Origin of the sequence: Streptomyces sp. NBC_00663 (assembly GCF_036226885.1) — a bacterium.
Taxonomy (GTDB): domain Bacteria; phylum Actinomycetota; class Actinomycetes; order Streptomycetales; family Streptomycetaceae; genus Streptomyces.
Genome location: NZ_CP109027.1, coordinates 6,843,450 through 6,901,120 on the forward strand (window position 1 = coordinate 6,843,450; position 57,671 = coordinate 6,901,120).

Here is a 57,671-nt window from a genome sequence, read left to right on the forward strand (position 1 = left end):
CTGGGCGCCACCCAGAGCGAGCTGGAGTGGGCGATCAACGCCTACACCCTCGTCTTCGCGGGCCTTCTGTTCAGCGCCGGGCTCCTCGGTGACCGGCTCGGCCGCAAGCGGGTCCTGCTCGGCGGGCTCGCCGTGTTCGGCATCGGCTCCGCGCTCGCCGCGACCGCCGGGTCGCCGACCGAGCTGATCACGTTCCGCGCCGTCATGGGTCTCGGCGCCGCGTTCGTGATGCCGGCCACGCTCGCCGTCCTCATGAACGTCTTCGAGCGCGAGGAGCAGCCCAAGGCCATCGGCATCTGGGCCGGCGGCGTCGGCCTCGCCATCGCCATAGGGCCGATCACCGGCGGAGTGCTCCTCGACCACTTCTGGTGGGGCTCGGTCTTCCTCATCAACGTGCCGATCGTGCTGCTCGCGCTGGCGCTGATGCTGTGGCTGGTGCCGGATTCCCGTGACCCCAACCCGGGCCGCATCGACCCGATCGGCGTCGTCCTGTCCGTCGTCGGACTGGTCCTCCTCGTCTACGGCATCATCAAGGGCGGCCAGCTCGCCGACTTCACGGACCCGGCGGTGCTGTCGACCATCGGCGCGGGTCTCGCCGTACTCGTCGCGTTCGTGGTGTTCGAGAAGCGCAGCGACCATCCGTCCATCGACGTCACCTACTTCAAGAACAAGGTGTTCTCGGCCGCGATCGCCGCCATCGCGCTGGTCTTCTTCGCGCTGATGGGCGTGACGTTCTTCTCCGTCTTCTACACCCAGAGCGTGCGCGGCTACTCGCCCCTTCAGACCGGTCTGCTGATGCTGCCGCTGGCCGCCGCGCAGATGATCTTCGCGCCGAGGGCCAGGCTGCTGGTCGACCGGTTCGGCAACAAGGCCACCACCACGACCGGCCTGCTGGTCATCGCCGCGATGCTGGCCGCGTTCGCCGGGTTCGAGGCGGACACGCCGATCTGGATCCTCGAGGTCGTCTTCTTCCTCATGGGCGCCGGCATGGCGCACATCATGACCCCGGTCAGTGTCGTCATCATGCAGGCCCTGCCGCGCGAGAAGGCCGGCTCCGCCTCCGCCCTCAGCAACACCTTCCGCCAGGTCGGCGGCGCGCTGGGCATCGCGGTCCTCGGCTCGGTCCTCTCCACCGCGTACCGCAACGGCATCGAGGACAAGCTCGGCCTGCTCCCGGCCGGCGCCCGGCACACCGCGGGCGAGTCCATCGAGGCCACGCTCGGCGTCGCCGAGAAGCTCGGCCCCAAGGGCAGCGCCCTGGTGGGCCCCGCCCACGACGCCTTCCTCCACGCCATGCACATCACCGCCCTGTGGGGTGCGGGCGTCGCCCTGATCGGCGCGGTCGTGGTCGCCGTCTTCCTGCCGGGCAGGCCGCCGGCCGACGACAAGGACGCGCAGGGGCGGGAGTTGGTCACCGCGGCGGAGTAGCCGAGGCACGCGCGCGTGCGTACGGGGAAAATCACCCCACACCACAGAAGGGACCCACCGACGTGACCACCCCCGCCGAAGCGGAAGGCACCGCGGACCGGACGGGACCCCCCCGACGGCCGGCACCACCGTCGGCCCCCTCCCACCACCAGCGCGCCCTGGCGGAGCCCCGTCGACTGTCGGACGACCTGGCGGATCCTCCTCGGCTGTCGGACGACCTGGGGACGACCTCTCGGCAGTCGGGTGACCTGGAGGCGACCTCCTCTCGGTTGCAGGGCGACCGGGCGGAGGCCTTCCGGCAGTCGGGCGACCTGAAGGCGGCCTCTCGGCGGTCGGGCAACCCGGAGGCGGCCTCCCGCCCGACGGGCGAGCCGAACGACGCCTTCGGTCAGGCGGGCGGTTCGGTCGATGCCCTGAGCCAGGCGGGCGAGCCGAACGACGCCCTCCGGGAGCCCGGGAAGTCGTCGGAAGCTCTCCGCGAGGCGGGCGGGTCGACCGCTGTTCCCCAGGGCGTCGCTGAGCCCACCGGCACCTCCGGGTCCTCCGGGTCCTCCGGGTCCTCCGGGTCCTCCGGGTCCTCCGGGTCCTCCGGGTCCTCCGGGTCCTCCGGGTCCTCCGGGTCCTCCGGGTCCTCCGGGTCCTCCGGGTCCTCCGGGTCCTCCGGGTCCTCCGGGTCCTCCGGGTCCTCCGGGTCCACCGGCACCTCCGGGTCCACCGGCACCTCCGGCTCCACCGGCACTTCTGGGCCTACCGGTACCTCCCGGCCCGTCGGCACTCCCCGGGCCGCCAGTGCCTCCCGGCCCGCCAGCACCCCCCGGCCCACCGGTGCAGCGGCCGGTGCGTCTGGCTCGGCCGGTGCCTCCGGGCTCACCGGTACGCCGGCCAGTGCCTCCGCCCCCGCCCGTACGCCGACCGGTACCCCCGGCCCCACCGGCGACCCCCGTCGGCCCGCGCCCGCCCCCACCCGTGGTAGGCCGCGCAGTGAAGCCGTGGAGCGGGCCATTGTCGAGGGGGTGATGAAGTTGCTGGACGACGGGGTGCCGCTTGCCGAGTTGTCCATCGAGCGGATCGCGCGTACCGCCGGTGTCGGCAAGGCCGCGATCTATCGGCGTTGGAGCGGCAAGGAGGAGCTCTTCGTCGATGTCGTACGGACGGCCGAACCGCCGGACCCGGTGCTGCCCGGCACCTCCATGCGTGACGACCTCGTCGTGCTGCTGGAGTCGTTGCGGCAGCGCGGACTGGTCCGCCGGACCTCGGCGATCCTGCACAACGTCCACGCCCAGATGAAGAGCAGCCCGAAGATCTGGTGCGCCTACCACGACGCCGCCATCGCCCCCCGGCGCCGCGTCGGCATCGACGTCCTGCGCCGCGGCCGGGACAACGGCGAACTCCGCGCCGACGTCGACCTGGAACTCGTCAACGACATGCTCGTCGGCCCCATGCTGGTCCGCACCTTCATGCGCCCTGACGCCGACCTCCCCGAGGGGCTGTCCGAGCAGATCGTCGACACGATCCTCGAGGGCCTACGTCCCGTCAGCTCACCGCCCGTCAGTTCGCCGACCCCGTAACCCTCGTGTGCGCGTTTCGTCACAGACCGCGCTTTCCCCGGCCGTGTTCGGAACTCCGGACGGCGACTTGTACGTCCTCGTGCGGGTACGGCCGTCATGAGACGGCGGGATCGGACCGGATCATCCCCTAGGGTCGTGAGACACAGGGGGACGGACGGATGCACGGCAGGCAGTGAGGCGACGCGGTATGGCGCAGCAGGCGTACATGGAGGAGACGGACAACGGCGGCTCGGGGCCCGAGCGCCGGGGATCCAGGCTCCGACGCCTGCGGGACGCGCTGCTCGGCGGCTGGCGGGGCGACCCGCGGATCTGGCGGCGCGGACTGGTCCTCGCCGCGCTGGCACTGCTCCTCGCCCTGGTCATGCTGATGCACTCGCGCATCCCCAACCGCATCGGCAACCTCGGCAGCCTCACCGAGACCTTCCTGCCCTGGCTGGGCCTCGCCGTCCCCGTCCTGCTGGTCCTCGCCGTCGTACGCAAGTCGGCGACCGCCCTGATCGCGATCCTGCTCCCGGCGGTGGTGTGGCTGAACCTCTTCGGCGGGCTGCTCACCGACAAGGCCGGCTCCGGCGGCGACCTCACGGTGGCCACCCACAACGTCAACGCCGACAACCCCGACCCGGCCGGCACCGCTCGCGACGTCGCCGCGTCCGGCGCGGACGTCCTCGCCCTGGAGGAACTGACCTCCGCTGCGGTCCCGACGTACGAGAAGGCGCTGGCGGGGACGTACAAGTACCACTCGGTGCAGGGCACCGTCGGGCTGTGGAGCAAGTATCCGCTGACCGGGGTGAAGCCCGTCGACATCAAGCTGGGCTGGACCCGGGCCATGCGGGCCACGGTGACCACGCCCGAGGGGCAGGTCGCCGTCTACGTCGCCCATCTGCCCTCGGTGCGGGTGAAGATGGAGGCCGGGTTCACGGCCAGGCAGCGCGACAAGAGCGCCGACGCGCTGGGCGAGGCCATCGCCGACGAGCCGCTGGAGCGGATCGTGCTGCTGGGCGACCTCAACGGCACGATGAACGACCGCGCCCTCAACGCCGTCACCTCCCAGCTGCGCTCCACGCAGGGCGCGGCGGGCAGCGGGTTCGGGTTCAGCTGGCCGGCCTCGTTCCCGATGGCGCGGATCGACCAGATCCTGGTCAAGGGTGTCGAGCCGCAGACCTCGTGGACCCTGCCGGAGACGGGCAGCGACCACCTCCCGGTGGCGGCCCGTGTGACGGTCGACACGTCGTCCTGACCGTATGGAATACTGGGCCCGAAAGGCTTTGTTCCGTAGCTGAACATAAGCGCCGCGGAACTTGACCTTGAAAGGCACAGGCACCTCCATGCCCCTCGCCCTGCTCGCCCTCGCCGTGGGCGCCTTCGGGATCGGCACCACCGAGTTCGTCATGATGGGCCTGCTGCCCGAGGTCGCGGACGACCTGCACATCTCCCTCCCCACCGCCGGCCACCTGGTCTCGGCGTACGCGCTCGGCGTCGTCATCGGCGCCCCGCTGCTCGCCGCGGTCACCGCGCGCATGTCCCGCCGTACGGTCCTCGTCGCGCTGATGGCCCTGTTCGTCATCGGCAACGCGGCCTCCGCCTTCGCGCCCGACCATGACTGGCTGCTGGTCGCCCGCTTCGCCAGCGGCCTGCCGCACGGCGCCTTCTTCGGTGTCGGGGCCGTCGTCGCCACGAACATGGTCGCGCCGGAGCGCAGGGCCCGGTCGGTGTCGCTGATGTTCCTCGGGCTGACCGTCGCCAACGTCGCGGGCGTGCCGGTCGCCACGCTCATGGGCCAGCACCTGGGCTGGCGGGCCACCTTCCTCGGCGTGAGCGCCATAGGCCTCGCCGCCATCGCGGCCCTGGCGGCGCTGATCCCGCACGACCGGGTGGCGCCGACGCACGGCGGACTGCGCGGCGAGCTCGCGGCCCTGAAGTCCCTCCCCGTCTGGCTGGCCCTCGGTACGACCGTCGCGGGCTTCGGCGCGCTCTTCGCCGCGTACAGCTACATCACGCCGATGCTGACCGACTCCGCCGGGTACGCCGACACCAGCGTCACGCTGCTGCTCGCGCTGTTCGGCGTGGGCGCCACGGCCGGCAACCTGGTGGGCGGACGGCTGGCCGACCACGCCATGCGGGCCACCCTGTTCGGCGGCCTGGTCTCGCTGGTCGTCGTCCTCGGCGCCTTCCCGCTGCTGATGAGCACGCCGGTGAGCGCCGCCGTGGGCGTCGTCCTGCTCGGCGTGGCCGCGTTCGTCACCGGCTCGCCGCTCCAGCTCATGGTCATGGAGAAGGCCTCGTCGGCCCCCTCGCTGGCCTCCTCCGCCAACCAGGCCGCCTTCAACCTGGCGAACGCCGGGGGAGCGTGGATCGGCGGCCTCGCGCTGGCCGCGGGGTTCGGGGTGACCTCCCCGGCCCTGGCGGGCGCGGCGCTCGCCGTGCTGGGCCTCGGCGTGGCGGGCACGGCGGCCGCGGTGGACCGACGCCGGGCAACGGCCCCGACGACCGTCCGGGAACGCGTCATCGCCTCCCACCTGCCCGACCCACTGGACGCGACCCTCACCCACTGAGCACCGAGCCCTACGGCGTGGTCGTCGCCCCGTCGCCCGTCCTCAGCTCCTCGAACCGCTCCAGGTCCCGCAGCCACGTCCGTGCCGAACTGTCCGACGGTGCACGCCAGTCGCCGCGGGGAGACAGGGAGCCGCCTGCCGAGACCTTCGGGCCGTTCGGCATGGCCGAGCGCTTGAACTGGGCGAAGCCGAAGTAGCGGCGGCAGAAGACCTCCAGCCACTTGGCGATCTCGGGCAGGTCGTAGGCGACCCGCTTGGCCTCGGGGAAACCGGGCGGCCACGCGCCGGCCTCCGCGTCCCGCCAGGCGTGCCAGGCGAGGAAGGCGATCTTCGACGGGCGGAAGCCGTAGCGCAGGACGTGGAAGAGCGTGAAGTCGTGCAGCGCGTACGGGCCGATCTTCGACTCCGTCGACTGCATCTCCTCACCCGGCACCAGCTCCGGGCTGATCTCCGTGTCGAGGATCGCGGCGAGGGTCCTGCCGGTCTCGTCGCCGAACTGGCCGCTGCTGATGACCCACCGGATGAGGTGCTGGATCAGCGTCTTCGGGACGCCGCCGTTGACGTTGTAGTGGCTCATCTGGTCGCCCACGCCGTACGTCGACCAGCCGAGCGCCAGCTCGGAGAGGTCACCGGTGCCGAGCACGATGCCGCCGCGCTGGTTGGCCAGCCGGAAGAGGTAGTCGGTGCGCAGGCCCGCCTGGACGTTCTCGAAGGTGACGTCGTACACCGGCTCGCCGGACGCGAACGGGTGCCCCATCTCCGCCAGCATCAGCCGCGCGGTCGGTGTGATGTCCAGCTCGGCCGCGGTGACGCCGAGGGAGTTCATCAGCTTGTGCGCGTTGTCCTTCGTGTGGTCGCTGGTGGCGAAGCCGGGCAGCGTCCAGGCCAGGATGTCGCTGCGCGGGCGCCCGGCGCGGTCCATCGCGCGGGCGGCGACGATCAGCGCGTGGGTGGAGTCCAGACCGCCGGAGACACCGATGACGACCTTCGAGCCGCCGATCGAGGCGAGCCGCTGCTGGAGGCCCTGGACCTGGATGTTGTACGCCTCGAAGCAGTCCTGGGCGAGCCGGGCGGCGTCGGCCGGCACGAACGGGAAGCGCTCCAGACGCCGCCGCAGCCCCAGGTCCGTCAGCGGCGGGTCCAGCTCGAAGCCGACCGTGCGGAAGTCGCCCGTCCGTGCCCGGTGCGTACGGCGGTTGTCGTCGAACGTGCCCATCCGCAGCCGCTCCTGCCGCAGCAGGTCGAGGTCGACGTCGGCGACGGCGTACTCGTCCGCGAGAGGGAACCGCTCAGTCTCGGCGAGCAGTACGCCGTTCTCGTAGACCATCGTCTGGCCGTCCCAGGACAGGTCGGTGGTCGACTCGCCCAGCCCGGCCGCCGCGTAGACGTACGCGGCGAGACAGCGCGACGACGCCGAGCGGCACAGCAGCTTGCGGTCCTCGGCCCGCCCGACCGTGATCGGGCTGCCGGACAGGTTGGCCAGCACGGTCGCCCCGGCGAGGGCCGCCTCCGCGCTCGGCGGCACCGGCACCCACATGTCCTCGCAGATCTCGGCGTGGAGGACGAGACCGGGCACGTCGGACGCCTCGAAGAGGAGATCCACGCCGAACGGGACCTCGGAACCGCCGACCCGGATCGAGCCGCCGCGTTCGTCCGCGCCGTCGCCGATCTGCCGGCGCTCGTAGAACTCGCGGTAGTTCGGCGGGTACGACTTCGGTACGACGCCGAGGACCCGGCCGCGGTGCACGATCACCGCGCAGTTGTAGACCCGGTTGCGATGCCGCAGCGGCGCGCCCACGACCAGCACCGGCAGCAGGCCCGCGGACCCGGCCACCACGGTCGCGAGCGCCGCCTCGACCTCGTCGAGCAGCGCGTCCTGGAGCAGCAGGTCCTCGATGGAGTACCCGCACAGCACCATCTCGGGGAAGACCGCGACCGCGACCCCCTCGTCCGAGCACCGGCGCGCGTGACGCAGGACCGCTTCGGCGTTTGCGGGCGGATCGGCGATGACGGTGTGGCCCGTGCAGGCGGCCACCCGCGCGAAGCCGTGCTGATAGATCGACCGGAAGTTCAACGGAGTCGGAGGCACGGCGCCCAGTGTAATCCGTGTAATCGTCAGAGCGACGCGATGGGGAGCGGGACGTGATCGTCCCGCTCCCCATCGGCTGCCCCGCGGTCGCCGCTAGCGGCGCTTGTACGACTCCACGTAGCCGTTCGTGGGCGTGCCCACGCCGGTGACAGGGTCGTACCCCTTCACCGCGACCAGCGAGCTGTCCTTGCCCAGCGACCGCACCGACGTCGCCAGACCGTCCGTCGCGTCGTACCCGTTCACGAAGTCGACGCGGGCCACCGCGAGCCCCGACTTCGTCGGGTTGTCGGTGACGTCGTGGTAGACCTTCGACCCGTACTTGGCGTAGATCGACGGGTTGGCGAAGCCGATCGCCTTGCCGCCGCGGGCCTCCTGCGCGAGCGCCTGCACGGCCGCGATGACCGGGGAGGCCAGCGACGTGCCGCCGATGCGGTACTCGCTGTACTTCTCCGAGCCGTCCGGGAAGGTCTGCGTCTGCCCGACCTTGAAACCGGTGTTGGGGTCGGCGATCGCGGAGATGTCCGGGACCACCCGGTTACCGGCCGCGTTGTTGGCCTTCGCCAGCGCGTCCGGGACGACACCCTTCTGGTAGAAGGGCTCGGCGACCGTCTTGCTGGTGCCGCCGCCCGCACCGGAGGTGAACGCGCCGGGGAAGTTCGTCCAGCTCTTGCCGTCCGTGGACAGCGTGGCCTTCTCGGTGCCCCAGCCGGTCTCCCACAGGTACTTGTCGCCCTTGCCGACGGCCAGCGAGGTACCGCCGACCGCCGTCACCCACGCCGAGTTGGCCGGGGTGTCGACCTGCTTCGTACCGGTGTTGGCGACCTCGTCGCCGTTGTCGCCGGAGGAGAAGTAGAAGCCGATGCCCTCGACCGCGCCGAACTGGAAGACCTGGTCGTAGGCGGCCGCGAGATCCGGCGTCTGGTTGGCCTCGATGTCGCCCCAGGAGTTGGAGACGATGTCGGCGAGGTGGTTGTCGACGATCTTGCTGAGCGAGTCCAGCAGATCGTCGTCGTAGCAGGACGCGGCACCCACGTACGTGATCTGCGCGTCCGGCGCGACCGCGTGCACGGCCTCGACGTCGAGGGTCTCCTCGCCGTACCAGCCGGAGGCGTCGCACTCGTCGGCGCCGGTGTGGGTGTAGTTCTTGGGCAGGACCTGCTTCAACTGGCCCGTGGTGTAGGCCGCGTCGCCGTGCTTCTTCGCGTAGGTGGCCGCGTCGTAGGCGATGGTCGGGGAGGCGAACGCGTCCGTGATGGCGACGCGCACCCCCTTGCCTGTGTACTTGCCCGCCCCGTAGGCGGCACGCAGCTGCTTGCCGGTGTACCCCTGCACGGCGTACGGGATCTTCGTGCCGTACGCGTCGGGCAGCGTGCTCGCGATGTTGGAGCCGTAGTACGACGAGAACGGGCCGGAGTTCTTGAACACGGCTCCGGGGCCCGGCAGTTGCTCGTCGTGGTCCGCCTTGTGCGGGGCGTTGTCCAGGCCGGTGACGGTCAGGACGGCACCGTTCAGGCTCTCCGGCGCGGACGCGGTCTTCGACGGCGCGCGGTAAGTCTTCGAGCCCTTGGCGTAGTTGTGCAGCTGGGTGCCGAACGCCTTCTCGGCGGCGGCCACGTCACCGGTGACGGAGACGTAGTGCTGCGAAACCCCGGTGACCTTCAGGCCGGCCGAGGTCAGCCAGGACCTCACGGCGGCGACCTGAGCCTTCGTCGCGCCGAAGCGGGACTGCGCCTGGCCGGCGCTCAGGTACTTGCCGTACGACGCCGAGGACGGGTCGGACACGGACTTCGCGTACGCGGCGAGGCCGGCCGCGTCCCGGCCCGCCAGATAGACCCGGGCCGAGACCCGCGAACTGTCGGCGGTGGCACCCTTGTCGGCCTTGGTCGTGGCCCACGCGGGCTTGGTTCCGGTCAGCGTGTCACGGGCCGGGGAGTCCGAGGCGTGCGCCGCGGGTATACCGAGCGCGAGCGCGCCGGCGATCATGGGCAGTGTCGCTGCCATGCTCACTCCGGCGCGCGTTCTGGCGCGATTGGATCTCATGGAACCCCCTGTATGCGGTTCGTCGCGAGTGGATCACTCGCCGGGGGCCACTCTTTCGACGAACCGTTCATGCCAGGGGAATACGAATCCCAAGAAGAGCCCAATTAACCTAATGACAAGGCCATTTGAGGGTTAACGCGCTATGAGGACCGAGGGGAAACCCTCTATGGACGGCCGCGGATCCCTAGGAACGCGGTTTCGCGCCACGCTCCTTGAGCATGTCCGTCATCAGATCGATCTCGGACTCCTGCGCGTTGACCATGCCCTGCGCGATGTCCTTCTCCACCTTCACCGTGCAGCGCGCGACACAGCCCTCGGCCATGTGGATGCCGCCCTTGTGGTGCTCGGTCATCAGCTGGAGATAGAGGATCTCGGCCTGCTTGCCGCTGAGCTTCCCCAGTTCTTTCAGCTCGGTGTTGGTCGCCATGCCCGGCATCAGCGCGCCGTCCTTGCCGTCGGCCATGCCGCCCATGTCCATCCAGGTCATCGGCGGGTCGGAGGACACCTTCGGCAGCTCCCACAGATCCAGCCAGCCCAGCAGCATGCCGCGCTGGTTGGCCTGGGTCTGCGCGATGTCGAACGCGAGCCGGCGCACGTCCTCGTTCTTGGTGCGGTCGCGCACGATGAACGACATCTCCACCGCCTGCTGGTGGTGCACCGCCATGTCCCGCGCGAAGCCCGCGTCCGCGGAGTCGGCGGTGGGCGTGGCCGTGGAGTCGTCGCCGTCGGCGACCGCGTAGGTGACCGCGCCGGCCGCGACGAGCACCGCCGCCGCGGTCCCCGCGATCCAGCCGACCTGCCTCACTGCGCCTTACCGCCCGTGCACACCGCGCCCTTCTCGGGCGTCTGCTCGCCCTGGACGTACTTCTCGAAGAACTTCGCGACGTTCGGGTCGCTCGCGCTCGTCACCGTGCGCTGGTGGCCCCACGCCGTCAGCATGATCGGGTCCGCCTGGTCCTCGTACGGGCTCATCAGCGTGTACGGCGTCGCCTTCACCTTCGCCGCGAGCGCCTCCACGTCGGCCTTCTTGGCCTTGCTGGTGTACGTCACCCAGACCGCGCCGTGCTCCAGCGAGTGCACGGCGTTCATGTTGTCGAGCGCCTTGGTGTATACATCGCCGTTGCAGTTCTGCCAGACCGCGTTGTGGTCACCGCCGGCCGGGGGCGTCATCGGGTACTTCACCGTCTTGGTGACATGGGTCTGGCTCAGCTTCGCCGACCACGTCTTCACGCCGTCCTTGCCCATGGTCCAGTGCCCCGGGGTCTTCGAGTCGGACGCGGTGCTGTCGTCGTCCTGCGACTGCACGAGCACGACGGCGCCGACGACGAGAGCGGCCACGACCGCCACGCTCGCCCCGATCGTGAGCAGCCGGTTGCGGCGCTCGCGAGCCTGCTCGGCCCGCCGCATCTCGGCTATGCGCGCCTGCCGTGCGGCGGATTCCTTCTTCTTGGCGGAGCCCATGGGGTTGTGTCCTTCTGGGGAAAGGGGGCCGATCGGGTCCGCTGATCGTAATAGGGAGGACCGGGTCTCTCGTAGGGCGGGCACAGGAATGGCCGAAGATCGGGTTCCGCTCGCGCCCCGGGCCCCACAGGTTGCGGCACGCCCGGCATTACTTCCGCGCGTCCGAGCAGGCAAGATGGGCGCAGAACAGTACACCTGTCGGACGTGAGGCGTTCAACCGGGCGTCGGCCTGCCGATCATGGTCCGCAACACGGATGAAATGGTGTTGTGGTGGGATGCTCAGGTGCCCGACCGTCTCTCGCGGGACCGAGGCAGGCGGCCTGACCAGCAAGGATGGGGAAGCGGAAGATGGACAAGCAGCAGGAGTTCGTGCTCCGGACGTTGGAGGAGCGCGACATCCGGTTCGTACGCCTGTGGTTCACGGACGTGCTGGGCTTCCTCAAGTCCGTCGCCGTGGCCCCGGCCGAACTGGAACAGGCCTTCGACGAGGGCATCGGCTTCGACGGCTCGGCGATCGAGGGCTTCGCCCGGGTCTACGAGTCCGACATGATCGCCAAGCCGGACCCCTCGACGTTCCAGATCCTCCCCTGGCGCGCGGAGGCCCCCGGTACGGCCCGGATGTTCTGCGACATCCTGATGCCGGACGGCTCCCCGTCCTTCGCGGACCCGCGCTATGTGCTCAAGCGCGCCCTGGCCCGCACCTCCGACCTGGGTTTCACCTTCTACACCCACCCGGAGATCGAGTTCTTCCTCCTGAAGGACAAGCCGCTGGACGGCACGCGCCCGACCCCGGCCGACAACTCCGGCTACTTCGACCACACCCCGCAGAACATCGGCATGGACTTCCGCCGCCAGGCGATCACCATGCTGGAGTCGATGGGCATCTCGGTCGAGTTCTCCCACCACGAGGGCGCCCCCGGCCAGCAGGAGATCGACCTCCGCTATGCCGACGCGCTCTCCACGGCGGACAACATCATGACGTTCCGCCTGGTCATGAAGCAGGTGGCGCTGGAGCAGGGCGTCCAGGCGACGTTCATGCCGAAGCCGTTCTCGGAGCACCCGGGCTCGGGCATGCACACCCACCTCTCCCTCTTCGAGGGCGACCGGAACGCGTTCTACGAGTCGGGCTCGGAGTACCAGCTCTCCAAGGTCGGCCGCTCCTTCATCGCGGGCCTGCTCAAGCACTCCGCGGAGATCTCGGCGGTCACCAACCAGTGGGTCAACTCCTACAAGCGCATCTGGGGCGGCTCGGAGCGCACGGCGGGCGCCGGCGGCGAGGCCCCCTCGTACATCTGCTGGGGCCACAACAACCGCAGCGCCCTGGTCCGCGTCCCGATGTACAAGCCCGGCAAGACCGGCTCCGCCCGTATCGAGGTCCGCTCGATCGACTCCGGCGCCAACCCCTACCTGGCCTACGCCGTCCTCCTGGCGGCCGGCCTCAAGGGCATCGAGGAGGGCTACGAGCTCCCGCCCGGCGCCGAGGACGACGTCTGGGCCCTCTCCGACGCCGAGCGCCGCGCGATGGGCATCGAACCCCTCCCGCAGAACCTCGGCGAGGCCCTGACCCTGATGGAACGCAGCGACCTGGTCGCCGAGACCCTGGGCGAGCACGTCTTCGACTTCTTCCTGCGCAACAAGCGCCAGGAGTGGGAGGAGTACCGCTCCGAGGTCACCGCCTTCGAGCTGCGGAAGAACCTGCCGGTGCTGTAGCAAGCGGACGCCGAACAGGGGCCGGTGGCCGTGTGCCACCGGCCCCTCGGCGTTCTCACGTCACTGGCCCCGCTGCCCGGCGAGGTCGGCCAGCACCTTGTGCAGGGGCTCGGCCTCCCGGCGCCGGTACTCCTGGATGGCCCAGCCGTTGCCGTCCGGGTCCTTGAAGTACATGAACGTGGCGCCGTCCTGGGGGCCGAAGGACTGCGGCTCGGTGACGTCCAGGCCGCGGGCGGTCAGCTCCTCGTACGCCGCCTTCGCGTCCGTCACACACAGCTGCATGCCGTGGTACGTGCCCGGCTGCGGGGTGCCCGTGGGGATCTGGAGGCCGTCGACGAGCGCGATCGAACAGCCCGAGCCCGGCGGGGTCAGCTGGACGATCCGGACGCCCGGCATCACCTCGCCGTCGAGATCCACGTGGAAACCGACCTTGTCCCGGTAGAACTCCTTGGCCCGGTCCACGTCGGAGACCGGCATCAGGATCACCTCGAGGCTCATGTCCATGGCGTGACTCCCTTGTCTACGTCATCAGAACCGCCACCGCGTCTGGCTGAACGGCTCCCCCTTACCGAAGCCGAAAACCGTGCGCGGCGCTACTGAGAAGACCAGAGCGCTTCCCCCGCCGTGGTGGAAACACCCCTCCCGGACCTCGAAGTGCCAGAACTCGCCGTACTTCGCCTCCCACCCGGCCGCCAGCGCACGCAGCCGGCCGTCGTCGGTGACCCGTACCGCCTCGCCCTCCACGACCAGGTCGTACCCCTTGTTCCAGGTGTTCGTCCCGGTCGTCAGCACGACCTGCGGGTTCGCCGCGAGGTTCAGGGCCTTGCGCTCCTCGGGACCCGTGCAGAAATGCAGGGCGTCCCGCGACCAGACCGCCGGCAGCGGGGTCACATGCGGGCGCCCGTCCGGCCGTACCGTCGAGATCCAGAACAGTTCGGCCGACTCCAGCAGCGCGGAGGCCTGTGACCAGGGGGTCGCCGTGGCGGTCGGCTCGCTGTAGCGCTCGTCCAGCCGGGTCTGTGGTTCGTCGTGAGTCATACAGGGCAGACCCCGTCCCGGCCGGGAACTCATCGGCGCTTCCCGCAGGCTCTGCGGTTAGGCTCGATCGCGGTAGATCAGATATCCGACGGGAGGGCCGGGGATGACGGCGCCGGGGCGCAGGAGCAGTACCTTTTCGCGGCTGCTGCGGCACGGGTTCACCGATCCCTCCGCCGCCGAGCGGCTCCTCGACGGGCCGGAGCTGAGCGGCGTACGCAATGACCCGGTGCTCCTGGAGGCCCTCGGGGCCACCGCCGATCCCGATCTCGCGCTGCACGGTCTGGTCCGGCTCCTGGAGGCGCAGACGGACCGGGAACTGCTCGACACGGTCATAGCCGCCAAGCCGCTGCGCGACCGGCTGCTGGGGGTGCTCGGCGCCTCCGCCGCGCTCGGTGAGCACCTCGCCCGGCACGCCGGCGACTGGCGCGCGCTCGCCATGTACGAGCCGCGCGACCTGCACCCCGGCGTCGAGGAGTTCGAACGCGGGCTCGCCGAGGCCACCGACCCCGTCTCCCTGCGCGTCGCCTACCGCCGCTGCCTGCTCTCCATCGCCGCCCGTGACGTGTGCGGCACCACCGACGTCGCCGAGACCGCCGCCGAGCTCGCCGACCTCGCCACCGCGACCCTGCGCGCCGCCCTCGCCATCGCCCGCGCCGCCGCCCCGGAGGACGCCGCGCTGTGCCGGCTCGCGGTCGTCGCGATGGGCAAGTGCGGTGGCCACGAACTCAATTACGTCTCCGACGTGGATGTGATCTTCGTGGGGGAGGCGGTCGACGGGGCCGACGAGGCCAAGGCCCTGCGCGCCGCCACCCAGCTCGCCTCGCACCTGATGCGGGTCTGCTCCGAGACCACCGTCGAGGGCTCCATCTGGCCCGTCGACGCCAACCTGCGGCCCGAGGGCCGCAACGGCCCGCTCGTGCGAACGCTCGCCTCCCACCTCGCCTACTACCAACGCTGGGCCAAGACCTGGGAGTTCCAGGCGCTACTGAAAGCCCGGCCGGTCGCGGGGGACATCGAGCTGGGCGAGGAGTACATCGCCGCCCTCGAACCCCTCGTCTGGAAGGCCGCCGAGCGCGAGAACTTCGTCGCCGACGTGCAGAAGATGCGCCGCCGGGTCGTCGAGAACATCCCCGTCGCCGAGGTCGAGCGGGAGCTGAAGCTCGGGCCCGGCGGGCTCCGCGACGTCGAATTCGCCGTGCAGCTGCTCCAGTTGGTGCACGGCCGCGCCGACGCCTCGCTGCGCAGCGGCACCACCCTCGACGCCCTCCAGGCCCTCGCCGCCGGCGGCTACGTCGGCCGCGACGACACCGTCCAGCTCGACGACGCCTACCGCTTCCTGCGCTCCATGGAGCACCGCATCCAGCTGTTCCGGCTGCGCCGCACCCATCTCGTCCCCGAGGACGAGGCCGACCTGCGCCGCATCGGCCGCTCCCTCGGCCTGCGCACCGACCCGGTCGCCGAGCTCAACCGCGAATGGAAGCGGCACACCAGCGTCGTACGGCGCCTGCACGAGAAGCTCTTCTACCGGCCACTGCTGGACGCGGTGGCCCAACTCGCCCCCGGCGAGGCGCGGTTGAGCCCCGAAGCCGCCCGCGAGCGGCTCGTCGCCCTCGGCTACGCCGACCCGGCGTCCGCCCTGCGTCACCTGGAGGCCCTCGCCTCCGGCGTCACCCGCAAGGCCGCGATCCAGCGAACTCTCCTGCCCGTCCTGCTGGGTTGGTTCGCCGACTCCGCCGACCCGGACGCCGGTCTGCTCAACTTCCGCAAGGTCTCGGACGCGTTGGGCAAGACCCCCTGGTATCTGCGGCTGCTCCGCGACGAGGGCGCCGCCGCCGAGAACCTCGCCCGGGTCCTGTCCGCCGGCCGCCTCGCCCCCGACCTGCTCATGCGTGCCCCCGAGGCGGTCGCGCTCCTCGGCGACGAGGAAGGGCTCGCGCCCCGCGACCGGGCCTCCCTGGAACCGGAGGTCCTCGCCGCGGTCAGCCGCGCGGACACCGCCGAGAAGGCGGTCACCGCGGCCCGTGGCGTGCGCCGCCGCGAGCTGTTCCGCACGGCCGCCGCCGACATCATCGGCTCCTACGGCACCGAGACCCAGCCCGTCGAGGCCGACCAGGGCGCCCTCGTCGACCGGGTCGGCGGCGCCGTCTCCGACCTCAACGCGGCCACCCTCGCGGGCACGCTGCGCGCGGTCGTCCGCGACACCTGGGGCGACACCCTGCCGACCCGGTTCGCCGTCATCGGCATGGGCCGCTTCGGCGGCCACGAACTGGGCTACGGCTCCGACGCCGACGTCCTGTTCGTCCACGAGCCGCGTAACGGTGTCCCCGAGCAGTCCGCCTCCGAGGCCGCCAACAAGGTCGTCTCCGAGATGCGCCGGCTCCTCCAGATCCCGAGTGCCGACCCGCCGCTGCTCATCGACGCGGACCTGCGCCCGGAGGGCAAGTCCGGGCCGCTGGTACGGACGTTGAAGTCGTACGAGGCGTATTACCGCCGCTGGTCCCTGGTCTGGGAGTCGCAGGCGCTGCTGCGGGCCGAAGTCGTCGCCGGTGACGAGGATCTGGGGCAGCGCTTCATCGAGCTGATCGATCCGCTGCGGTACCCGGCGGAGGGGCTCGGGGAGGACGCCGTACGGGAGATCCGGCGGCTGAAGGCGCGGATGGAGTCGGAGCGGATGCCTCGCGGCGCGGACCCGAAGCTGCACACGAAGCTCGGGCCGGGGGGTCTGTCCGACGTCGAGTGGACTGTGCAGTTGCTTCAGTTGCAGCATGGGTGGGCTGAACCGGGGTTGCGTACTACGCGGACGCGGGAGGCTCTTGCGGCGGCTTGCTCTGCCGGGCTCATCTCGGGTGAGGATGCCGAGATCCTGGATGAGGCTTGGGTGTTGGCCACTCGGGTGCGTAACGCCGTGATGCTGGTGCGGGGGCGGGCGGGGGACACGTTCCCGACCGAGGCGCGTGAACTGGCTGCCGTGGGGCGGTATTTGGGGTACGGGCCCGGGCATGCGGGCGACATGCTGGATGCGTATCGGCGTACGGCGCGGCGGGCGCGGAGTGTGGTGGAGACGTTGTTCTACGGGGCTTAGACCTTCGCCGGCTGCGGCTCCGTCGTGGTTGCTCGCGCAGTTCCCCGCGCCCCTTTGGGGCGCGTCATGGCGACGCCGACCAAAACCACTGCCATGCCTGTCAGCACCCTCAGCCCTACCTGCTCATCGAGCAGCAGTGCGCCCAGCGCGACCGACACCACCGGCAGCAAATAGCCCACCGTCGCCGCTGTCGTCGGGCCCTCGTCCGCTATCAGGCGGTAGTTGAGGTAGAACGTGACCCCCGTGCCCAGGACGCCCAGTGCCGTGACCGCGCCCAGCCCCACCAGGTCCGTGTCCACCGGACCCGCCAGCGGGACCGACAGCGTCGTCCACCCCGTCGCCATCAGCAGCTGTGCCGCCGACATCGCCATCGGCGCCCGCTTGTCGGTCAGCTTGCGGGCCATGTACGCGAACGCCACCGCGTAGCTCGCCGCCGCCCCCAGCAGGGCCAGGGCGCTCCAGCTCAGCAGGCCCGAGTGGTGCCAGGGCGCGAAGATCAGGACCGTACCGGCGAAGCCGAGGAGCAGGCCGGTCAGGCGTAGGGGGTGCAGGGCGCGGTCGGTGCCGAGGAGGACGCCGATCAGCAGGGACCACAGGGGGGTCGTGGCGTTCAGGACTCCCGCGACGCCCGAGTCCAGGCTCTGCTCACCCACCGCGAACAGCGCGAACGGGATCGCGTTGCAGAACAGCGCGGCCACCGTCAGATGGCCCCAGGTGGCACGGGAGCGGGGCAGGCGCTGGCCTGCCGTACGGGCCAGCGCGAACAGTACGGCCGTGCCGAGGGCGCAGCGGGTGATGGTGATCTGCGCGGGGGAGAGGCCGTGGTTGAGGGCGAGCTTGATCCAGAGGAACCCCGAGCCCCACAGGAGGGCGAGGGCGGCCATGCGGAGCGTGGAGGCGGGAGACATGCCTCTACGGTCGGGGAGACGACGCGTGAGGACAAGTGAAGAGTTCTTGATGTGTTGTTAAGCTGTGCTACATGCTGGATGTGCGTCGGATGCAGGTGCTGCGGGCCGTGGTGAGCAGCGGGTCGGTGACGGGGGCGGCGGCGGCCCTCGGGTACACGCCGTCCGCAGTGAGCCAGCAGATCGCCGCGCTGGAGAAGGAGGCGCGGACCGAGCTGCTGGAGCGGGTCGGGCGGGGGGTGCGGCCGACGGCCGCCGGGCTGCTGCTGACCGGATACGCGGACACCATCAGCCGTCAGGTCGCCGAGGCGGAGACGGCCCTGGCGGATCTGCTCGCGGGGCGCACGGGCCGGCTGGCGGTGCGGTACTTCGCGACGGCGGGGGCGTCACTCGTGGCCCCCGCGGTGGCACGGCTGCGCACGGAACACCCCGGCGTGCAGATCGACCTCAAACTCATCGACCCCGAGGACCCGCTGCCGGAGGTGCGGGAGGGGCGGGCGGATCTGGCGCTCGTCGTGGGGCCCACGGGGCACGAAGGGGTGCGGCTCCTGCATCTCCTCGACGACCCGTATCTGGCGGTGCTGCCGGAGGGACACCGGCTGGCGGACGCCCCCGAGCCGACGCTGTCCGACCTCGCGGAGGAACCCTGGGTCGGCAGTGAGTGGCCCGGCCCCTGCCTCGACGCCCAGCTCGCCGCCTGCGCGGCGGCCGGGTTCCGGCCGCGGTTCGTCGTCGAGAGCGAGGACTACGTCACCGCGCAGGGATTCGTCGCGGCGGGCCTGGGGGTGAGCCTGATCCCGAGGCTGGGCCTGGGGGTCGGGGTCCGGCCGGGAGTGGTCGTACGAGAGCTGCGCGGCCCGGAGCCCTCGCGCACGATCTACGCGGCCGTACGCGAGACGGCCCCGCCGCAGCCCGCGCTGCGGGCGTTCATCGCGGCGATGCGGTCCGCGGCCGGGGTCGGCTGACCGGCGGGACCAGCTGGGGGAGGCGGTGCGGCAGGGCCCCGTACCAGAGCCGCGCCACCGTGAAGCCGAAGGCCAGGCACAGGATGCCGCCCACCGCGTCCAGCCAGAAGTGGTTGGCCGTCGCGACGATGACGACCAGGGTGGCCACCGGGTAGAGGAGGCCGAGGACCCGCACCCATGGCACCGACGCCAGCGCGAAGATCGTCAGGCCGCACCACAGGGACCAGCCGATGTGCATGGACGGCATCGCGGCGTACTGGTTCGACATGTTCTTCAGGTCGCCCGAGGCCATCGAACCCCAGGTCTGGTGGACCATGACGGTGTCGACGAAGTCGCCGCCGTTCATCAGCCGGGGCGGGGCCAGCGGATACAGGTAGTAACCGACGAGGGCCACGCCCGTCGTGGCGAAGAGGACCATGCGCGTCGCCGCGTAGCGGCCGGGGTGACAGCGGAAGAGCCACACCAGGACACCCAGCGTCACCACGAAGTGCAGCGTCGCGTAGTAGTAGTTCATGCCCACGATCAGCCAAGTCACCGAGTTCACGGTGTGGTTGACCGACTCCTCGACCGCGATCCCCAGGTCGTGCTCGACCCGCCAGATCCAGTCGGCGTTGCGCAGCGCCTCGGCTCGCTGTTCCGGGACCGCGTTGCGGATCAGTGAGTAGGTCCAGTAACTCACCGCGATCAGCAGGATCTCGAACCACAGCCGGGGGCGGCGCGGGGTGCGCAGGCGGCGAAGGAAGCCTCTGTCCGAACCGTCCGCGACGGGCTGCGGAACGGCCTCTTCGCGGCCTTCCAGTGTCGTCACGGTCGAATCACCCATGGACACAGAGTCTGCCAGAAAAGCCCTTGCCCCCAGATCATCCCCCGGTCGGGTTCAGGACGCATGTTCTACGGCGGGACGAGGCCCTCGTCTCCTCCCCGCGCAGGTCCCGAAAGCCCGGTTTCTCCGCCTCAGGAACGAGCCCGCTCCGTACGGGACGCAACAGGCGCCGAAGCCGTCGAACCACGCACCACCAGCTCCGGCATGAACACGAACTCACTGTGCGGAGCGGGCGTCCCGCCGATCTCCTCCAGCAACGTCCGCACCGCGGCCTGGCCCATCGCCGGAACCGGCTTGCGGACCGTCGTCAGCGGCGGGTCGGTGAACGCGATCAGCGGGGAGTCGTCGAAGCCCACCACCGAGATGTCCCGCGGCACTTCGAGGCCGAGCTGCCGGGCGGCGCGTATCGCACCCAGCGCCATCATGTCGCTCGCGCACACGACCGCCGTACAGCCACGGCCGATCAACGCGGCGGCGGCGGCCTGACCGCCCTCCAGGGTGTACAGCGAGTGCTGGACCATGTCCGACTCCACGGACTCCGCGGACAGACCCAGCTGGTCCTGCATCGCCCGCACAAAGCCCTCGATCTTGCGCTGCACCGGCACGAACCGCTTCGGGCCGACCGCCAGACCGATCCGCGCGTGACCGAGCGAGGCGAGATGCGTGACCGCCAGCGTCATCGCCGCACGGTCGTCGGGGGAGATGAACGGCGCCTGCACCTTCGGCGAGAAACCGTCCACGAGCACGAACGGCACGCCCTGGCCGCGCAGCTGCTCGTAGCGCTGCATGTCGGCGGAGGTGTCCGCGTGCAGTCCGGAGACGAAGATGATGCCGGCCACGCCCCGGTCGACGAGCATCTCCGTGAGCTCGTCCTCGGTGGAGCCGCCGGGGGTCTGGGTGGCGAGGACCGGGGTGTAGCCCTGCCGGGTCAGCGCCTGGCCGATCACCTGGGCCAGCGCCGGGAATATCGGGTTCTCCAGCTCCGGCGTTATCAGGCCCACCAGGCCCTCACTACGCTGGCGCAGCCGCACCGGACGCTCGTACCCGAGCACGTCCAGGGCGGCCAGCACGGTCTGGCGAGTGGTCGCGGCGACGCCCGGCTTCCCGTTGAGGACGCGGCTGACGGTCGCTTCGCTGACCCCCGCTTGAGCAGCGATGTCGGCAAGCCGTGTGGTCACAGGATTGGACTGTACCGGCCGTCCCTCCCCTTGCACACCAATCGGACGCCGCGGGCGACCTGTTGACCGTCCCGGTCCGAGCTGCTGGGTCATCGCGCTCCCTCGTGAATGTGATGGCAAGAGCTTGCAGAGTCTTGCACAGCGCGCTCTCCGCCGCTCCACCCCTGGAAACAAGCGTCTCACGGCGGTAGCCGAGAGGTCACGCCCGGATAACTTACGAGACGTCTTGCACTTTTTTGCTGCAAGGTCTTTCGCAACGCTTACACGGCTGTTACGTTCACGTCGCCCGGCCGCCGCAACGGCGCAGTCGGCACCACAGCAGGGACGGCAGACGGGGCCGACCCTGCATCACGCAGGGAAGCGGGCGGGACCGCGACCCTGCACCACACGGGCTTTCACCCTCAAGGAGAACTCATGCGGCGTGGCATAGCGGCCACCGCGCTGGTGGCGTCCCTCGCCCTCGCGGCGACGGCCTGCGGCGGAGACGACGGCGACAGCGAATCCAGCGGTCCGGTCACCATCACCTGGTGGGACACCTCCAACGCCACCAATGAGGCGCCGACCTACAAGGCTCTGATCAAGGAGTTCGAGGCGTCCAACAAGGACGTCAAGGTCAAGTACGTCAACGTCCCCTTCGACCAGGCGCAGAACAAGTTCGACACCGCCGCCGGCTCCAAGGGCGCCCCGGACGTGCTCCGCGCCGAAGTCGGCTGGACCCCCGCCTTCGCCAAGAAGAGCTACCTCCTGCCCCTCGACGGCACCGAGGCCCTCGCGGACCAGAGCAAGTTCAAGTCCAACCTCCTGGAGCAGGCCAAGTACGAGGGCAAGACCTACGGCGTGCCGCTGGTCACCGACACCCTCGCCCTGGTCTACAACAAGGAGCTCTTCGACAAGGCCGGCGTCGCGGCCCCCAAGACCTGGGACGACCTGAAGGCCGCCGCCGCCACCATCAAGAGCAAGACCGGCGTCGACGGCTACTGGGGCTCCACCCAGGCCTACTACGCCCAGTCCTTCCTCTACGGCGAGGGCACCGACACCGTCGACGCCGACGCCAAGAAGATCACGGTGAACTCCGCCGCCGCGCAGAAGGCGTACGGCACCTGGCAGAGCCTCTTCTCCGGCAAGGGCCTGCACAAGGCCGACACCACCGCCGACGCCTACGCCCACATCCAGGACGCGTTCGTCAACGGCAAGGTCGCCGCGATCATCCAGGGCCCGTGGGAGATCACCAACTTCTACAAGGGCGCCGCGTTCAAGGACAAGAACAACCTCGGCATCGCCACCGTCCCGGCCGGCTCCACCGGCAAGGCGGGCGCCCCGACCGGCGGCCACAACCTCTCGGTCTACGCCGGCTCCGACGCCGCGCACCAGAAGGCGGCCCTGAAGTTCGTGAACTTCATGACCTCCGCGAAGTCACAGGCGACCATCGCGCTGAAGAACTCCACGCTGCCGACCCGCGACGACGCCTACACCACCGAGGTCAAGGCCGACCCGGGCATCGCCGGCTACCAGACGGTCCTCGCCGCCGCCCAGCCGCGCCCGGCCCTGCCCGAGTACAGCTCCCTGTGGGGTCCGCTGGACACCGAGCTGCCGAAGATCGCCGGTGGCAAGGAATCCCTCGACAAGGGCCTGAGCAACGCCGAGACCGCCATCGCCAAGCTGGTGCCGGACTTCAGCAAGTAAGCCCCGACAGGCCGCCGGATCTCCCGATCACGGGGGGAGGGATCCGGCGGCCATCGGCCTGAGAGCCGTACCCCTTTTGGAACCACAGGACTTCACGAAGGTCGTCGAACCATGACAGTCGCCATCGACCGCGCGACCGGCAAGCGCCGCGGTGACCGCGCGCCCCGGCCCGGCCTGGGACAGCGCCTCAAGCACAGCTACCAGAAGCACTGGTACGCCTACGCCATGATCGCCCCCGTGGTCGTCGTGCTCGGCGTCCTCGTGCTGTACCCCCTGGTGTACGGCCTCTATCTCACCCTCACCGACGCCAACAGCCTCAACACGGCCCGCACCATCGGCGTCAACCACATCGACGCCACCTACCAGTTCATCGGCCTGGACAACTACGCCGACATCCTGTGGGGCCCGACGGCGTACGACCGCTTCTGGTCGCACTTCATCTGGACCGTCGTGTGGACCGGGCTCTGCGTCACCCTGCACTACTGCCTCGGCCTCGGTCTCGCGCTGCTGCTCAACCAGAAACTGCGCGGCCGGACGCTGTACCGCATGATCCTGATCCTGCCCTGGGCCGTGCCGACCTTCGTCACCGTCTTCGGCTGGCGGTTCATGCTCGCCGACGGCGGGATCATCAACTCCTTCCTGGACTTCCTCCATCTGCCCGCCCCGCTGTGGCTGGAGGACACCTTCTGGCAGCGGTTCGCCGCGATCATGGTCAACACCTGGTGCGGTGTCCCCTTCATGATGCTGTCGCTCCTCGGCGGCTTGCAGTCCATCGACAGCTCCCTCTACGAGGCCGCCGAGATGGACGGCGCCACCGCCTGGCAGAAGTTCCGGTACGTCACCCTGCCGGGCCTGAGGTCCGTCAGCTCCACCGTCGTACTCCTCGGCGTCATCTGGACCTTCAACCAGTTCGCCATCATCTTCCTGCTGTTCGGCGACACCGCGCCCGACGCCCAGATCCTCGTGACCTGGGCCTACTACCTCGGCTTCGGACAACAGCCGCGTGACTTCGCCCAGTCGGCCGCCTACGGCATCCTGCTGCTGGCCATCCTGATCGTCTTCACCTCCTTTTACCGACGCTGGCTGAACCGCAATGACCAGCAGCTCGCGATCTGAGGCAGGAGCTCCCATGAGTACGACCACCGCCCCGACCTCCGTCGAGAAGACCGGGCAGGACCAGGCCGCCGGCACTCCGCACAAGCCGCGCCGGCGCGGCCTCGGCACCTCCCTCGTCTCCCACGGCATCCTGATCGTCGCGAGCATCGTCGCCCTGTTCCCCGTGGCCTGGCTGGTCTATCTGTCCCTCGGCCCGGACAGCGACGACTACCTCCACCCCGGCGGCATCTGGTCCAAGATGACGTTCGACAACTACACGTTCGTGCTCCAGCACACGAAATTCTTCGACTGGCTGCAAACCACGCTGATCGTCACCCTGGGCACCACGTTCATCGGCGTGATCATGTCCGCCACCACCGGGTACGCCGTCTCGCGGATGCGCTTCCCCGGGTACAAGAAGTTCATGTGGGTCCTGCTGGTCACCCAGATGTTCCCGGTGGCCGTCCTCATGGTGCCGATGTACCAGATCCTCTCGGACCTCCAGCTCGTCGACAGCTACCTCGGCCTCGTCCTGGTCTACTGCACCACCACCGTGCCGTACTGCGCCTGGCTGATGAAGGGCTACTTCGACACCATCCCGTTCGAGATCGACGAGGCGGGACGCGTCGACGGACTCACCCCGTTCGGCACGTTCGCGCGGCTGATCCTGCCGCTCGCCAAGCCGGGCCTGGCCGTCGCCGCCTTCTACAGCTTCCTCACCGCCTTCGGCGAGGTCGCGTTCGCCTCCACGTTCATGCTCTCCGACGACAAGTACACCTTCGCCGTCGGCCTCCAGACCTTCGTCAGCGAACACGACGCCCAGCGCAACCTGATGGCCGCCACCGCGGTGCTCATCGCCATACCGGTCGCCGCGTTCTTCTACTTCGTCCAGAAGAACCTGGTCACCGGCCTCACCGCGGGCGGCACGAAGGGCTGACCGCCGGCCGGGGCGTCGCCCCACAGACCCGAGGCGGTCGCGGTGTCCATCCGACCCCGCTGTCACCGCGGCCGCCTCGTCACCAGCACGCTCCCGTGCGCCCCCCTTCTGCCCCCCTCTGCAACCTCCTGCCCAGATGACTCCGTTACGTATCAAGGACGCCATGAGCCAGCAGCACTCCGCCGCCGACCCGGCCCCGAACTCCGCCGTCGCCACCGTCGCCCAGCGCCGCGACTGGTGGCGGGACGCGGTGATCTACCAGGTCTATCCGCGCAGCTTCGCCGACAGCAACGGCGACGGCATGGGCGACCTGGAGGGCATCCGCTCCCGACTGCCGTACCTGCGCGACCTCGGCATCGACGCCGTGTGGCTCAGCCCCTTCTACGCCTCCCCACAGGCCGACGCCGGCTACGACGTCGCCGACTACCGTGCCGTCGACCCCATGTTCGGCAACCTGCTGGACGCGGACGCGCTGATCCGTGACGCGCACGAGCTGGACCTCAGGATCATCGTCGACCTGGTCCCCAACCACTCCTCCGACCAGCACGAGTGGTTCAAGCGCGCCCTGCGCGAGGGCCCGGGGTCCTCCCTCCGCGACCGCTACCACTTCCGCCCCGGCAAGGGTGAGAACGGCGAACTCCCGCCCAACGACTGGGAGTCCATCTTCGGCGGCCCGGCGTGGACCCGGGTCACCGAACCGGACGGCTCCCCCGGCGAGTGGTACCTCCACCTCTTCGCCCCCGAGCAGCCCGACTTCAACTGGGAACACCCCGCGGTCGGCGACGAGTTCCGCTCCATCCTGCGCTTCTGGCTGGACATGGGCGTCGACGGCTTCCGCATCGACGTGGCCCACGGCCTGGTCAAGGCGGAGGGCCTGCCGGACCTCGGGGACCACGACCAGCTGAAGCTGCTGGGCAACGATGTCATGCCGTTCTTCGACCAGGACGGGGTGCACGAGGTGTACCGCCAGTGGCGGCTCATCCTCGACGAGTACGCGGGCGAGCGCATCTTCGTCGCCGAGGCCTGGACCCCCACGGTCGAGCGCACCGCGAACTACGTCCGCCCCGACGAACTGCACCAGGCCTTCAACTTCCAGTACCTGGGCACCCATTGGGACGCCGAGGAACTCCGCCAGGTCATCGACCGCACCCTGGAGGCGATGCGCCCGGTCGGCGCCCCCGCCACCTGGGTCCTCTCCAACCACGACGTCACCCGCCACGCCACCCGCTTCGCGAACCCGGCGGGCCTCGGCACCCAGATCCGCACGGCCGGCGACCGCGCCCTGGGCCTGCGCCGCGCCCGCGCGGCCACCCTCCTCATGCTGGCGCTCCCCGGCTCGGCGTACATCTACCAGGGCGAGGAGCTCGGCCTCCCCGACGTCGTCGACCTGCCCGACGAGGTCCGCCAGGACCCGGCCTACTTCCGCGGCGCCGGCCAGGACGGCTTCCGCGACGGCTGCCGCGTCCCGATCCCCTGGACCCGCGAGGGCTCGTCGTACGGCTTCGGCACGGGCGGCAGCTGGCTCCCGCAGCCCGCGGAATGGGCCGAGCTGAGCGTGGAGGCCCAGACGGGCGCCCCGGGCTCCACCCTGGAGCTCTACCGCACGGCCCTCGCCACCCGCCGCGCCGAGCCCGACCTGGGCGCCGGCGAGTCGGTCGAGTGGCTGCGGGCGCCGGAGGGCGTACTGGCCTTCCGCCGCGGCGAGTTCGTCTGTGTCGCGAACACCACCGGCGAGTCGGTGACGAGTCCGGCGTACGGCCGTCTCCTGCTCGCGAGCGGTGAGATCGCCGAGGTCGACGGCGACGCGAAGATCCCGGCGGACACCACGGCGTGGTGGACGACGGCCTGACCCGGGCCCGCCCGCACCGGGCCCTCGCCGCCTTCGGGCAGCGGGGGCCCGATGGTTTTCCCGGGTGAGCGGAGAATTCTCCGGCGGCGTGTCGATCGGCGCGCCCCGCGATCGACGCTTGGGTGGAAGGGCGACCGGCGCCCACCGTCCCGAGGAGAGACCATGCGGATCCGCGCCCGCCTCAGCATGAGTGCCGACGGCTATGTGACCACCCCGAACGGCTGGCCCGCCCTGACCGCCGACCCCGCGTTCGTCTCCGGCGAGAGCCACGGCATCCGGGAGTTCCTCGCGGACTGCGAGGCCGCGCTCATGGGCCGCACCACCTTCGAACCGGCGCTGAACAACACCCGCTGGCCCTGGCCCGACCTCGACGTCTTCGTCCTCGGCTCGCACCGCCCCGAGGGCACCCCGGACCATGTCACCACCGACAGCGATCCGGCGCGGCTGCTGGAGAGGATCCGCGCGGCCAACAAGGGCGGCGATGTCCATCTCGTCGGCGGCCCCCGCACCATCGCGACCTTCCACGCCCTGGGTGCCCTGGACCGCCTCGAACTCGTCGTCCTGCCCCTGCTGTTCGGCGGCGGTACGCGGCTGACTCCCGCGCTGGACCCCGAGACCGGGCTGACCCTGCGGAGCCAACGGGCCCTGCCCGGCGGCTCGGTGGAGATCGTCTACGCCTGCGAGGGCAGCCGCGGCGCGCTTCCGGGCCGGCCTGCCAGTCAGCGCTGAACGCGGACAGCCGGAAGAGGCCGCTCGTGGATCGAGCGGCCCCCTCGGTTCGGAACGGCGTCACTTCCAGGTGTCGCTCGCGGAGTAGCCCGACGAGCTGCCCGTGGTGTACGCGCGGTTGGTGCCGGACTCCCAGGTCACGTTCCCGGCGCTGTCCTTCTTGAGGTACTTGTACTCGAAGCTCGTGCTCTTCGGCACGATGGCCAGCTTGCTCCACGTCGGGTACGACGCCGACGACAGCGGGATGGCGTCGGCCGTGTTCCAGGAGCCGAGGGAGGCGAGGGAGCCGACGACGTAGACGTTGGTGCCCAGGGTGGTCGTGGCCGTCACGTTGAAGGTCACGTCCGTGGCGCTCGCGGTCGCCACGTTCCACGCGGTGTTGAAGCCGACGGCCGAAGTCGTCGTGGCCGCCGTGCGGTTGGCGTTGGACTCCCAGGTCACATTGCCGGAACTGTCCTTCTTGATGTACTTGTACTCGAACGACGTGTTGATCGGGATGCTCACCGCACCCGACCAGATCGGGTACCCGGTCGACGAGAGCTGGACGGCCTTCGCGGTGTCCCAGGAGCCGAGGGCCGGGATCGAGCCGACGACGTAGACGTTGGTGCCGCTCGCCGTCGACGCGTACTCGTTGAACGTCGCCGTCACCGTCGACGTCGAGCCGTCATCGCCGCCGCCCGAGTCGCCGCAGCTCGTGCAGGGGGTGAACGAACCGTTGTAGAAGGCGATCGCACCCTTCGCCGGGATGGTGAGGGAGGCACTGCCCCCGGACACCGTCACCGTCGTCGCGCCGTTGTCGATGACGTTCGCGTACGTGCCGTCGGCCATCCCCGTCGCGAAGGTGTAGGTCGCCGCCGAGGAACCGTTGTTGATCGCGATGTAGCCCGCCGTGCCGCGGCTGAAGCCGATCACGCTCGACGACTTGGTCGACCAGTTGGCCACGGCCTCCGTGCCCACCGCGTTGTGCCACTTCACCATGCCGGTGACGGCGGTGTCCCGGTCGAGGCAGTACCAGCCGCTGGAGCAGTTGGTGTCGGTGACGAAGCCGGAGGAGTTCGGCGGGGCCTGGTCGCTCTGGGTGAACTCCCAGCCGGCGTAGATGGTCGGGGTCGACCACTTGTAGGCCAGCTGGAAGATGTTGGCCAGCTTGTAACTGTCACCGTCCTTGTAGGACATGTGCAGGCCGTTGCGCTCGGTGTCGTGGTTCGTCACGAAGGACACCGAGTTGGCGGGGGTGAGGATGCCGGAGGAGGAGAGCGAGGCCAGGTCGGAGACGTTCCCCTGGAACGCCGACTTCAGCTTGCCGGCGTAGGTGAAGTCGAGAACGTCACCGGAGGAGTAGTAGTCGGAGGCCGCCGGGGTGGAACCCGGGTAGATCTCCTGGAAGACGTACGGGTCCGTGCCCGAGGTCGTGTCGGTCAGCTTGGCCTCGATCGCCTGGAGGTCGGCGGTCGGGATGTGCTTGGCCGCGTCGACACGGAAGCCGTCGACGCCGAGGGCGAGCTGCTTGTTGAGGAAGCCCGCGATACCGCTGCGGACGCTGTCCTCCTCCGTCTCCAGGTCGGGCAGACCGAGGAGTTCGCAGTTCTGGACCTCGGTGAGGTTCGACCAGTCGTCGATGATGAGGTCGGAGTCGGAGCAGTCGTCCGACTGGTGGTAGTCACCCGCGTTCCAGTCGGGGGTGTCGTACTTGTTGGTGATCGTCGTGCCGTTGTAGCCGGTGCCGGTCTGCGCGGCGGTGTGGTTGATCACCGCGTCCGTATACACCTTGATGCCGGCGGCGTGGCAGGTGCTCACCATCGAGGCGAACTCGGCGGCCGTGCCGAAGCGGCTGTTGAGGCTGTAGGAGTACGGCTGGTAGACGTCCCACCAGTAGTACGAGGACTGCTTGAGGGACTCGGCGGGCGGGGCCACCTGGACGGCCCCGTAGCCGTTCGGACCGAGGACGTCGGTGCACTCGGCGGCGACCGAGTCCCAGTTCCATTCCCACAGGTTGGCGATGACATCGCCCGAGGTGGTGGCGTCGGCGTGGGCGGTCGCGGCGGGCAGGGCGGTCACACCGGCGAGGGCCAGGGCGCCCACCGCCATGGCTCTCGTGGTGCGACTCAGCGCACCCGGTCGGAAGGTCATGTGCGGCTCCGGGAGGGGGAGAAGAGGGGGAAGCGGCTGATGTCGATCAGAGGTCAGGGGTTCAACAAGTCGTGAGAGTGCGGCAGTTGAGAAGGGCACGTCAAGAGAGTGGGTGAAAGTTCTTGCTGTGAGTTTCAAGCCTCTTGCTGTAAACCTTTCGTCAGGGGTACGTTCACGCCGGCGCCGGGCAAGGAGGCCCGGCCGTCACGCAAGGAGCCCCCACGTGATATCGAGATGGTCAGCCGGCGCGTCCCTCACCGCGCTCGCCGCAGCCGCGGCCCTCATCGCCCCCGCCACTCCCGCCGCCGCCTCCCCGCCGGGCACCAAGGACGTGACCGCCGTCCTGTTCGAGTGGAACTTCGCCTCGGTCGCCAAGGAGTGCACCAACACCCTCGGCCCCGCCGGGTACGGCTATGTCCAGGTCTCCCCGCCCGCCGAGCACATCCAGGGCTCGCAGTGGTGGACGTCGTACCAGCCCGTCAGCTACAAGATCGCCGGTCGCCTCGGTGACGCCACCGCCTTCAAGAGCATGGTCGCCACGTGTCACGCGGCCGGGGTGAAGGTCGTCGCCGACACCGTCGTCAACCACATGTCCGCGGGCAGCGGCACCGGCACCGGCGGGTCGTCGTACACCAAGTACAACTACCCGGGCCTGTACTCCTCCGCCGACATGGACGACTGCACGTCGACCATCAGCGACTACACCAACCGCAGCAACGTCCAGAACTGCGAACTCGTCGGCCTCGCCGACCTGGACACGGGTGAGGAGTACGTCCGCGCCACCATCGCCGGCTATATGAACACCCTGCTCGGCTACGGCGTCGACGGCTTCCGCATCGACGCGGCCAAGCACATCCCGGCCGCCGATCTCGCCAACATCAAGTCGCGCCTGTCCAACACCTCCGTGTACTGGAAGCAGGAGGTCATCTACGGCAGCGGCGAGGCCGTCCAGCCCACCGAGTACACGGGCAACGGGGATGTGCAGGAGTTCCGCTACGCCTACGACCTCAAGCGCGTCTTCAACAACGAGAACCTCGCCTACCTGAAGAACTACGGCGAGGGCTGGGGCTATATGAGCAGCTCCGTCGCGGGCGTCTTCGTCGACAACCACGACACCGAGCGCAACGGCTCCACACTGAACTACAAGGACGGGGCGAACTACACCCTCGCCAACGTCTTCATGCTCGCCTACCCGTACGGCGCCCCGGACATCAACTCCGGCTACGAGTGGTCCGACACGGACGCGGGGCCGCCCAACAACGGCTCTGTGAGCGCCTGTTGGCAGGACGGCTGGAAGTGCCAGCACGCCTGGCCGGAGATCCTCCGCATGGTCGCCTTCCGCAACACCGTGCGTGGTGAGGCCGTCACCAACTGGTGGGACAACGGCGGCGACGCGATCGCCTTCGGGCGCGGCAGCAAGGGCTATGTGGCCATCAACCACGAGTCGAGCAGCCTGAGCCGCACCTACCAGACGTCCCTCGCCGCGGGCACGTACTGCGATGTGCAGAACAACACGACGGTGACCGTGAACTCAAGCGGACAGTTCACCGCCACCCTCGGCGCCAACACCGCCCTCGCGATCTACAGCGGCAAGTCCAGCTGCTGAACATCCCCTGGGGAACGTGGGATTGACGCTCATGGAGTGTCGTCCTACGTTCTCCGGTGTCAATGGGAGCGCTCCCATGAAGGGATGGCGAGATGCGCGGCAGACTCAGTACCTGGACGGTGACGTCCCTGGCGGCCCTACTGGCGGTCGGAAGCACCAGCGCGGCCCACCCGCCGACGACGGCCGCCACCACCACGGCCACCGTCGACGGCTCGGCCGTCCACCAGCCCATCGACGGCTTCGGCTTCTCCGAGCACTTCGGGCGGGCCGAGATCATGCACGGCTCGCAGGGCTTACCGGCCGCCAAACAGCGCGAACTCCTCGACCTGCTCCTCAGCCGCACCACCGGCGCGGGGCTCAGCATCCTGCGCCTGGGCATCGACTCCGGCATCCAGCCGACCGACCCCGGCGGGCCGAACGCGACGCCCGCCTACGTCTGGGACGGCGTCGACAAGGGCCAGGTGTGGCTCGCCAAGGAGGCCAAGGCGTACGGCGTCAACCGCTTCTACGCCGACGCCTGGACCGCACCGGGCTATATGAAGACCAACGGCACGGACGCCAACGGCGGTACCCTGTGCGGCCTTTCGGGCGCCGACTGCGCGAGCGGCGACTGGCGCAGGGCGTACGCGGACTTCCTGGTCCAGTGGGCGAGGTTCTACGGCCAGGAGGGCGTCCGGATCACCGATCTCGGGTTCACCAACGAACCCGACTGGACGGCGACGTACGACTCCATGCGGCTCACCCCGGCCCAGGCGACGGAGTTCGTGAAGGTCCTCGGGCCGGTCGCGAACGCGGCCGGGTACAAGGTGGCCTGCTGCGATTCCTTCGGCTGGACCCAGCAGAAGGCGTACACGAGCGCCATCGAGGCAGACCCGGCCGCCCGGAACTACGTCTCCACCCACACCGGGCACACCTACGCCAGCGCCGTCGACGGTCCGCTGCCGACGCAGAAGCGGAGCTGGATGTCGGAGTGGTCGCCCAACGGCACCACCTGGAACGAGAACTGGGACGACGGCAGCGGCTACGACGGCTTCACCGTGGCCTCCGCCGTCCATGACGCGCTCACCAAGGGCAACACCAGTGGATACGTCTACTGGTACGGCGCCTCGGTCGGGGCCACGCGCGGGCTGATCCAGATGGACGGCGAGAACTACCACGTGTCGAAGCGGCTGTGGGCACTCGCCGGGTACAGCCGGTTCATCCGGCCGGGCGCCACCCGCATAGGCGCCACGACCCCCGACGCGAACCTCAAGCTGTCGGCGTTCCGCAACACCGACGGCACGCTCACCGTCGTCGCCCTCAACGGGGGCACGAGCGACCAGCAGGTGTCGTACAGCCTGCGGAACACCGGGATCACGGCCGGGACCGCCACCCCGTACGTCACCAACGGCTCGAACAGCATGGCCCGGCAGACGGCCGTGCCCGTGCGCGGGGGAGCGCTGACCGCTACGGTGCCGGCCCGCTCGCTCGTCACCTACACCGTCAGGCGATGACGGACTCCGGCTGCCGGGAGCCCGCAAGAAGCCAACTGAAAGGTCTTTCCGTTACTTTCAAGACTCTTGCTGTAAGCCTTACGGCGGCGATACGGTCGCGCGGGGTCGGACCCACGTAGAGCCGTAATCGCAAGGAGTCCATCTGTGATACCGAGATGGCCGACGCCGTCGAGGCGCCGCACCGCCCACGTCGGACGGGTCGCCGCGGTCACCGTCACCGCGCTGGCCGCAGCGCTCGTCCAACCCCTCGCGGCGCGGGCGGACACACCGCCCCCGCCGCCCTCGGACGCCAAGCTCGCGGCCGAACCCGCCCGGCACGACTCCACCCGCGAGCAGTTCTACTTCGTGCTCCCGGACCGTTTCGCCAACGGCGACACCGGCAACGACGAGGGCGGCCTCACCGGTTCCCGCCTCGCCACCGGCTACGACCCCACCGACAAGGGCTTCTTCCAGGGCGGCGACCTCAAGGGGCTGACCCGGAAGCTCGACTACATCAAGGGCCTCGGCACCACCTCCATCTGGATGGCGCCGATCTTCAAGAACCGGGCCGTGCAGGGCACCGGGGCCAACGCCTCGGCCGGCTACCACGGTTACTGGATCACCGACTTCACCCAGGTCGACCCGCACTTCGGGACCAACAAGGACCTGGAGAACCTCATCGCCAAGGCGCACGCCAAGGGCATGAAGGTCTACTTCGACGTCATCACCAACCACACGGCCGACGTCGTCGACTACGAGGAGAAGTCCTACGACTACCTCTCCAAGGGGGCCTTCCCGTACCTGACCGAGGACGGCGAGCCCTTCGACGACGCCGACTACGCGGACGGCACGAAGGACTTCCCGGCGGTCGACGCCGACTCCTTCCCGCGCACGCCGACCGTGAGCGCCGCGCAGAAGGACGCCAAGGTCCCGTCCTGGCTCAACGACCCGACGATGTACCACAACCGGGGCGATTCGACCTACGCGGGCGAGTCGACGACCTACGGCGACTTCTCCGGCCTCGACGACCTGTGGACCGAGCGTCCCGAGGTCGTCAGCGGCATGGAGAAGATCTACGAGAAGTGGGTCAGGGACTTCGACATCGACGGCTTCCGGATCGACACCGTGAAACACGTCGACATGGAGTTCTGGACCCAATGGGCCACCGCCCTCGACGCCTACGCCGCCCGGCACGGCCGCGACGACTTCTTCATGTTCGGCGAGGTCTACTCCTCCGACACGTCGATCACCTCGTCGTACGTCACCCAGGGCCGCCTCGACGCCACGCTCGACTTCCCCTTCCAGGAGGCGGCGCGCCAGTACGTCTCGCAGGGCGGCAGCGCGCAGAAGCTGGCGGCGCTCTTCGGTGACGACTACAAGTACACGACCGACAAGGCCAACGCGTACGAGCAGGTCTCCTTCCTCGGCAACCACGACATGGGCCGCTTCGGGTACTTCCTGAACCAGGACAACCCGAAGGCCACCGACGCCCAACTCCTCGCCAAGGACGAGCTCGCCAACGAGCTGATGTTCCTCAGCCGCGGCAACCCGGTCGTCTACTACGGCGACGAGCAGGGCTTCACCGGCTCAGGCGGCGACAAGGACGCCCGCCAGACGATGTTCGCGTCGAAGACCGCCGACTACCTCGACGACGACGAGATCGGCACCGACCGCACGCACGCGAGCGACGCCTACGACACGAGCGCGCCGCTCTACCGGCAGATCAGCGCTCTCGCCAAGCTCCGCAAGGCCAACCCGGCCCTCACGGACGGCATCCAGACCGAGCGCTACGCGGCCGACGGCGCGGGGATCTACGCCTTCTCCCGCACCGACGCCAGGACCGGCCAGGAGTACGTCGTCGCGTTCAACAACGCGGGCGAGGCCAAGTCGGCGACGTTCGCGGCCGGTTCGGCGGCCACCGCGTACAACGGGATCTACGGCACCGACGGCTCGGTGAAGTCCGACGCCGACAAGAAGCTCACCGTCACCGTCCCGGCCGGCTCGGCGATCGTCCTCAAGGCGGCGGCCAAGCCCGCCAAGGCGGCCACCGCGCCGACGATCACCCTCAAGGCCCCGGCCACCGGCGCCACCGGCACGGTCACGCTGTCGGCCGACGTCGACGGCGGTCAGCTCAACCGCGTCGTCTTCGCCGCCCAGGTCGGCGACGGCAAGTGGAAGACGCTCGGCTCCGCCGACCACGCCCCGTACAAGGTCACGCAGGTGATCGACGAGGACGTACCAGCCGGAACGGCCCTGCGCTACAAGGCGGTTGTCGTCGACTTCCAGGGACGCACCGCGAGTGCCCCCGCCGCGTCCACCACCGGCACCCCGCCCGCCGAGGAGGTCCCCACCGCCACCTCACGCGACTACGCGATCGTCCACTACAAGCGCGCGGACGGCGACTACGACGACTGGGGCCTGTACGCCTGGGGCGACCTCGCCGACGGCGAGGCCACCGACTGGCCGAAGAGCCACCCCTTCACCGGCCGTGACGCCTACGGCGCCTTCGCCTACGTCAAGTTGAAGACCGGCGCCTCCAACGTCGGCTTCCTCGTCATCGACAAGGACGGGAACAAGGACGTCTCCGCCGACCGCTCGATCGACGTCACCAAGACCGGCGAGGTCTGGATCGAGCAGGGCAGGACGGACGTCCTCACCGAGAAGCCGGACTACCCGGCGCAGGACAAGACCAAGGCCGTCGTCCACTACCACCGCGCCGACGGGAACTACGACGGCTGGGGCCTGCACGTCTGGACGGGCGCCGCGAACCCCACCGACTGGTCGAACCCGCTGAAGCCGGTGAAGACTGATGCCTATGGCGCGGTCTACGAGGTACCGCTCACCGACGGTGCCAGCAGCCTCAGTTACATCATCCACAAGGGCGACGACAAGGACCTCCCGTCCGACCAGTCGCTGGACCTCACGGCCAACGGTCATGAGGTGTGGCTGTTGAACGGCCAGGAGAAGTACCTGCTGCCGCAGCCCGCGGGCTCCGCGGCGGCCCTCGACCTGACGGCCGCCAAGGCGGTCTGGATCGACCGGAACACGGTCGCCTGGAACGGCTCCGACGCCGCCGCCTCCACCCAGCTCCTCTACAGCCGCGACGGCTCGATCGCGGTGAAGGACGGGGCGCTGACGAGCGACGACGAGCGCTGGCTGCGGCTGTCCAAGGCCAGCCTGACCGATGCCCAGAAGGAGAAGTTCCCGCATCTGAAGGCCTACACCGCCTGGACCGTCGACCCCCGTGACCGCGACCGCGTCCGCGAGGCCCTGAGCGGCCAGGTCGTCGCCTCCCAGCGGTCCGCGAACGGCGCCGTCCTCGCGGCCACCGGCGTCCAGCTCGCCGGTGTCCTCGACGACGTGTACGCGAGCGCGACCAAGGCCGACCTCGGCCCGACGTTCGACAAGAGCGGCCGTCCCACGCTGGCCGTCTGGGCGCCGACCGCGCAGAGCGTCGCCCTGGAGCTCGACGGCTCCACGGTGCGGATGAAGCGCGACCGCAGGACCGGAGTCTGGTCCGTCACCGGCCCCAAGTCCTGGAAGGGCAAGGAGTACCGGTACGTCGTCAGGGTCTGGGCGCCCAGTGTCCAGAAGGTCGTCACCAACAAGGTCACCGACCCCTACTCGGTCGCCCTGACCACCGACTCCGAGCGCAGCCTCGTCGTCGACCTGGACGACAAGTCGCTGGCCCCGTCGGGCTGGACGTCGTACACCAAGCCGAAGGCCACCCCGCTCAAGGACGCGCAGATCCAGGAGCTGCACATCCGGGACTTCTCCGTCGCCGACAAGACGGCGGACCACCCCGGTACGTATCTCGCCTTCACCGACAAGAGCAGCGACGGCTCCCGGCACCTGAAGGAGCTGGCGAAGTCGGGCACCTCGTACGTGCACCTGCTGCCCGCGTTCGACATCGCGACCATTCCCGAGAAGAAGTCCGACCAGGCGACCACCGACTGCGATCTCGCCTCCTATGCGGCCGACTCCGACAAGCAGCAGGAGTGCGTCGCGAAGATCGCCGCGAAGGACGCCTTCAACTGGGGCTACGACCCCTACCACTACACGGTCCCCGAGGGCTCGTACGCCACCGACCCGGACGGCACCGGGCGCACGGTCGAGTTCCGCGAGATGGTCAAGGCGCTCAACGACGACGGTCTGCGGGTCGTCATGGACGTCGTCTACAACCACACCGCGGCCAGTGGCCAGGCCGACACCAGCGTCCTCGACCAGGTCGTGCCGGGCTACTACCAGCGGCTCCTCGCCGACGGCTCGGTCGCCAACAGCACCTGCTGCGCCAACACGGCGACCGAGAACGCGATGATGGGCAAGCTGGTCGTCGACTCGATCGTCACCTGGGCCAAGGAGTACAAGGTCGACGGCTTCCGCTTCGACCTCATGGGCCACCACCCCAAGGCCAACATCCTGGCGGTCAGGAAGGCCCTGGACAAGCTGACCCTCGCCAAGGACGGCGTCGACGGCAAGAAGATCATCCTGTACGGCGAGGGCTGGAACTTCGGCGAGGTCGCCGACGACGCCCGCTTCGTGCAGGCCACGCAGAAGAACATGGCCGGCACCGGCATCGCCACCTTCTCCGACCGGGCCCGTGACGCGGTGCGCGGCGGCGGGCCCTTCGACGAGGACCCGGGCGTCCAGGGCTTCGCGTCCGGTCTCTACACCGACCCCAACTCCTCGAAGAACAACGGCACGTCGGCCGAGCAGAAGGCCAGGCTGCTGCACTACCAGGACCTCATCAAGGTCGGGCTGAGCGGCAACCTCGCGAAGTTCACCTTCACCGACACCGACGGCAAGGAGGTCACCGGCGCCGAGGTCGACTACAACGGCCAGCCCGCCGGCTACGCGGACGCCCCCGGCGACGCCCTCGCCTACGCCGACGCACACGACAACGAGTCGCTGTTCGACGCGCTGACGTACAAGCTGCCCGCCACCACCGGCGCGGACGACCGCGCCCGGATGCAGGTCCTCGCCATGGCGACGGCCACCCTCTCGCAGGGCCCGTCCCTCTCCCAGGCGGGCACCGACCTGCTGCGCTCCAAGTCCCTGGACCGCAACTCCTACGACAGCGGGGACTGGTTCAACGCCGTCCACTGGAACTGCGCGGACGGCAACGGCTTCGGCCAGGGCCTGCCGATGGCGGCCGACAACGAGTCCAAGTGGCCGTACGCCAAGCCCCTGTTGGCCCAGGTGAAGGTCGGCTGCGCGCAGATCGGCGGAGCCTCGGCGGCGTACCAGGACCTGCTGAGGATCCGGTCGACGGAGAGCGTGTTCTCCCTCGACACCGCCGGGCAGGTGCAGTCGAAGCTGTCCTTCCCGCTGTCCGGGAAGGCGGAGACGCCCGGCGTGATCACCATGGAACTCGGTGACCTCGTCGTGGTGTTCAACGCGACGCCCGAGAAGCAGGAGCAGCGGATCGTTTCTCTGGCGGGCCAGGGCTACGAACTGCACCCCGTGCAGGCCACGGGCGCGGACTCTACCGTCAAGTCCTCGTCGTACGAGCCGGAATCGGGCACGTTCGCCGTTCCGGGGCGCACTGTCGCCGTATTCTCCCGAACCGCCTGACGGCGCACTAGTTTGGGTGGGGCGGCCTCGGTTCTCGGGGGCGTCCCACCCATTCGTGTCCCGAGGGGCTGACGGTCATGAGCGGGTTCGCCGAGCAGACGGACACCACCGTGCTGGTCGTCGACGATGTCGCGGCCAGCCGCTACGCCATGGGCGCGGTCCTGCGGCGCGCCGGACACCGCGTGGTGCCGGTCGCCAGTGCCGGTGAGGCGCTGATCGAACTCGACGTACGGCTGCACACGGGCACCCTGCCCGATGTGGCGCTGGTCGACGTCGGACTGCCCGACATGAGCGGCTTCGAGCTGTGCCGCCGGGTCAAGGCCCAGCCGCTCATGGCCACCCTGCCCGTCGTCCACTTCTCCGCCGCCGCGGTCGCGCCCCGGGACCGGTGCCGGGGCCTTGACGCGGGCGGCGAGGCCTATCTGACCGTGCCCGCCGAACCGCAGGAGATCCAGGCCGTCGTGGGCGCCGCACTGCGCGGGGCGCGGCGCAGGTCCGGCGCGGAGACACTGGTGCAGCGGCTGACCTTGCTGTCCGAGGCCATCCTCAGCGTGCAGGCGGCGCGCTGTCTGGAGGAGCTGGCGGACGCGGCCGCCGAGGGTGCCTCCCGGCTCACCCGGGCGCCCGCCGTCGTGTTCGTGACCGGACCGGAGGGCGAACTGCACCGGGGCACCTCCCGCAGCCGCACCGCCCTCGCCCTGCCCGACGCCAGCGCGCACGACGCGGTGGCGCGGCTCGTCGCCCGGATCAGCGAGGGCCGCTCCGGTGCGCACAGTCTCGTCGTGCCCGCGCCGCTGTGGCCCGCCGGGTTCTTCCGGCCCGGCGTCGAGGAGGACGCCCGGCTCGCGGTGGCCGTGACCCGGCACGGCCGGACACCGGTGTGCGTGGCCACCCCCGCGCGCCGGACCGCGACCGGGGTCCCCGCCGACGACGGCCTCGTCGCCCGGCTCGCCGAGGCCGCCGCGCTGGCCGCCGAACCGCTGCTCATGTACCAGGCCGAGCGCCATGTCGCCCTCACCCTCCAGCACAGTTTCCTGCCCCGGCCGCACCGGCTGCCCCGCCTGGCGGGCCTCGACCTCGCGGCCCGCTATGTGCCGGCCTCCCGGCAGGCCGAGATCGGCGGGGACTTCTACGCCGCCCTGCGCACCCCCGAGGGCGCGCTCACCGCGGTCGGCGATGTCGTCGGGCACTCGCTGGAGGCGGCCACCGTCATGGTCGAGATGCGGCACGCGCTGCGCGCCTACAGCGTCGAGGACAGTGACCCGGGCGTGCTCGCCGAGCGGCTCGACCGGATGCTCCAGCACTTCCACCCCGACGCCACCGCCACGGTCTGCCTGGCCCTCGTCGACCCGGCCACCGGCCGCACCCGGATCGCCAACGCCGGCCATCTGCCGCCGCTCGTCGTGCGGGCCGGGGGCGGCGCCGAGTACGCGCGCGTCTGCGGCCCGCTGCTCGGCCTCGGCCTGGACCGGCCCGAGCCCACCGAGCTCTGCCTCACGCCCGGCGACCGTCTCCTCATGGTCACCGACGGCCTCATCGAGACCCGCGGCACCGACCTCGCTGTCTCCCTCGACCAGCTCCGCACGGCCGCCGCCGACGCCCCGCCCGGCCTCGACGCCCTGTGCGACACCCTGCTCGGCTGCTTCGGCCACGACCGCGAGGACGACATCGCGATGCTGGGACTGCGGCTGCGGTGAGACGGTCCTGTCGGGGCCTTCGTACGACGGTTAGGGTGCCCTTGTCGACCTAGAACAGGAGTGCTCATGCCGCAGATCACCGTCGAACGTTCCGCCTACCTCGACGACGTCGACTGGGAGGAGTTCGCCCTCGCGCTGCACCCGGTGGTCGTCGAGACGGCGGCCGCGAAGCTCGACGCGTGCAAGACGCGGGTGCTGCGGACCGAGGACGAGGTGGTCGGCGGCGAGAAGGAGGGGCACGCGATCGTCAACGTCACGCTCGCCCTGCTCGCCGGGCGCACCGAGGAGACCAAGGCGAAGCTCACCGAGGCCGTGGTGGACCTGCTGCGCAAGCACATCGGCCCGGTCGACGGCCTCACCCTGCATCTGTCCGCCGAGGTCCGCGACCTGGACGCCTCCTACACGAAGGCCGTCGTCTGACGTCGGCTACGAGGCCAGTGCGATCAGCCGGCCCACCAGGTCGGCGAACGGCCCGTCGCCGGGCTCGTCGCGGAGCATGACCCGCATCAGCGCGCCCATCTCCTCGTCGTAGGCGGCGCTCACCGCGGCGAGCGCGGCGAAGTCACGCACGAGCTGCACCTCCAGCTCGCCGCGCGGGATGCGTCGGCCGTCCAGCCAGATCAGCGCCGTCGACTCGGCGAGCGAGATCCAGGAGCGGACGACCAGTTCCAGCCGTGCGGGCGGGGTCGTGACGCCCAGATGCGACAGGATCTGTTCGTACGCCGCCTGCCGTACGGAGTCGATGAGCGCGTTGGTGGCCGAGGAGCCGACGGCCGGGCCGCCGCGCATCAGGGCCGCGAAACCGGGCCCGTGCTCGTCCACGAAGTCGAAGAACCGTCGCATCACCCGCAGCAGCCGGAGCCCGAGCGGCCCTTCCTGCGGTTCGACGAACCGGCCCGCCAGGTCGTCCGCCGCACGCTTCAACGCGGCCTCGTACAGGCTGAGTTTGCCGGGGAAGTAGTGGTAGACCAGCGGACGCGAGATGCCCGCCGCGGACGCTATCTCGTCGATGGACACATCATCGGGCGAGCGCTGGCTGAACAGTTCGAGGGCGACGCCGATCAACTGCTGCCGCCGTTCCTCGACTCCCATTCTTCGCCGTACCCCGGTAGTCATACGAACACCTTACCGATCGGATCCGGCCCGGAACGGACCGGTCCGACCAACGGTGTTCACACGCCGGGCGCGCAAGGGGTTCACATATCCAGCACAAGCCGCTCACTTCGTGCCCGCGAAACGCGTTCCCGCAGAACCACCCCTCCTCGGTCTCAGCGCAGCCCGTTGATCGAGCGCCCACTCGCCAGCGTCCCCTTCAGCCCGGCCTGGGCGCCTTCCTTCGCCTTCACGGCCAGCAGGTTCCCCCGGGCCGAACCGCTGACGGCACCGGTCGCGCTGATCGACGCGGTGTTCCTGCCACCGGCCGCCAGCAGGTACCAGGACCCCGAACCCGACTTCCACAGCACACCCGCCAGCACATTCGGGTCGCGAGGGCCGCACGCCGGCACGTTCTCGGCCTGCGCCGCGACCGCCCCGTACGTCCCGCCGGGCGTGCGGAACTGTGCCAGCGCGCGCGTCCCGCCACCCCGCCAGGTCTCCGCGCGCGTGCACACCCACTGCGCCTCCCCGCCCGCGTCGGGCAGCTGCTGGTCGGCGTACGCCCACGCGTTCACGGTCCGTACGCCGGCCGAGCGCATCGCGCCCAGCGAGCAGGCGTACGGCGCCCAGGTGCGCAGCGCCTCCGCGCCGGACACCTCGTGCGGCGCGCCGGGGCGGCCGGTGGTGAGGCGGGCCGGGACCAGCTCGCCGAGGTCGCTCAGCAGTCGGGTGCCGGAGCGGTCCGTCAGCTCCAGGACGTTCCAGGACGTGCAGCTGCCGTTCTGCCGCGCCGCACTGGCCAGCGGTGAGGTGACCCCGCTCGTCATCGTGAGGTCCATCGCACCGGAGCCGGGCTTGAGGAGGTCACGCTCGGCGGCCTTGGTCACCCAGGGCGCCAGCAGATAGCGGACGTTGCCGTCGGCCCGGCCCAGCACGATCGCGCTCGCCTCGCCCGGGGTCGCCCCGTCGACCCGCGCGAAGTCGAGGGCCGCGCCCTCGGTGCCGTCCTTCGGTTCGGCGTAACGGGCGATGCGCAGACCGTCGTAGAGGATCACCACGCGCGCGTTGTCGACGAGCCCCGCGTACAGGAGCTGCGGCGGGCCCGAGGGGCCGCCGGACGGGGTGCCGGGGGTCGCGGAGACGCGGACGGTCTCGCCGGGGCGGGCCCAGACGGCGAGGGCGCGGCGCAGCAGCGCGGTGTCGTGGGCGAGGCCGCCACGGGCGGGCCAGACGGAGAAGTCGTTGCGGGAGGCGGCCTCCCAGGCGGTGGCCGGGACCCGGGTCAGCTGGGCGGGGTCGAGTGCGGCCCGCGCCGACGGGTTCTCCGCGTACACGGGCGCGGCGGCGCCGTCCGGGCCCCAGCCGTCGCCCGGCAGCCCGAGCAGCGCCCCGCACACGGCGACCGCCGCCGCGGCGGCCAGCGCGGCCTTCATGTGCTGCCTGCGGCGCATCAGGTCGGTGGGGCGGGCCTGGAGCGAACAGGGGTCGAACTCGGGGGAGTCGAGGAGGGCGTACTGCGCGGGGACGTCGTCGGCCTCTTCCAGCGCCGCGTCCACGTCCGTCGCCCCCGCCTCGGTCAGCACCCGGCGGACGTCGCCGTCCGGGAGGCGCTCCAGGCCGCGCAGGACGTAGGCGGCACGGGCCTCGCCGGACAGGGCCGACAGCCGCTGGTCCAGGGCGAGTTCATCGGCGCCGCCCGACCGCGGGAAGAGCCTGAGGCCCCACACCTGGGGGAGCAGCGGCGGCAGTTGGGAGCGCTTGGGCCAGGCCCTGCGGGCCAGCGGCAGGCCCGCCTCCAGCGCCGTACGCAGCACCTGGAGGCGGACGAAGGCGTACCCCGGGTCGCCGTCGCGGCCGGTGGACTGGGCCGGGATGGCCGGTGTCGAGGCACGACCGCGGGGCAGGGCACGCTGGGCGAGGGCGTGCGCGGTCAGGACGCGCCGGTTGCGGCCGAGACCCGGCGGCAGCACCAGGTAGGCCAGCCGGACCAGGCGTGGGTAGTGCTCGACGAGCGCGGCCTCGGCCTGTTCGACATCGACGAACGGCTCGGCGGAGGCGGACGGTGCGGGGCGCGGGGCGACATCCTGTGACTGCACGTTCAGCAGAACGAGCGAATCGTGGGTTGGTCACCGCCACCCGGGTGAGTCAGGCCCCCGACGGCTCCTCCGGTTCCACCAGAGCGCGGGCGTAGTTGGCCATCGACCGCTGGTAGCGCGGCAGATGGGGGGCGAGCGCGCCGAGGACCAGCGAGAGGCCCTCACGGTCCCGGCCGAGACTGGACAGACAAAGGGCGAGGGTCGCCCGTACGGCGTCGTCCAACTCGTCGGAGGGAGCGTCCAGTTCGGGCGTCAGCAGCTTGACGCCCTCCTCGGCCTGCCCGATGTTCCGCAGCGAGCTGGACAGCTGGATCTTCGCACGACGCCCCTTGTAGCCGGACAGTCCGCGCGCCAGCGCCTCCCGGTACAGCGGCGCCGCCCGGTCCGAGTGGCCGGTCGAGTCCCAGGCGCAGGCCTGCTCGAAGGGGCCGAGCGGGCTGCCGTCGGGGAGCTCGGCGACGAGGGCGTCGATCACCGCGCGGAAGTCGGCGGCCCGCTCCTCGGGGTAGTCGTCGAAGGTGGCCCAGGCGGCCGTCACACGCTGTTCCCAGTTCTCGTTCACCGGCACACTTTCGCACGGGTGTGCCCACCGGGGTACCTGATTTGAGCGCAGCGTGCTCCCCGGCCGTATGGAAGGGGACGGGCACCCAGGCCCACGGGAAGGTTCCGGAGGAACAGATGAGGTTGACCCGACCGATACTCACGGCGACGGCCGCCGCGGCGGTCCTCGCGCTGACGGGCTGCGGATCCGGCGGCGACGGTGACGACAAGGCCGCCGTGCCGGCGACGGCGAGCGGGAGCCTGGAGCACCTGGCCGCCGAGGTGGGCTGCAAGCCGACCATCCAGATCGACGCCGACGAACTCCGCCAGGCCTCGTGCCGCAAGAGCGACGCCGACGGGAAGTTCATCCTGGCCACCTTCGCCACCGACCGCGGCCAGCGCGAGTGGATCAACGGGGCCAAGGACTACGGCGGCCACTACCTGGTCGGCCGCAAGTGGGTGGCCGTCGGCGAGACCACGAAGACCGTCTCCGCGCTGCGCGCCACGCTCGGCGGTGACGTCGAGGAGGGCCAGGACCACTCCGCGCACTCCGGCAGCCACTGAGCACGAACGCGAAAGAGCCGGCGGTGGGAATTCCCACCGCCGGCTCTTTCGCGCGCCGGCTAGCTCACTGGCACTTCTGGCCGGTGTTGATGCACTTGACCATCTTGTTCATCGTGTTCGTGGAGAAGAAGTTGATGAAGTCGTTGTGGTCGGTCACCGGCTTGTGCAGGTTCTCCGGGAAGGTGTCCACCGCGTACGGCTTCACGACCTGACCGTTCTGGATGGTCGGGGCGGGAACGTTGTAGACGAGCCGGACCTGGAGCTGCGGGATCGCCTTGAAGCCATTGGCGCAGGAGCCGTCGGCCTGGGCGAACGCCACGTGCGTCCGGTGGTTGGCGCTGTCGATGTTCTGACCGTCCCAGCAGCTCTGGAAGTTGGTCGTGCGCACCACCTGGCTGCCCTGCGGGCAGATCGGGTACTTGTCGTGCAGCTGCACCTTGTTCTCGAAGCCGGTGCAGCTCCAGTTGACGTTCGCGTTGGCGTTGCCGTTGACGAAGGCCTTCGCGTCACCGGTGATGATGCGCAGGGCCGTCGGCATCGCGACGACGTTGCCCTTCTTGTTGCCGACGAACTTCAGCTGGGCCTGGGCGGGCTGAAGGATCTTGCCGGCGTTGCCCTCGGTGCCACCACCGGCGGCGTTCTGGTCGAAGTCCTGCGTACCGTCCTGGAGGCGCAGCACCGGCCAGAAGTACGAGGACTTGTCGCCCTGGTTCTGGCAGGTGGTCTGGGCCGCCGCCAGCTCCTGGTCGCTCGCGAAGGCGTCGTTGCTCTGGTTGCCGACGTAGTCGTGCAGGTGGTGGGCGCCGTTGCTGACACCGGGGGCGACGATCACGTTGTCCGTGTTGTGGTTGTCGTTCCCGTTGGTGCCGCACTTCGTGGTGAACGTGCCCCGGGAGCCGGAACGGCCGTTCGCGGGAAGGCCGTTCTGACCCACGCCCAGCTGGGCGTTGGCCTGCACCTTGGTGATGTCCACGAAGTCGTCGGCCGTCGGGCCGTTGCCGCCCTGGCCGTTCTGCTGCTGGCCGCCCTGCTGCTGACCACCTTGCTGCTGGTCGCCCTGCTGCTGGTCGCCTTGCTGCTGGCCGTCCTGCTGCTGGCCGTCCCCGTTCTGGTTCTGGTCGGCCTCGCCGGCGTTGGTCGCCGGCTGCTCGGCCGGGACCCCGGTGCATCCGGCGAACTGCGACAGGTTCGCGGCCTGTCCGCCGGCGCGCTGGATGTTGATCCGGATGCGGTCCAGCGCCGCGGTCCGCTTGTCCTTCAGCGGGCCGAGGATCGCGTTCTGCACGAACCCGGAGTCACCCGCCTGAGCCTGGCGCGTCGATGCGAGCCGGGCGTAGGCCTCGGTGATCTGCTTGTCGAGGTTCGCCAGCTCCGTACTCACGCCGTTCCGGGCGCCGTTCGGGACGTTCGTCAGCTTCTGGCCGACGTCCGGGCACTGGATCGTGGCGATCTGTGCCCCGGCTGCCTTCGTCTGGTTCTGTCCCGAGTTCGACTCATGAGCCGATGCGTAGAAGTTCGCCCAGACAAGCCCGCCCCCACCGAGCGCTAGGGCAGCCGAAGCGGCTATGGCCTTGTTGGCCAGCGGCGTACGGCGTTTGCGATTGTTGCGTCCCATGGAACTCCTCTGACTTCCTTGCGGGGCTATCGAGGCGCCCGACAGGAGTGAAGCGGCGCAGTTCCATACGGACGTGGTCCCACGGGTGTTCAGCCGTCCCACAAACAAATCAGAGGATTCATCGGCCGCAGGGCCTCAACAAGCGCTTGAGCAGCGGAAGTTACGGAGAATCAGCGGCCGCTCACCGGCCCTGGTCCAGATAGGCGAGGACCGCCAGAACGCGTCGATTGTCGTCGTCCGACACCTCGAGGTCCAGTTTGGTGAAGATGTTGGAGGTGTGCTTGGCAATGGCCCGTTCTGTGACGACGAGCTGTCCCGCGATCGCCGCGTTGGACCGCCCCTGCGCCATCAGGTCAAGCACCTCCAGCTCCCGCGGGGTCAGCCGGCCCAGCGGCTGGTCGGCCGCCGCCCGCCGGGTCAGCAGCTGCTGGATCACCTGCGGGTCCATCGCGGTGCCGCCCGCCGCTACCCGGTGCACCGCGTCCACGAACTGCGCCGCGTCGAACACCCGGTCCTTCAGCAGATAGCCGACCCCGCCCGTACCGTCGGCGAGCAGCTCACGCGCGTACAACTGCTCCACGTGCTGCGAGAGCACCAGCACGGGCAGCCCCGGCCGGGCCCGCCGGGCCGCCAGCGCGCACTGCAACCCCTCGTCGGTGTGCGTGGGCGGCAGCCGTACGTCGACCACGGCGACGTCCGGCTCCAGCTCGGCCAGCGCACGGGTGAGCTCGGGGCCGGACTCGACGGCGGCGGCGATCTCGAAGTCATGGGCTTCCAGCAGCCGGACCAGCCCGTCCCGCAGCAGGAACAGGTCTTCGGCTAGGACAACACGCAAGGGATCTCCATGGTGACCATGGTGGGACCGCCCGCGGGACTGCTGACGGCCAGGACGCCGTCGAATGTACCGAGCCGCCGCTCGACCCCGGCCAGTCCCGAGCCCGCCCCGATCACCGCACCGCCCTTGCCGTCGTCGGTGACACTGATCCGCAGCGTGCCCTCCTTGTGGTGCAGGTCGATCCAGAGCCGCTCGGCGTCCGCGTGCTTCACGGCGTTGGTGAGCACCTCGCTCACCGCGAAGTACGCCGCCGACTCCACCGGCGCGTCCGCCCGCCCGGGCAGCTCCACCGTCACCTCCGAGGGCAGCGGCAGCCGCAGCGCCAAGGCCCGTACCGCGTCGCCCAGTCCGCGCTCGGCGAGCACCGGCGGATGGATGCCGCGCACCAGGTCCCGCAGCTCGGCGAGCGCGTCCACGGAGGACTTGCGGGCCTGCGCGATCAACTCCTTCGCCTTCTCCGGGTCCTTGTCGAGGAGCAACTCGATGGTGTTCAGGTCCATGCCCATCGCGACCAGCCGGGCCTGCGCCCCGTCGTGCAGGTCCCGCTCGATGCGCCGCAGTTCGGCGGCGGAGGTGTCGACGGCGTCCTGCCGGGTCTCGGTCAACACGCGCACCCGCTCGGCGAGTTGGGCCTGGCTGGGGGTGAGGAGGGCGCCGGTGAGACGGAAGTGGGCGCGCAGCAGCGGTTCGGGGAGCAGCCGGAAGAGCAGCAGGAAGACGAGCGCGAGCGCACCGGCGCCGAACGCGGAGGCCTGCCCGGTGACCGGCACGAAGGCGTACCAGTAGCCGTCCGGGAAGACCCGCCACAGTCCGGCCGCCAGCGCGAGCCCCTCCACCGGGTACAGCAGCAGCACGGCCGGCAGCAGCGCGGTGAGGTAGCCCGCCGTCATGTCCACCGGCAGCCACCTGAGGTCCCGCCAGGTCGCCGGATCACGCAGCATGCCGAAGGTGCGCTCCCAGGGGTTGGCGTTCGCGGGGATCGGCCGGTACGCCGACGGGATCCGCACCCCGCACCACTCGGCGGCGAGCACCCGCCGCCGGTCCGCGAACGCCCGTACACCTGCCAGCACCCGTGGCGTGGTGACGATCCCGAGGCCGACCGGGATGAGCGAGATCGACACCAGCGACAGCGTGAAGTACAAGATCGCCCCCGGCAGCGTCACCAACGCCAGCCCGAACCCCCGCACCGCCGCCAGACCCGAGGTCCGTGCCCATGTACGACCGCTGCTGTTCTGTGTCTCTATGCCCATGGCAGCAGTCTGGCCGAGGGGTTCCGCGGGGTCACGGGGCTTGGCCACCCGGTCAGGGGGTGGTGTCAGGTACACCCCTGAGCACCTTCGCCTCCACGGCCGGGTCGAGCCCCACCGCGGGCCGGTCGGGGCGCTGCGGCGCGGTGCCGCCGATCTCCCGCAGCCAGCTCCAGGTGTCGGCGACGGTCTCGGCGACGGGACGGCAGCTCAGTCCCGTGCCCAGCGCCTTGGTGACGTCACCGGTGTGCAGCGCCGCATGCAGGTCGCTCCCCGGCGGCAGCCACACCGGCAGCTGGGTCCAGGGCTCGATACCGGCGTCGAGCACGACGTCCGGGTCGGTCCAGCGGAGGTCGGCGGTGGCGCCGGTGACCTTCGCGCAGGCCTCCAGGAGGCTGCCCATGGTGGCGTGCCCGCTCGGCGCGACCAGGTTGTACGGCCCGCTCAACTCCCGCTCCACCGCGCCCAGTACCCAAGCGGCGAGGTCGCGGACGTCGATGTACTGGAGGGGGAGGTCCCGTGGCCCCGGGGCGAGTACGGGCCCACCCCGGGCGATCCGGTGCAGCCACCACGGCAGCCGCCCGATGTTCTCGTACGGTCCGAGGATCAGCCCCGCCCGGACGAGCAGCGAGCGGTCCGCGCCGAAGGCCTCGGTCGCGGCCAGCTCGCCGCCCCGCTTGTCACGGGCGTAGTCGCTCTGCCCGGCATCGGCCGAGGCACCCTCCACCAGGGGAGCGTCCTCGGTGAGTCCGGCGGCCGGCGGCCATGCGTACACCGAGCGGCTCGACAGGTACACATACCGCCCCGCGCGGCCCCGCAGCAGCCGCGCCGCGTCCCGCACCGCCCGGGGCGCCGCCGACCAGGTGTCGACGACGGCGTCCCAACTGCCCCCGTCCGCAAGGGCGGCGAGCCCGTCGGGTGCGGTGCGGTCGCCGTGCAGCGACCGCACCCCGGCCACGGGTGCGTGCCGTCCCCGGTGGAAGACGGTCACGTCCCAGCCGCGCCCGAGCGCCGCCTCGACGACGGCCCGCCCCACGAACTCCGTACCGCCCAGCACCAGAAGTCTCATGGGGGAGACTCTGCCCGGCGCAGGGCCCGGACGGAACGAACCTCTGCCGTCAGCAGACAACGGAACCCGACAGGCGCCCTGGGGCGCCCGTCCGTGTCAACGCCCGGTCGGCGGCGCGTACTTGTAGCCCACCCGGCGGATCGTCTGGATCGCCTGCCGGTGCTGGGTGCCCAGCTTGCGGCGGAGGCGGGCGATGTGGACGTCGACGGTGCGGCCGTCGCCCACGTGGCCGTAGCCCCACACGGTGGTGACCAGCTGGTCGCGGGTGTGCACCCGGTGCGGGTTGGCGACGAGGTGGGCGAGGAGCTCGAACTCCAGGTAGGTGAGGTCGAGTTCGACGCCGTTCACCTCGGCGGTGCGCTGCACGGTGTCGATGCGGACGAGCGGGTCGTCGCCGCTGTCGGCACCGAGAGCACCGGTCGCGGCCTGCTCGGTCGGCAGCAGGGGCGGCTGCTGGTCGGCCGGGACCAGCACCAGGTAGCCGATCATCGGCGGCTGGCCCGGCAGCGTGGGCAGCGCGTGCTGCGGGGCGGGCAGCCAGGTGGCACCCGGCGGCAGGAAGTCCGCCACGTCCAGCACGTCGTCGGGGCCGACGGCCCTGAGCCGGTGCCGGGGGCCGTGCTCGGCGAGGGCGTGGGCCGGGGCGGTGGCGAGGGGAGCGGGGGAGAGAGTACGAGTGGTCGCCATGAGGGTCAGCTCTTTCGCGCGAGAAGGTCGTCCCGGGGACGGGTCGTCCGGAGACGTGGATCGACTGCGCGCTGGCCGAAGGCCGGACGGGGTGTGTACGGCTTTAGAGGGCCCGCGCGTTCATCGCGCGGCAACACACCCGGTCGAAGTCGTGGTGCTGACGGGAAGGCCAGAACGGCTCGAGGTCATGGCGACCTGTCGCGGTGGGGTTCTGGAAGCTGGCCATGCCCACATTGAAGCAGACACAAGCCCGCAACAGGACCCTCCTCTCACTGCTTGGACGCTTCCTTGACGGGAAACTGACGTTGCGTACGTCACCCCACCAGGCGTTTGCGCCAGTTCAGGGGCCTGACGGCGATCGCGGTGTCCGGATTGCCGTCCCACTGCGTGGACAGCCCGGCGGCGTCGAGTGCCGCGACGACCTCGTGCCCGACGGCGGCCTTGCCCTGCGGGGTGTTGGCGAAGTCGCCGTAGTAGACGGACAGTCCGTGACCCTCGGCCGCGCTGCGGGTGCACTGGTAGTGGAAGAAGACGAAGCCCCGGGCGCCGCCCTCCCGGTCGGCCATCTCGGCGCCGATCTCGCCCATCCCGCAGCTGCGGCAGCAGGTGAAGTGCTCGCGGGCCACGATGCCGTCCCGCTCCAGCGCCGCGAACGCCCGCTCCAGCCGGTCAGGGTCGGTCGGTTCGGTCCAGGACTCCTGCTCCTCGACCCGCGCCAGCCACAGCCGCTCCACGATCGGCCGGGCCTGCGCGGCGGACAGCCGGTCCTCCAGCAGGTAGGCGGTCTCGCGGATGATCTCCTCGATGCCGAGGTAGCCGTCGGTGAGCATCTCGCGCACCTGCCCCTCGGCCTCGGCGGTGACCTCCGGGTCCGGCGCCGGCACCTCCTGGGGCGCCCCGAGTTCGTCGCCCTGCCAGACGATCCCCGTGTCCCAGCCGTCCTCCTGGCGGGCCCAGCGCGCCATCACGTCCGCGACCAGGTCCGGGTCCGTCACCTCGGTGACCCACATGTACGGGACGGATCCGGTGCGGTGCTGGAACGCGTACACCCCACCCGGCTCGTGGGCGACCTGGATGAAGACCGCCGGCCGGTCCGGTATCCGCTGCACGATCAGGAAGTGGTCGTCGGCACCGCCGATCCGGTGCACCAGCTCCCGCAGCCGTACCGCCGAAATCCGGGTGTGCGTCTGCCGGTTCTCCGTCTCGGCCTTGATGGCGAGCAGGTCGTCGTCGATCTCCATGGCCCCACCCTGACAGACCCCACCGACAACGCGCCGAGGGGCGCCCACCGCAGCCGGTGGGCGCCCCTCGGGAAGTTACTGCCCGGATCAGACCTGGCCGGCCTTCTCCAGCGCGGAGCAGCAGGTGTCGACGATCAGCCGCGTCACGACGTACGGGTCGACGTTGGCGTTGGGACGGCGGTCCTCGATGTAGCCCTTGCCGTCCTTCTCGACCTGCCACGGGATACGGACCGAGGCGCCACGGTCGGAGACACCGTAGGAGTACTCGTTCCACGGGGCGGTCTCGTGCAGACCGGTCAGGCGGTCGTCGATGCCGGCGCCGTAGTTCTTGACGTGGTCGAGCGGCTTGGAGCCCTCACCGAGCGACTCGCACGCGGTGATGATCGCGTCGTAGCCCTCGCGCATCGCCTTGGTGGAGAAGTTGGTGTGCGCACCGGCGCCGTTCCAGTCGCCCTTGACCGGCTTGGGGTCCAGGGTGGCGGAGATGCCGAAGTCCTCGGCGGTGCGGTAGAGCAGCCAGCGGGCCACCCACATGTGGTCCGAGACCTCCAGCGGGGAGACCGGGCCGACCTGGAACTCCCACTGGCCGGGCATGACCTCGGCGTTGATGCCGGAGATCGCGAGGCCCGCCTTGAGGCAGTTGTCCAGGTGGGCCTCGACGACGTCACGGCCGAAGATCTCGTCGGCGCCGACACCGCAGTAGTAGCCGCCCTGGGGGGCCGGGAAGCCGCCCTTGGGGAAGCCGAGCGGGTAGCCGTCCTTGAAGAAGGTGTACTCCTGCTCGATACCGAAGATCGGCTCCTGCGCGGCGAACTTCTCCTCGACCTCGGCCAGCGCGGCACGGGTGTTGGAGGAGTGCGGCGTGAAGTCGATGTTGAGGACCTCACACAGGACCAGGATGTCGTCGCCGCCGCGGATCGGGTCCGGACAGGTGAAGACCGGCTTGAGCACACGGTCCGAGGAGTGCCCCTCGGCCTGGTTGGTGGAGGACCCGTCGAAGCCCCAGATCGGCAGCTCCGCACCCTTGGCGTCGTCCGCCAGGATCTTCGTCTTGGAACGGAGCTTGGCCGTCGGCTCGGTGCCGTCGATCCAGATGTACTCAGCCTTGAAGGTCACGGGCCACATCCTTCGGGGGTGGGTCTCTAGGCGCACTTGCGGGTGCTGCTGGGTGCTGCGGCGCTGCGGCACTGAAACGCCGCGCTTGATGTGCGCGAGCCTGTCAACAGGCGATTTCCCGGTCATTGCTCGAATGTGAACCCCGTGTTACCTGGTGGTTCTGTGGCGCGTTTCACGCTGTGAGGGCCGGCGGCGCCGGGGGAGCGGCACGCGAAGCCGACGGGCGGGCCGGCGCGACGGCTCGTATGCGATGGGGTTGGCGGTTCGGTCCCGCTCGGCCGCCGCGTCCCGCACCCCGGTGAGGAACCCCCGGACCCCACGGTCCGGTCGATCAGCGGTGCGAAGAGGGCCTGTCCGAGCTCTACGGCCTCCACACGCGCGCGTGCGGCGTCCATGACGACGACGCTTTCCAGGCGGCCTACGACAAGGTCATGGCCAAGTGGCCCGCGGAGCGGGAGGCGGTCCAGGTCCCCACGCCCTTCGGCACGACGCACGTCACCGTGTGCGGACCGGCCAGCGCGCCCGCGGGTCCCCGTGCGCGTACGCGGTCTGTTCCCTCTGCTGCACGCCCTGCCGATGCTGCTGCGTCCCGCGCCCCACCGCGTCCGGAGCACCCCTCGACCCCGACTGGCTCCGCCTTAAGGAGGCGGCCGCCGGCTTCCCCTCCGTAGTGAAGCCGGTGACCGGCCCGCGCCCGTCCCCTGACGCACGGCGCGGGCTGGATGTGCCGGTCCTGCTGCTCATGGCCGCGAACAGCAGGACACACGACACCCGCAAGGTGACGGCGAGGGCGGGTGAACTGCCGAACCGGGCCGCCGCCTCACGGAGTTCCTGCGTCGCTGAGCCTCACCCCACCTTCTCGATCAGAGCCCGGCGGATCAGGAACTTGCCGGGTTCGCGGACCTGCTCGAAGGCGGCGTTGTTCAGCAGTGCGCAGCTGCCCGAGACCGAAGTGACCTCCACCGTCGTGGACTTGTTGTTGTCCAGGTTGGTGACCTTCAGCTTCGTCCCCGCCGGGAACTGGTTGCTGGACGCGGCAGGCGCCCCGCCCTCGCCGGAGAGGGTGACGGTGGAGCCGTTGCAGACCTGCTGCCCGGAGGCGGCGGCCGGCTGACTCGCCTGCGCGGCCGGTGCCGAGGCGGCAGGGGTGCTGGGCGTCGCCGCCGGCTGTGCCGCCTGGGAGTCCTGAGCCGACTCCCCAACGGCGCACCCGGACGCCTTCTGCTGCACCTTGATCTGCTCGATGACCGCTTCACGGTTGGCGATCCGGGCCGCCGACTGCGCGTCCGGAGCGGCCCGTTGGCCGTCGATGAACTTCTGGTTGTTGCCGAGGGCGGTGGCGAGTCCCTGGCAGACGCCCGAGTCCGCCGCCTTGGTCTGCGGTTGCTGCGGCTGGGAGGCGTTCGACGTGCTCGCCATGACGAAGGCACCACCGCCCGCCACCGACGCCGCGCCCACGAACAGGGCGATCTTCTTGCCTGCGCTGAGAGTTCTCCTACGCGACATGCGCGCCTCCTGAAGAGGTAGGGGAGCGTACGCCGCTATGTACGAGATACCGAACGAGGTTACTCAGCGGTCGCAGGAGCCGCCGAAGTAACGTGCGTCACACGGAGTCCGGGTCCTCGTAGGCGACGACGTTGTCGTTCACGTACCGGAGGAGGTCCTCGGTCTGCCCCGTGATCGCGTCCTCGTCCGCCTCCGAGCCGTCGCCCCACTGCCCGTTGGCGAACACCACGGACCGCACGGTCATCACCCGCCGGAACACCCCCGCCGACCCGGGCGGCACCGTCGGCAGCCCGGCCGCGGGCGGCGGATCGAGCGACACCACCTGATAGGTCACCGGGTCCATCGAGGCCATCGCGAACACGGACGAGGCGTCCTCGACGCGCCGGAAGCTCAGCACGGTCACCGTCACCTGCGAGCGCCGCTCGGCGTCCGTGAACAGCGCCGCGGTCAGCCGCTCGCATCCCTGGCCCTGGGCGATCAGCGCGGCCAGCTCCGGTGCCATGCCCTCGGCACAGTCGGAGGTGGTGGCCAGGTCGACGCGCTCGTACCGGGAACCGTCGGCCAGCCGCACGCTCTTCGCCGGGAAGGCCTGTTCCGGACGGACGGCCGGCCGGGAGAGCAGCGAGGGCAGGGCGGACGGGGCGTCGGAGGGAAGGGTGACGGAGACGGACGGGACGGCCGGGGAGGAGGCCGCGGTCGCGGCGCCCTGCCCGTCCCCGTCCGTGTACAGCACGGCCCCCGCGGTGATCGCCGCGACGAGCAGCACGCCCGTCCCCGCGGCCACCGCCCGCCGGGTGCGCCGACGCCTGCGTATCCGCTCCTGCTCCGCCACCCACTGGGCGTACGGGTCCACGGTCCCGTACGGCATTCCTTGATCACCGAAGGTCATGGCGGCGGAGGGTAACAGCGCGAGGCGCCCGAACTCCCGCCGACGGACATCCAGTTGCCTAACGGGACAGAGCGTCCCGAACGGCCTCCTCGCTGCGGCCGACCACGGCCGTGCCGTCGTCCGCGGTGATGATCGGCCGCTGGATCAGCTTCGGGTGCTCGGCGAGCGCCGTGACCCATCGCTCGCGTGAACTCTCGTCCCGTGCCCACTCCTTGAGCCCCAGCTCCTTGGCGACGGCCTCCTGGGTGCGGGTGATGTCCCACGGTTCGAGGCCGAGACGGTCGAGTACGGCCCTGATCTCGTCCTCGCTCGGTACGTCCTCCAGGTAGCGGCGGACCGAGTAGTCGGCGCCCTCGGCGTCGAGCAGGGTGAGCGCGCTGCGGCACTTGGAACAGGCCGGGTTGATCCAGATCTCCATGGGGTCAAAGGTACCCCTGAGGTCCCCTCAAAGCCCCTGTGGCCAGGGCCTTTTGTCAGTGCCTGGCGGTACACTAGAAGACGTGTTCGAGGGTGTTGGGGGGCTGCCGAACCCCCCGTTCCGACACCCTCACCGCGACAGGAGGATGCCTGTGCCCGCTGCCGCTCTGAAGCCGTTGCCCACCCAGTCGACCGCCCAGCACCCGGTGCTGCTCGACCTGCCGTACACCCCCGTGGAGAAGCGCCCGCTGCCGCCGGGCCGGCCACGCGAGTGGTACATCACGCACAACCGCCGCCTCAAGGCGATGCGGCTCGCCATCGCCCTGCTCGACTCGGGCGTGTACCTGCCGAACCAGGCCCGCAACGAGAAGATACGCACCACGGCGGAGACGATCGGCGTCCACCCCCCGTCGGACACGACGTGCCACATGGTCCGAGCCCTGATGCGCTACGCACGGTGAGCCGCTGACGCCGGGTGCCCCTCACAGCAGGGGCACCCGGCGTTTCACCCACCCACGCCTCGACCGCCGCCCCTCACCCGATCGCCGTACTCCACATGCGCCCGCCCCCGTCCCACGCTTCCCTGCGATCAGGAGGTGTGCGACACCAGGGACGACAGGCGACGGCGGATCGGGAGACGTGATGCGAAGGCACGGCGGATGAGCGCCCCTGGCGGCCAGGGCACCCCTGGTGAGCGCGCCACGCAGGGAAGAGCCGCCCGTAAGCGCCTCCCGCGCTCCGCGCACGCCACCTGGATCCCCTCCCTCGACCGGCCCGACCCGGTCGCCGTGCTGGAACGCCAGGGGCGTGACCGGCTGCCGGAGCTGCTGCCGATCCGGTACGGCAGGATGTCGGCCTCCCCGTTCGCCTTCCTGCGCGGTGCCGCTGCCGTGATGGCCGCCGACCTCGCCGCCCAGCCGCACACCGGCCTGACCGTGCAGCTCTGCGGTGACGCCCATCTGCTCAACTTCGGGCTCTACGCCTCCCCGGAGCGCACCCTCCTCTTCGACCTCAACGACTTCGACGAGACCTTCCCCGGCCCCTTCGAGTGGGACGTCAAACGCCTCGCCGCGAGCATCGTCGTGGCCGCCCGCGAGAACGGCCACAGCGAGCCCAAGGCCCACCGCGCGGCCGTCGAGGCCACCGCCGCGTACCGCATGTCCATGCGCCGACTGGCCGGGCTCGGCGAACTCGCCGTCTGGTACGAGCGCCTCGACGCCGACAGCCTGCTGCCCCTCATCCGCTCCACCCGGCACCGCCGCCGCGCCCGGTCGACCCTCACCCGGGCCCGCCGCCGCACCAGCCTCCAGGCGCTCGGGAAGCTGACGGAGGTCGTCGACGGGCGGCGCCGGATCATCCAGGACCCGCCGTTGCTCGAACCCGCAGGCGTCCCCGACATGGCCGCCCTGCGCAAGATCTTCAGCGACTACCGCTCCACCCTCGCCGAGGAACGCCGTCTCCTCCTCGACCGCTACCGTTTCGTCGACGCCGCCCGCAAGGTCGTCGGCGTCGGCAGCGTCGGCACCCGCTGCTTCATCGTGCTGCTCGAGGGCCGGGACGCGGACGACCCGCTGTTCCTCCAGATCAAGGAGGCCCGCCAGTCCGTGCTGGAGGAACACTTGCCGAGCGGGCCCTACGTCCATCCCGGACACCGGGTCGTCGCGGGCCAGCGGCTGTTGCAGGCGGCCGGCGACATCTTCCTGGGATGGATGACGGGGCCACAGGGGCGGGCCTTCTACTGGCGGCAACTGCGGGACATGAAGGGCTCGGCCGAGGTGGCCGGGATGAGCCCCGCGGAACTCACCACCTACGCCCGCCTGTGCGGCACCGCCCTGGCGCGCGCCCACGCCCGCTCGGGAGACCGCGTCGCCATCGCCGCCTACCTGGGCGGCGGCGACACCTTCGACCACGCGATCGCCGAGTTCGCCCACACCTACGCCGCCCGGACCGCGACCGACCACACCACCCTGGCCGCGGCGATCGCGGCGGGCGTGGTGACCGCGGCACCGGACGTGTGACCGGGCGGAGCCGCTCTCCGTCCGGCTACCCCGGGCGTACGCTTCCGGCATGGCGACCCGCCGAGGGGCCCTGGACACCGTCGCCTCCGTGGCGCGGCGAGCCGCGGTGGCACGCGCCCGCGCGGCGCACGCCGGCAGCACCGCCGAACGGCACACGGTGCTCGCGGACCAGGCGGCCACCGAGGCGCTCAGAGACGTCCACACGCGCATCGCGGCCCGCCACGAGTCGACGGCGTCCTGTCATCTGACCGTGGCCCGTCTCCGCCCGGGCTACGGCCGGGTCGCCGCCCTGCCGTTGCACGTCGGCGGGGACACCCTGGGCGCCCTGGTGCTGCTCGGCCCCGGCCGTACCCCCCTCAGCCCCGGGCTGCTGGAGCTGGGCCAGGCACTCACGGACGCCGCCGGCTGGACGCTGGAACACGACCGCCAACTGCGCGAGAGCCGCGCCCTGGCCGACCAGCTCGGCTACGCCCCTGAACAGCAGGGTCGTCATCGAGCAGGCCAAGGGCATGCTCGCCGCCCGCCTCGGCGTCCCGGTCGACGAGGCCTTCCACATCCTCCGCGCCCATGCCCGCTCCCACCGGCGCCGGCTGGCGGAGGTCGCGGGGGACGTCGTGCACCAGCGGCTGCACCTGGGGCGCATCCCATGAGCCCGCGGGCATGACGCCAGGCGTGCACTGCTAGGCGTACTGCTCCAACAACCGGCTCACATAAGCCTCCAGACGCCCGCCCAGCACCTCCGGCGTCAGATCGCTCCGCCCCAGCTCACGCCACGGCCCGGCCAGTTTCGCCGCGTCGGGGGCATAGCCGAGGGCGTCGAGGAGCCGCCAGTACAAGTGGTCGGCGCCATCGGCGAGTTGGACACCGCCCTGCGCCTCGTACCGCTCCCGGAAGCCCAGCCCGTGCTCCGGCCCGTGCAGCAGTGCGAGCGCGGTCGAGCAGTGTGCCACGTCCAGATCGGCCGGCCCCCACGAGGTCTCCACCCAGTCGACGACCCCGCTGATCCGCCCCTCGGCGAAGAGCACGTTCCCCGGGTGGAAGTCCCGGTGCAGGAAGACGCCCTCGTACGCCGGCGGCTCGCGCCGGATGACGTCGACGGCCCGCTCCCACATCGCGCCCTCCGGC

At 70.5% G+C, this 57,671-nt stretch carries 47 protein-coding genes and 1 pseudogene (2 of these 48 cut by a window edge); 22 read left to right on the forward strand and 26 right to left on the reverse strand.

Annotation, left to right across the window (positions count from 1 at the left end):
• A protein-coding gene (locus OG866_RS31270) for an MFS transporter (RefSeq protein ID WP_329339867.1) crosses the window boundary here: on the forward strand, positions 1-1,428 show its 3' portion. The gene continues 171 nt to the left of window position 1, outside the view; only the last 1,428 of its 1,599 coding nucleotides appear in the window; its start codon lies off the left edge, out of view; it ends in the stop codon at positions 1,426-1,428.
• A gap of 388 nt (positions 1,429-1,816) precedes the next feature.
• On the opposite strand, the gene OG866_RS31275 is transcribed toward OG866_RS31270, so the two are convergent.
• Positions 1,817-2,431: a hypothetical protein gene (locus OG866_RS31275; protein WP_329339868.1), complete on the reverse strand. Its 615-nt coding sequence runs from the start codon at positions 2,429-2,431 to the stop codon at positions 1,817-1,819.
• Here OG866_RS31275 and OG866_RS31280 point away from each other — a divergent pair.
• The 3 genes from OG866_RS31280 (at position 2,418) to OG866_RS31290 (ending at position 5,548) form a co-directional block, all read left to right on the forward strand.
• On the forward strand, positions 2,418-2,996 hold the full coding sequence (locus OG866_RS31280) for a TetR/AcrR family transcriptional regulator (RefSeq protein WP_443063591.1): 579 nt from the start codon (positions 2,418-2,420) through the stop codon (positions 2,994-2,996). The two genes, OG866_RS31275 and OG866_RS31280, sit on opposite strands and share 14 nt — an antisense overlap.
• Before the next feature lie 187 nt (positions 2,997-3,183).
• Positions 3,184-4,233, forward strand: a complete 1,050-nt coding sequence (locus OG866_RS31285) for an endonuclease/exonuclease/phosphatase family protein (protein WP_329339869.1) — start codon at positions 3,184-3,186, stop codon at positions 4,231-4,233.
• Positions 4,234-4,321: 88 nt separating this feature from the next.
• A complete protein-coding gene (locus OG866_RS31290) occupies positions 4,322-5,548 on the forward strand; it encodes an MFS transporter (RefSeq protein WP_329339871.1) in 1,227 nt (408 codons plus the stop codon).
• A gap of 10 nt (positions 5,549-5,558) precedes the next feature.
• Here the strand turns inward: OG866_RS31290 and OG866_RS31295 are convergent, their stop codons facing one another.
• The 4 genes from OG866_RS31295 to OG866_RS31310 form a co-directional block, all read right to left on the reverse strand.
• The gene (locus tag OG866_RS31295) at positions 5,559-7,622 is read right to left on the reverse strand and encodes an NAD(+) synthase (RefSeq protein ID WP_329344393.1); all 2,064 of its coding nucleotides are present in this window, start codon (positions 7,620-7,622) and stop codon (positions 5,559-5,561) included.
• A 108-nt stretch (positions 7,623-7,730) separates the two neighbouring features.
• Entirely contained in the window at positions 7,731-9,638 is a 1,908-nt protein-coding gene (locus OG866_RS31300; protein WP_329339872.1) for a S53 family peptidase, read from the reverse strand.
• A gap of 223 nt (positions 9,639-9,861) precedes the next feature.
• A complete protein-coding gene (locus tag OG866_RS31305; protein WP_329339873.1) occupies positions 9,862-10,482 on the reverse strand; it encodes a DUF305 domain-containing protein in 621 nt (206 codons plus the stop codon).
• Positions 10,479-11,138: a DUF3105 domain-containing protein gene (locus OG866_RS31310; protein ID WP_329339875.1), complete on the reverse strand. Its 660-nt coding sequence runs from the start codon at positions 11,136-11,138 to the stop codon at positions 10,479-10,481. The genes OG866_RS31305 and OG866_RS31310 overlap by 4 nt, the downstream gene beginning before the upstream one ends.
• A gap of 348 nt (positions 11,139-11,486) precedes the next feature.
• Here OG866_RS31310 and OG866_RS31315 point away from each other — a divergent pair, with 348 nt between their 5' ends.
• Positions 11,487-12,848 (forward strand): glutamine synthetase family protein, encoded by a 1,362-nt coding sequence (locus OG866_RS31315; protein WP_266830106.1) that lies wholly within the window; start codon positions 11,487-11,489, stop codon positions 12,846-12,848.
• Positions 12,849-12,908: 60 nt separating this feature from the next.
• On the opposite strand, the gene OG866_RS31320 is transcribed toward OG866_RS31315, so the two are convergent.
• Both OG866_RS31320 and OG866_RS31325 read right to left on the reverse strand, forming a co-directional pair.
• Entirely contained in the window at positions 12,909-13,352 is a 444-nt protein-coding gene (locus OG866_RS31320; RefSeq protein ID WP_329339879.1) for a VOC family protein, read from the reverse strand.
• A 24-nt stretch (positions 13,353-13,376) separates the two neighbouring features.
• Entirely contained in the window at positions 13,377-13,886 is a 510-nt protein-coding gene (locus OG866_RS31325; protein ID WP_329339881.1) for a pyridoxamine 5'-phosphate oxidase family protein, read from the reverse strand.
• Positions 13,887-13,989: 103 nt separating this feature from the next.
• Here OG866_RS31325 and OG866_RS31330 point away from each other — a divergent pair, with 103 nt between their 5' ends.
• On the forward strand, positions 13,990-16,968 hold the full coding sequence (locus OG866_RS31330) for a bifunctional [glutamine synthetase] adenylyltransferase/[glutamine synthetase]-adenylyl-L-tyrosine phosphorylase (RefSeq protein ID WP_329339883.1): 2,979 nt from the start codon (positions 13,990-13,992) through the stop codon (positions 16,966-16,968).
• On the opposite strand, the gene OG866_RS31335 is transcribed toward OG866_RS31330, so the two are convergent.
• Positions 16,965-17,876, reverse strand: coding sequence for a DMT family transporter (locus OG866_RS31335; RefSeq protein ID WP_329339884.1), 912 nt, complete (start codon positions 17,874-17,876; stop codon positions 16,965-16,967). The two genes, OG866_RS31330 and OG866_RS31335, sit on opposite strands and share 4 nt — an antisense overlap.
• Positions 17,877-17,947: 71 nt before the next feature.
• Here OG866_RS31335 and OG866_RS31340 point away from each other — a divergent pair, with 71 nt between their 5' ends.
• The gene (locus OG866_RS31340) at positions 17,948-18,838 is read left to right on the forward strand and encodes a LysR family transcriptional regulator (RefSeq protein WP_329339886.1); all 891 of its coding nucleotides are present in this window, start codon (positions 17,948-17,950) and stop codon (positions 18,836-18,838) included.
• Here OG866_RS31340 and OG866_RS31345 read toward each other — a convergent pair.
• Together OG866_RS31345 and OG866_RS31350 are read right to left on the reverse strand one after the other, a co-directional pair.
• Entirely contained in the window at positions 18,801-19,661 is an 861-nt protein-coding gene (locus OG866_RS31345; protein ID WP_329339888.1) for a phosphatase PAP2 family protein, read from the reverse strand. The two genes, OG866_RS31340 and OG866_RS31345, sit on opposite strands and share 38 nt — an antisense overlap.
• Positions 19,662-19,792: 131 nt before the next feature.
• Positions 19,793-20,839, reverse strand: a complete 1,047-nt coding sequence (locus OG866_RS31350) for a LacI family DNA-binding transcriptional regulator (RefSeq protein WP_329339890.1) — start codon at positions 20,837-20,839, stop codon at positions 19,793-19,795.
• Between the two features lie 414 nt (positions 20,840-21,253).
• Between OG866_RS31350 and OG866_RS31355 the strand changes: the two genes are divergently transcribed.
• The 5 genes from OG866_RS31355 (at position 21,254) to OG866_RS31375 (ending at position 27,132) form a co-directional block, all read left to right on the forward strand.
• Positions 21,254-22,522: an extracellular solute-binding protein gene (locus OG866_RS31355; RefSeq protein WP_329339892.1), complete on the forward strand. Its 1,269-nt coding sequence runs from the start codon at positions 21,254-21,256 to the stop codon at positions 22,520-22,522.
• A 111-nt stretch (positions 22,523-22,633) separates the two neighbouring features.
• On the forward strand, positions 22,634-23,638 hold the full coding sequence (locus OG866_RS31360; RefSeq protein ID WP_329339893.1) for a carbohydrate ABC transporter permease: 1,005 nt from the start codon (positions 22,634-22,636) through the stop codon (positions 23,636-23,638).
• 13 nt (positions 23,639-23,651) lie between these two features.
• Complete coding sequence (locus tag OG866_RS31365; protein ID WP_329339895.1) at positions 23,652-24,554, forward strand: sugar ABC transporter permease; 903 nt, start codon at positions 23,652-23,654, stop codon at positions 24,552-24,554.
• Between the two features lie 163 nt (positions 24,555-24,717).
• Entirely contained in the window at positions 24,718-26,403 is a 1,686-nt protein-coding gene (locus OG866_RS31370; protein ID WP_329339897.1) for a glycoside hydrolase family 13 protein, read from the forward strand.
• A gap of 162 nt (positions 26,404-26,565) precedes the next feature.
• Positions 26,566-27,132, forward strand: coding sequence for a dihydrofolate reductase family protein (locus OG866_RS31375; RefSeq protein ID WP_329339899.1), 567 nt, complete (start codon positions 26,566-26,568; stop codon positions 27,130-27,132).
• A gap of 60 nt (positions 27,133-27,192) precedes the next feature.
• Here the strand turns inward: OG866_RS31375 and OG866_RS31380 are convergent, their stop codons facing one another.
• Entirely contained in the window at positions 27,193-29,262 is a 2,070-nt protein-coding gene (locus OG866_RS31380; RefSeq protein WP_329339900.1) for a carbohydrate-binding module family 20 domain-containing protein, read from the reverse strand.
• A gap of 223 nt (positions 29,263-29,485) precedes the next feature.
• On the opposite strand from OG866_RS31380, the gene OG866_RS31385 reads away from it, so the two are divergent.
• The 5 genes from OG866_RS31385 (at position 29,486) to OG866_RS31405 (ending at position 40,031) form a co-directional block, all read left to right on the forward strand.
• The gene (locus tag OG866_RS31385) at positions 29,486-30,868 is read left to right on the forward strand and encodes an alpha-amylase (RefSeq protein WP_329339902.1); all 1,383 of its coding nucleotides are present in this window, start codon (positions 29,486-29,488) and stop codon (positions 30,866-30,868) included.
• Between the two features lie 92 nt (positions 30,869-30,960).
• Entirely contained in the window at positions 30,961-32,361 is a 1,401-nt protein-coding gene (locus OG866_RS31390; RefSeq protein ID WP_329339904.1) for a glycoside hydrolase family 30 protein, read from the forward strand.
• A 144-nt stretch (positions 32,362-32,505) separates the two neighbouring features.
• Complete coding sequence (gene pulA / locus OG866_RS31395) at positions 32,506-37,914, forward strand: pullulanase-type alpha-1,6-glucosidase (protein ID WP_329339906.1); 5,409 nt, start codon at positions 32,506-32,508, stop codon at positions 37,912-37,914.
• A gap of 77 nt (positions 37,915-37,991) precedes the next feature.
• Positions 37,992-39,611, forward strand: a complete 1,620-nt coding sequence (locus OG866_RS31400; protein WP_329339908.1) for a fused response regulator/phosphatase — start codon at positions 37,992-37,994, stop codon at positions 39,609-39,611.
• A 66-nt stretch (positions 39,612-39,677) separates the two neighbouring features.
• A complete protein-coding gene (locus tag OG866_RS31405) occupies positions 39,678-40,031 on the forward strand; it encodes a 5-carboxymethyl-2-hydroxymuconate Delta-isomerase (RefSeq protein WP_329339910.1) in 354 nt (117 codons plus the stop codon).
• 6 nt (positions 40,032-40,037) lie between these two features.
• Here the strand turns inward: OG866_RS31405 and OG866_RS31410 are convergent, their stop codons facing one another.
• The 3 genes from OG866_RS31410 to OG866_RS31420 form a co-directional block, all read right to left on the reverse strand.
• Complete coding sequence (locus OG866_RS31410) at positions 40,038-40,727, reverse strand: TetR/AcrR family transcriptional regulator (RefSeq protein ID WP_329339911.1); 690 nt, start codon at positions 40,725-40,727, stop codon at positions 40,038-40,040.
• 152 nt (positions 40,728-40,879) lie between these two features.
• The gene (locus tag OG866_RS31415) at positions 40,880-42,802 is read right to left on the reverse strand and encodes a hypothetical protein (RefSeq protein ID WP_329339912.1); all 1,923 of its coding nucleotides are present in this window, start codon (positions 42,800-42,802) and stop codon (positions 40,880-40,882) included.
• A 49-nt stretch (positions 42,803-42,851) separates the two neighbouring features.
• Positions 42,852-43,364 (reverse strand): tetratricopeptide repeat protein, encoded by a 513-nt coding sequence (locus OG866_RS31420; RefSeq protein WP_329339913.1) that lies wholly within the window; start codon positions 43,362-43,364, stop codon positions 42,852-42,854.
• Between the two features lie 116 nt (positions 43,365-43,480).
• On the opposite strand from OG866_RS31420, the gene OG866_RS31425 reads away from it, so the two are divergent.
• Complete coding sequence (locus OG866_RS31425) at positions 43,481-43,906, forward strand: hypothetical protein (RefSeq protein ID WP_329339914.1); 426 nt, start codon at positions 43,481-43,483, stop codon at positions 43,904-43,906.
• A 64-nt stretch (positions 43,907-43,970) separates the two neighbouring features.
• Here OG866_RS31425 and OG866_RS31430 read toward each other — a convergent pair whose 3' ends face one another.
• The 7 genes from OG866_RS31430 to glnII all read right to left on the reverse strand — a co-directional run bounded on the left by OG866_RS31430 (position 43,971) and on the right by glnII (position 51,716).
• Positions 43,971-45,521, reverse strand: coding sequence for a DUF1996 domain-containing protein (locus tag OG866_RS31430; protein WP_329339915.1), 1,551 nt, complete (start codon positions 45,519-45,521; stop codon positions 43,971-43,973).
• A 181-nt stretch (positions 45,522-45,702) separates the two neighbouring features.
• The gene (locus tag OG866_RS31435) at positions 45,703-46,356 is read right to left on the reverse strand and encodes a response regulator transcription factor (protein WP_329339917.1); all 654 of its coding nucleotides are present in this window, start codon (positions 46,354-46,356) and stop codon (positions 45,703-45,705) included.
• Positions 46,341-47,606 carry a sensor histidine kinase gene (locus OG866_RS31440; protein ID WP_329339919.1) on the reverse strand — a complete coding sequence of 422 codons (1,266 nt, stop codon included), beginning with the start codon at positions 47,604-47,606 and terminating at the stop codon, positions 46,341-46,343. Before OG866_RS31440 ends, OG866_RS31435 begins: the two co-directional genes overlap by 16 nt.
• Positions 47,607-47,658: 52 nt before the next feature.
• Positions 47,659-48,672, reverse strand: coding sequence for an SDR family oxidoreductase (locus OG866_RS31445; RefSeq protein ID WP_329339921.1), 1,014 nt, complete (start codon positions 48,670-48,672; stop codon positions 47,659-47,661).
• 96 nt (positions 48,673-48,768) lie between these two features.
• Complete coding sequence (locus tag OG866_RS31450; protein WP_329339922.1) at positions 48,769-49,359, reverse strand: winged helix-turn-helix domain-containing protein; 591 nt, start codon at positions 49,357-49,359, stop codon at positions 48,769-48,771.
• A 314-nt stretch (positions 49,360-49,673) separates the two neighbouring features.
• Positions 49,674-50,600, reverse strand: coding sequence for a DUF6891 domain-containing protein (locus OG866_RS31455; RefSeq protein WP_329339924.1), 927 nt, complete (start codon positions 50,598-50,600; stop codon positions 49,674-49,676).
• A gap of 87 nt (positions 50,601-50,687) precedes the next feature.
• Complete coding sequence (glnII, locus tag OG866_RS31460) at positions 50,688-51,716, reverse strand: glutamine synthetase (protein WP_329339925.1); 1,029 nt, start codon at positions 51,714-51,716, stop codon at positions 50,688-50,690.
• A gap of 431 nt (positions 51,717-52,147) precedes the next feature.
• On the opposite strand from glnII, the pseudogene OG866_RS31465 reads away from it, so the two are divergent.
• Positions 52,148-52,518, forward strand: a pseudogene (locus OG866_RS31465) (hypothetical protein); the annotation flags it as partial.
• Positions 52,519-52,562: 44 nt separating this feature from the next.
• Here the strand turns inward: OG866_RS31465 and OG866_RS31470 are convergent.
• The 3 genes from OG866_RS31470 to OG866_RS31480 form a co-directional block, all read right to left on the reverse strand.
• On the reverse strand, positions 52,563-53,222 hold the full coding sequence (locus OG866_RS31470; protein ID WP_329339926.1) for a hypothetical protein: 660 nt from the start codon (positions 53,220-53,222) through the stop codon (positions 52,563-52,565).
• Positions 53,223-53,319: 97 nt separating this feature from the next.
• The gene (locus tag OG866_RS31475; protein ID WP_329339927.1) at positions 53,320-54,111 is read right to left on the reverse strand and encodes a hypothetical protein; all 792 of its coding nucleotides are present in this window, start codon (positions 54,109-54,111) and stop codon (positions 53,320-53,322) included.
• 58 nt (positions 54,112-54,169) lie between these two features.
• Positions 54,170-54,529, reverse strand: coding sequence for an arsenate reductase family protein (locus OG866_RS31480; protein ID WP_329339928.1), 360 nt, complete (start codon positions 54,527-54,529; stop codon positions 54,170-54,172).
• Between the two features lie 151 nt (positions 54,530-54,680).
• Here OG866_RS31480 and OG866_RS31485 point away from each other — a divergent pair, with 151 nt between their 5' ends.
• On the forward strand, positions 54,681-54,989 hold the full coding sequence (locus OG866_RS31485) for a hypothetical protein (protein WP_329339929.1): 309 nt from the start codon (positions 54,681-54,683) through the stop codon (positions 54,987-54,989).
• Positions 54,990-55,187: 198 nt separating this feature from the next.
• Positions 55,188-56,546 (forward strand): DUF2252 domain-containing protein, encoded by a 1,359-nt coding sequence (locus tag OG866_RS31490; RefSeq protein WP_329339931.1) that lies wholly within the window; start codon positions 55,188-55,190, stop codon positions 56,544-56,546.
• A 25-nt stretch (positions 56,547-56,571) separates the two neighbouring features.
• Here the strand turns inward: OG866_RS31490 and OG866_RS31495 are convergent, their stop codons facing one another.
• Positions 56,572-57,057, reverse strand: coding sequence for a hypothetical protein (locus OG866_RS31495; RefSeq protein ID WP_329339933.1), 486 nt, complete (start codon positions 57,055-57,057; stop codon positions 56,572-56,574).
• On the opposite strand from OG866_RS31495, the gene OG866_RS31500 reads away from it, so the two are divergent.
• Positions 57,056-57,196, forward strand: coding sequence for an ANTAR domain-containing protein (locus tag OG866_RS31500; RefSeq protein ID WP_329339935.1), 141 nt, complete (start codon positions 57,056-57,058; stop codon positions 57,194-57,196). The two genes, OG866_RS31495 and OG866_RS31500, sit on opposite strands and share 2 nt — an antisense overlap.
• A 30-nt stretch (positions 57,197-57,226) precedes the next feature.
• On the opposite strand, the gene OG866_RS31505 is transcribed toward OG866_RS31500, so the two are convergent.
• Positions 57,227-57,671: the end of an alpha/beta fold hydrolase gene (locus OG866_RS31505; RefSeq protein WP_329339937.1), read on the reverse strand. The gene runs 1,172 nt beyond the window's last position; the window shows 445 of its 1,617 coding nt (coding positions 1,173-1,617); its start codon lies off the right edge, out of view; it ends in the stop codon at positions 57,227-57,229.

Excerpts from the sequence above, each read along its gene's own strand:
- OG866_RS31300 (WP_329339872.1), bottom strand. The coding sequence starts at position 9,638 with ATGGCAGCGACACTGCCCATGATCGCCGGCGCGCTCGCGCTCGGTATA.
- OG866_RS31345 (WP_329339888.1), bottom strand. The coding sequence starts at position 19,661 with ATGGGTGATTCGACCGTGACGACACTGGAAGGCCGCGAAGAGGCCGTT.
- OG866_RS31370 (WP_329339897.1), top strand. The coding sequence starts at position 24,718 with ATGAGCCAGCAGCACTCCGCCGCCGACCCGGCCCCGAACTCCGCCGTC.
- OG866_RS31455 (WP_329339924.1), bottom strand. The coding sequence starts at position 50,600 with ATGGAGATCGACGACGACCTGCTCGCCATCAAGGCCGAGACGGAGAAC.
- OG866_RS31325 (WP_329339881.1), bottom strand. The coding sequence starts at position 13,886 with ATGACTCACGACGAACCACAGACCCGGCTGGACGAGCGCTACAGCGAG.
- OG866_RS31335 (WP_329339884.1), bottom strand. The coding sequence starts at position 17,876 with ATGTCTCCCGCCTCCACGCTCCGCATGGCCGCCCTCGCCCTCCTGTGG.
- OG866_RS31445 (WP_329339921.1), bottom strand. The coding sequence starts at position 48,672 with ATGAGACTTCTGGTGCTGGGCGGTACGGAGTTCGTGGGGCGGGCCGTC.
- OG866_RS31410 (WP_329339911.1), bottom strand. The coding sequence starts at position 40,727 with ATGACTACCGGGGTACGGCGAAGAATGGGAGTCGAGGAACGGCGGCAG.
- OG866_RS31290 (WP_329339871.1), top strand. The coding sequence starts at position 4,322 with ATGCCCCTCGCCCTGCTCGCCCTCGCCGTGGGCGCCTTCGGGATCGGC.
- OG866_RS31400 (WP_329339908.1), top strand. The coding sequence starts at position 37,992 with ATGAGCGGGTTCGCCGAGCAGACGGACACCACCGTGCTGGTCGTCGAC.
- OG866_RS31470 (WP_329339926.1), bottom strand. The coding sequence starts at position 53,222 with ATGTCGCGTAGGAGAACTCTCAGCGCAGGCAAGAAGATCGCCCTGTTC.
- OG866_RS31275 (WP_329339868.1), bottom strand. The coding sequence starts at position 2,431 with ATGGCCCGCTCCACGGCTTCACTGCGCGGCCTACCACGGGTGGGGGCG.
- OG866_RS31425 (WP_329339914.1), top strand. The coding sequence starts at position 43,481 with ATGAGGTTGACCCGACCGATACTCACGGCGACGGCCGCCGCGGCGGTC.
- OG866_RS31340 (WP_329339886.1), top strand. The coding sequence starts at position 17,948 with ATGCTGGATGTGCGTCGGATGCAGGTGCTGCGGGCCGTGGTGAGCAGC.
- OG866_RS31450 (WP_329339922.1), bottom strand. The coding sequence starts at position 49,359 with ATGGCGACCACTCGTACTCTCTCCCCCGCTCCCCTCGCCACCGCCCCG.
- OG866_RS31320 (WP_329339879.1), bottom strand. The coding sequence starts at position 13,352 with ATGGACATGAGCCTCGAGGTGATCCTGATGCCGGTCTCCGACGTGGAC.
- OG866_RS31315 (WP_266830106.1), top strand. The coding sequence starts at position 11,487 with ATGGACAAGCAGCAGGAGTTCGTGCTCCGGACGTTGGAGGAGCGCGAC.
- OG866_RS31360 (WP_329339893.1), top strand. The coding sequence starts at position 22,634 with ATGACAGTCGCCATCGACCGCGCGACCGGCAAGCGCCGCGGTGACCGC.
- OG866_RS31430 (WP_329339915.1), bottom strand. The coding sequence starts at position 45,521 with ATGGGACGCAACAATCGCAAACGCCGTACGCCGCTGGCCAACAAGGCC.
- OG866_RS31375 (WP_329339899.1), top strand. The coding sequence starts at position 26,566 with ATGCGGATCCGCGCCCGCCTCAGCATGAGTGCCGACGGCTATGTGACC.
- OG866_RS31330 (WP_329339883.1), top strand. The coding sequence starts at position 13,990 with ATGACGGCGCCGGGGCGCAGGAGCAGTACCTTTTCGCGGCTGCTGCGG.
- OG866_RS31365 (WP_329339895.1), top strand. The coding sequence starts at position 23,652 with ATGAGTACGACCACCGCCCCGACCTCCGTCGAGAAGACCGGGCAGGAC.
- OG866_RS31310 (WP_329339875.1), bottom strand. The coding sequence starts at position 11,138 with ATGGGCTCCGCCAAGAAGAAGGAATCCGCCGCACGGCAGGCGCGCATA.
- OG866_RS31480 (WP_329339928.1), bottom strand. The coding sequence starts at position 54,529 with ATGGAGATCTGGATCAACCCGGCCTGTTCCAAGTGCCGCAGCGCGCTC.
- OG866_RS31440 (WP_329339919.1), bottom strand. The coding sequence starts at position 47,606 with ATGGGCATAGAGACACAGAACAGCAGCGGTCGTACATGGGCACGGACC.
- OG866_RS31405 (WP_329339910.1), top strand. The coding sequence starts at position 39,678 with ATGCCGCAGATCACCGTCGAACGTTCCGCCTACCTCGACGACGTCGAC.
- OG866_RS31285 (WP_329339869.1), top strand. The coding sequence starts at position 3,184 with ATGGCGCAGCAGGCGTACATGGAGGAGACGGACAACGGCGGCTCGGGG.
- OG866_RS31490 (WP_329339931.1), top strand. The coding sequence starts at position 55,188 with ATGAGCGCCCCTGGCGGCCAGGGCACCCCTGGTGAGCGCGCCACGCAG.
- OG866_RS31475 (WP_329339927.1), bottom strand. The coding sequence starts at position 54,111 with ATGACCTTCGGTGATCAAGGAATGCCGTACGGGACCGTGGACCCGTAC.
- OG866_RS31355 (WP_329339892.1), top strand. The coding sequence starts at position 21,254 with ATGCGGCGTGGCATAGCGGCCACCGCGCTGGTGGCGTCCCTCGCCCTC.
- OG866_RS31390 (WP_329339904.1), top strand. The coding sequence starts at position 30,961 with ATGCGCGGCAGACTCAGTACCTGGACGGTGACGTCCCTGGCGGCCCTA.
- OG866_RS31500 (WP_329339935.1), top strand. The coding sequence starts at position 57,056 with ATGCTCGCCGCCCGCCTCGGCGTCCCGGTCGACGAGGCCTTCCACATC.
- OG866_RS31495 (WP_329339933.1), bottom strand. The coding sequence starts at position 57,057 with ATGCCCTTGGCCTGCTCGATGACGACCCTGCTGTTCAGGGGCGTAGCC.
- OG866_RS31380 (WP_329339900.1), bottom strand. The coding sequence starts at position 29,262 with ATGACCTTCCGACCGGGTGCGCTGAGTCGCACCACGAGAGCCATGGCG.